The organism is Xanthomonas sp. XNM01, assembly GCF_014851915.1.
In the GTDB taxonomy this organism is placed as follows: domain Bacteria; phylum Pseudomonadota; class Gammaproteobacteria; order Xanthomonadales; family Xanthomonadaceae; genus Pseudoxanthomonas.
The window spans coordinates 1,574,990-1,629,051 of record NZ_JACVAP010000001.1; the positions used below are offsets into that span (position 1 = coordinate 1,574,990).

Annotated in this window: 56 protein-coding genes and 1 pseudogene (2 of these 57 running past the window's edge); 31 read left to right on the plus strand and 26 right to left on the minus strand. The window is 71.0% G+C overall.

Annotation, left to right across the window (positions count from 1 at the left end):
* On the plus strand, nucleotides 1-747 hold the 3' portion of the coding sequence (locus IB242_RS07295) for a glutathione S-transferase family protein (RefSeq protein WP_192277473.1). 219 nt of this gene lie to the left of the window's left edge; only the last 747 of its 966 coding nucleotides appear in the window; the start codon falls outside the window, past its left edge; its stop codon occupies nucleotides 745-747.
* 29 nt (nucleotides 748-776) lie between these two features.
* Here the strand turns inward: IB242_RS07295 and IB242_RS07300 are convergent, their stop codons facing one another.
* Nucleotides 777-1,118: a hypothetical protein gene (locus IB242_RS07300; protein ID WP_192277475.1), complete on the minus strand. Its 342-nt coding sequence runs from the start codon at nucleotides 1,116-1,118 to the stop codon at nucleotides 777-779.
* 179 nt (nucleotides 1,119-1,297) lie between these two features.
* Here IB242_RS07300 and IB242_RS07305 point away from each other — a divergent pair, with 179 nt between their 5' ends.
* On the plus strand, nucleotides 1,298-1,552 hold the full coding sequence (locus tag IB242_RS07305; RefSeq protein ID WP_192277477.1) for a hypothetical protein: 255 nt from the start codon (nucleotides 1,298-1,300) through the stop codon (nucleotides 1,550-1,552).
* A gap of 51 nt (nucleotides 1,553-1,603) precedes the next feature.
* Here the strand turns inward: IB242_RS07305 and IB242_RS07310 are convergent, their stop codons facing one another.
* The gene (locus IB242_RS07310) at nucleotides 1,604-2,527 is read right to left on the minus strand and encodes a M14 family metallocarboxypeptidase (protein ID WP_192277479.1); all 924 of its coding nucleotides are present in this window, start codon (nucleotides 2,525-2,527) and stop codon (nucleotides 1,604-1,606) included.
* A gap of 177 nt (nucleotides 2,528-2,704) precedes the next feature.
* On the opposite strand from IB242_RS07310, the gene IB242_RS07315 reads away from it, so the two are divergent.
* Nucleotides 2,705-3,130, plus strand: a complete 426-nt coding sequence (locus tag IB242_RS07315) for a hypothetical protein (RefSeq protein WP_192277482.1) — start codon at nucleotides 2,705-2,707, stop codon at nucleotides 3,128-3,130.
* Between the two features lie 4 nt (nucleotides 3,131-3,134).
* On the plus strand, nucleotides 3,135-3,347 hold the full coding sequence (locus IB242_RS07320) for a helix-turn-helix transcriptional regulator (protein WP_225540314.1): 213 nt from the start codon (nucleotides 3,135-3,137) through the stop codon (nucleotides 3,345-3,347).
* A gap of 23 nt (nucleotides 3,348-3,370) precedes the next feature.
* On the opposite strand, the gene IB242_RS07325 is transcribed toward IB242_RS07320, so the two are convergent.
* The 3 genes from IB242_RS07325 to IB242_RS07335 form a co-directional block, all read right to left on the minus strand.
* Nucleotides 3,371-3,910, minus strand: a complete 540-nt coding sequence (locus IB242_RS07325; protein ID WP_192277485.1) for a hypothetical protein — start codon at nucleotides 3,908-3,910, stop codon at nucleotides 3,371-3,373.
* A gap of 209 nt (nucleotides 3,911-4,119) precedes the next feature.
* Nucleotides 4,120-4,896 (minus strand): type I methionyl aminopeptidase, encoded by a 777-nt coding sequence (gene map, locus IB242_RS07330; RefSeq protein ID WP_192277487.1) that lies wholly within the window; start codon nucleotides 4,894-4,896, stop codon nucleotides 4,120-4,122.
* Entirely contained in the window at nucleotides 4,893-5,105 is a 213-nt protein-coding gene (locus IB242_RS07335) for a ParD-like family protein (protein ID WP_192277489.1), read from the minus strand. The genes map and IB242_RS07335 overlap by 4 nt, the downstream gene beginning before the upstream one ends.
* Nucleotides 5,106-5,374: 269 nt before the next feature.
* Between IB242_RS07335 and IB242_RS07340 the strand changes: the two genes are divergently transcribed.
* The gene (locus IB242_RS07340; protein ID WP_225540316.1) at nucleotides 5,375-7,003 is read left to right on the plus strand and encodes a glycoside hydrolase family 43 protein; all 1,629 of its coding nucleotides are present in this window, start codon (nucleotides 5,375-5,377) and stop codon (nucleotides 7,001-7,003) included.
* 165 nt (nucleotides 7,004-7,168) lie between these two features.
* Here IB242_RS07340 and IB242_RS07345 read toward each other — a convergent pair whose 3' ends face one another.
* Complete coding sequence (locus IB242_RS07345; RefSeq protein ID WP_192277493.1) at nucleotides 7,169-7,945, minus strand: response regulator; 777 nt, start codon at nucleotides 7,943-7,945, stop codon at nucleotides 7,169-7,171.
* Nucleotides 7,942-9,051, minus strand: a complete 1,110-nt coding sequence (locus tag IB242_RS07350; protein WP_192277495.1) for a histidine kinase — start codon at nucleotides 9,049-9,051, stop codon at nucleotides 7,942-7,944. Before IB242_RS07350 ends, IB242_RS07345 begins: the two co-directional genes overlap by 4 nt.
* Before the next feature lie 190 nt (nucleotides 9,052-9,241).
* On the opposite strand from IB242_RS07350, the gene IB242_RS07355 reads away from it, so the two are divergent.
* Nucleotides 9,242-9,640, plus strand: a complete 399-nt coding sequence (locus IB242_RS07355) for a hypothetical protein (protein ID WP_192277497.1) — start codon at nucleotides 9,242-9,244, stop codon at nucleotides 9,638-9,640.
* Here the strand turns inward: IB242_RS07355 and IB242_RS07360 are convergent.
* Both IB242_RS07360 and IB242_RS07365 read right to left on the minus strand, forming a co-directional pair.
* A complete protein-coding gene (locus IB242_RS07360) occupies nucleotides 9,637-10,512 on the minus strand; it encodes a PhzF family phenazine biosynthesis protein (protein ID WP_192277499.1) in 876 nt (291 codons plus the stop codon). The genes IB242_RS07355 and IB242_RS07360 overlap by 4 nt on opposite strands.
* Before the next feature lie 240 nt (nucleotides 10,513-10,752).
* Nucleotides 10,753-11,763 carry a DUF1028 domain-containing protein gene (locus tag IB242_RS07365; RefSeq protein WP_192277501.1) on the minus strand — a complete coding sequence of 337 codons (1,011 nt, stop codon included), beginning with the start codon at nucleotides 11,761-11,763 and terminating at the stop codon, nucleotides 10,753-10,755.
* A 116-nt stretch (nucleotides 11,764-11,879) separates the two neighbouring features.
* Between IB242_RS07365 and IB242_RS20410 the strand changes: the two are divergent.
* Nucleotides 11,880-12,323, plus strand: a pseudogene (locus IB242_RS20410) (DUF188 domain-containing protein); the annotation flags it as partial.
* A 78-nt stretch (nucleotides 12,324-12,401) separates the two neighbouring features.
* On the opposite strand, the gene IB242_RS20415 reads toward IB242_RS20410, so the two are convergent.
* Nucleotides 12,402-12,950 (minus strand): hypothetical protein, encoded by a 549-nt coding sequence (locus IB242_RS20415; RefSeq protein WP_225540072.1) that lies wholly within the window; start codon nucleotides 12,948-12,950, stop codon nucleotides 12,402-12,404.
* Nucleotides 12,951-13,060: 110 nt separating this feature from the next.
* Between IB242_RS20415 and IB242_RS07375 the strand changes: the two genes are divergently transcribed.
* Nucleotides 13,061-14,980 (plus strand): hypothetical protein, encoded by a 1,920-nt coding sequence (locus IB242_RS07375; protein WP_192277503.1) that lies wholly within the window; start codon nucleotides 13,061-13,063, stop codon nucleotides 14,978-14,980.
* A 6-nt stretch (nucleotides 14,981-14,986) separates the two neighbouring features.
* On the opposite strand, the gene IB242_RS07380 is transcribed toward IB242_RS07375, so the two are convergent.
* On the minus strand, nucleotides 14,987-16,255 hold the full coding sequence (locus IB242_RS07380; protein WP_192277505.1) for an EAL domain-containing protein: 1,269 nt from the start codon (nucleotides 16,253-16,255) through the stop codon (nucleotides 14,987-14,989).
* Nucleotides 16,256-16,818: 563 nt separating this feature from the next.
* Here IB242_RS07380 and IB242_RS07385 point away from each other — a divergent pair.
* From IB242_RS07385 to IB242_RS07395, 3 genes are all read left to right on the plus strand, one after another.
* Nucleotides 16,819-17,010 carry a hypothetical protein gene (locus IB242_RS07385; protein WP_192277507.1) on the plus strand — a complete coding sequence of 64 codons (192 nt, stop codon included), beginning with the start codon at nucleotides 16,819-16,821 and terminating at the stop codon, nucleotides 17,008-17,010.
* A 48-nt stretch (nucleotides 17,011-17,058) separates the two neighbouring features.
* Nucleotides 17,059-17,196: a hypothetical protein gene (locus tag IB242_RS07390; RefSeq protein WP_192277509.1), complete on the plus strand. Its 138-nt coding sequence runs from the start codon at nucleotides 17,059-17,061 to the stop codon at nucleotides 17,194-17,196.
* Nucleotides 17,197-17,384: 188 nt separating this feature from the next.
* Nucleotides 17,385-18,443 carry an ROK family protein gene (locus IB242_RS07395; RefSeq protein ID WP_192277511.1) on the plus strand — a complete coding sequence of 353 codons (1,059 nt, stop codon included), beginning with the start codon at nucleotides 17,385-17,387 and terminating at the stop codon, nucleotides 18,441-18,443.
* 68 nt (nucleotides 18,444-18,511) lie between these two features.
* Here the strand turns inward: IB242_RS07395 and IB242_RS07400 are convergent, their stop codons facing one another.
* Nucleotides 18,512-18,979, minus strand: coding sequence for a peptidylprolyl isomerase (locus IB242_RS07400; protein WP_192277513.1), 468 nt, complete (start codon nucleotides 18,977-18,979; stop codon nucleotides 18,512-18,514).
* 228 nt (nucleotides 18,980-19,207) lie between these two features.
* Nucleotides 19,208-19,756 (minus strand): DUF2058 domain-containing protein, encoded by a 549-nt coding sequence (locus IB242_RS07405; protein WP_192277514.1) that lies wholly within the window; start codon nucleotides 19,754-19,756, stop codon nucleotides 19,208-19,210.
* Nucleotides 19,757-19,892: 136 nt separating this feature from the next.
* On the opposite strand from IB242_RS07405, the gene IB242_RS07410 reads away from it, so the two are divergent.
* From IB242_RS07410 to IB242_RS07420, 3 genes are all read left to right on the plus strand, one after another.
* A complete protein-coding gene (locus tag IB242_RS07410) occupies nucleotides 19,893-21,002 on the plus strand; it encodes a serine hydrolase (RefSeq protein WP_192277516.1) in 1,110 nt (369 codons plus the stop codon).
* A gap of 236 nt (nucleotides 21,003-21,238) precedes the next feature.
* Nucleotides 21,239-21,916, plus strand: coding sequence for a hypothetical protein (locus IB242_RS07415; RefSeq protein WP_192277518.1), 678 nt, complete (start codon nucleotides 21,239-21,241; stop codon nucleotides 21,914-21,916).
* 82 nt (nucleotides 21,917-21,998) lie between these two features.
* Nucleotides 21,999-22,622, plus strand: a complete 624-nt coding sequence (locus IB242_RS07420) for a glutathione S-transferase (protein WP_192277520.1) — start codon at nucleotides 21,999-22,001, stop codon at nucleotides 22,620-22,622.
* A 161-nt stretch (nucleotides 22,623-22,783) separates the two neighbouring features.
* Here IB242_RS07420 and IB242_RS07425 read toward each other — a convergent pair whose 3' ends face one another.
* The 3 genes from IB242_RS07425 to IB242_RS07435 form a co-directional block, all read right to left on the minus strand.
* Nucleotides 22,784-23,863 carry an HDOD domain-containing protein gene (locus IB242_RS07425; RefSeq protein ID WP_192277522.1) on the minus strand — a complete coding sequence of 360 codons (1,080 nt, stop codon included), beginning with the start codon at nucleotides 23,861-23,863 and terminating at the stop codon, nucleotides 22,784-22,786.
* A gap of 136 nt (nucleotides 23,864-23,999) precedes the next feature.
* Complete coding sequence (dinG, locus tag IB242_RS07430; protein ID WP_192277524.1) at nucleotides 24,000-26,162, minus strand: ATP-dependent DNA helicase DinG; 2,163 nt, start codon at nucleotides 26,160-26,162, stop codon at nucleotides 24,000-24,002.
* A 187-nt stretch (nucleotides 26,163-26,349) separates the two neighbouring features.
* Nucleotides 26,350-27,243 carry an acyltransferase gene (locus IB242_RS07435; protein WP_225540318.1) on the minus strand — a complete coding sequence of 298 codons (894 nt, stop codon included), beginning with the start codon at nucleotides 27,241-27,243 and terminating at the stop codon, nucleotides 26,350-26,352.
* A 164-nt stretch (nucleotides 27,244-27,407) separates the two neighbouring features.
* Between IB242_RS07435 and IB242_RS20420 the strand changes: the two genes are divergently transcribed.
* The 3 genes from IB242_RS20420 (at nucleotide 27,408) to IB242_RS07450 (ending at nucleotide 30,729) form a co-directional block, all read left to right on the plus strand.
* Complete coding sequence (locus IB242_RS20420; RefSeq protein WP_225540074.1) at nucleotides 27,408-28,307, plus strand: hypothetical protein; 900 nt, start codon at nucleotides 27,408-27,410, stop codon at nucleotides 28,305-28,307.
* Nucleotides 28,308-28,330: 23 nt separating this feature from the next.
* A complete protein-coding gene (locus tag IB242_RS07445; protein WP_225540076.1) occupies nucleotides 28,331-29,005 on the plus strand; it encodes a hypothetical protein in 675 nt (224 codons plus the stop codon).
* A 65-nt stretch (nucleotides 29,006-29,070) separates the two neighbouring features.
* Entirely contained in the window at nucleotides 29,071-30,729 is a 1,659-nt protein-coding gene (locus IB242_RS07450; protein WP_192277526.1) for a peptidoglycan-binding protein, read from the plus strand.
* A gap of 178 nt (nucleotides 30,730-30,907) precedes the next feature.
* Here the strand turns inward: IB242_RS07450 and sstT are convergent, their stop codons facing one another.
* The gene (gene sstT, locus IB242_RS07455) at nucleotides 30,908-32,110 is read right to left on the minus strand and encodes a serine/threonine transporter SstT (protein ID WP_192277528.1); all 1,203 of its coding nucleotides are present in this window, start codon (nucleotides 32,108-32,110) and stop codon (nucleotides 30,908-30,910) included.
* A gap of 231 nt (nucleotides 32,111-32,341) precedes the next feature.
* Between sstT and IB242_RS07460 the strand changes: the two genes are divergently transcribed.
* From IB242_RS07460 to IB242_RS07470, 3 genes are all read left to right on the plus strand, one after another.
* A complete protein-coding gene (locus IB242_RS07460) occupies nucleotides 32,342-32,566 on the plus strand; it encodes a DUF6522 family protein (protein ID WP_192277530.1) in 225 nt (74 codons plus the stop codon).
* 172 nt (nucleotides 32,567-32,738) lie between these two features.
* Nucleotides 32,739-33,557, plus strand: a complete 819-nt coding sequence (locus tag IB242_RS07465) for a GDSL-type esterase/lipase family protein (RefSeq protein ID WP_192277532.1) — start codon at nucleotides 32,739-32,741, stop codon at nucleotides 33,555-33,557.
* 78 nt (nucleotides 33,558-33,635) lie between these two features.
* Nucleotides 33,636-34,487, plus strand: coding sequence for a DUF3883 domain-containing protein (locus IB242_RS07470; protein ID WP_192277534.1), 852 nt, complete (start codon nucleotides 33,636-33,638; stop codon nucleotides 34,485-34,487).
* Between the two features lie 43 nt (nucleotides 34,488-34,530).
* Here IB242_RS07470 and IB242_RS07475 read toward each other — a convergent pair whose 3' ends face one another.
* Nucleotides 34,531-35,580, minus strand: coding sequence for an LD-carboxypeptidase (locus tag IB242_RS07475; RefSeq protein WP_192277536.1), 1,050 nt, complete (start codon nucleotides 35,578-35,580; stop codon nucleotides 34,531-34,533).
* Between the two features lie 510 nt (nucleotides 35,581-36,090).
* On the opposite strand from IB242_RS07475, the gene IB242_RS07480 reads away from it, so the two are divergent.
* The gene (locus tag IB242_RS07480) at nucleotides 36,091-36,903 is read left to right on the plus strand and encodes a DNA-formamidopyrimidine glycosylase family protein (protein ID WP_192277538.1); all 813 of its coding nucleotides are present in this window, start codon (nucleotides 36,091-36,093) and stop codon (nucleotides 36,901-36,903) included.
* Nucleotides 36,904-36,945: 42 nt separating this feature from the next.
* Here the strand turns inward: IB242_RS07480 and IB242_RS07485 are convergent, their stop codons facing one another.
* The 3 genes from IB242_RS07485 to IB242_RS07495 all read right to left on the minus strand — a co-directional run bounded on the left by IB242_RS07485 (nucleotide 36,946) and on the right by IB242_RS07495 (nucleotide 39,440).
* Entirely contained in the window at nucleotides 36,946-37,146 is a 201-nt protein-coding gene (locus IB242_RS07485; protein WP_192277540.1) for a hypothetical protein, read from the minus strand.
* A 179-nt stretch (nucleotides 37,147-37,325) separates the two neighbouring features.
* Nucleotides 37,326-38,723 (minus strand): serine hydrolase domain-containing protein, encoded by a 1,398-nt coding sequence (locus tag IB242_RS07490; RefSeq protein ID WP_192277542.1) that lies wholly within the window; start codon nucleotides 38,721-38,723, stop codon nucleotides 37,326-37,328.
* A 213-nt stretch (nucleotides 38,724-38,936) separates the two neighbouring features.
* A complete protein-coding gene (locus tag IB242_RS07495) occupies nucleotides 38,937-39,440 on the minus strand; it encodes a hypothetical protein (protein WP_192277544.1) in 504 nt (167 codons plus the stop codon).
* Nucleotides 39,441-39,540: 100 nt separating this feature from the next.
* Between IB242_RS07495 and IB242_RS07500 the strand changes: the two genes are divergently transcribed.
* Nucleotides 39,541-40,020 carry a VOC family protein gene (locus tag IB242_RS07500; RefSeq protein WP_192277546.1) on the plus strand — a complete coding sequence of 160 codons (480 nt, stop codon included), beginning with the start codon at nucleotides 39,541-39,543 and terminating at the stop codon, nucleotides 40,018-40,020.
* A 24-nt stretch (nucleotides 40,021-40,044) separates the two neighbouring features.
* Here IB242_RS07500 and IB242_RS07505 read toward each other — a convergent pair whose 3' ends face one another.
* Nucleotides 40,045-40,437, minus strand: a complete 393-nt coding sequence (locus tag IB242_RS07505) for a GFA family protein (RefSeq protein ID WP_192277548.1) — start codon at nucleotides 40,435-40,437, stop codon at nucleotides 40,045-40,047.
* 141 nt (nucleotides 40,438-40,578) lie between these two features.
* Here IB242_RS07505 and IB242_RS07510 point away from each other — a divergent pair, with 141 nt between their 5' ends.
* Nucleotides 40,579-40,992 (plus strand): GFA family protein, encoded by a 414-nt coding sequence (locus IB242_RS07510; protein WP_192277550.1) that lies wholly within the window; start codon nucleotides 40,579-40,581, stop codon nucleotides 40,990-40,992.
* A gap of 33 nt (nucleotides 40,993-41,025) precedes the next feature.
* Nucleotides 41,026-41,484, plus strand: a complete 459-nt coding sequence (locus IB242_RS07515) for a hypothetical protein (RefSeq protein ID WP_192277552.1) — start codon at nucleotides 41,026-41,028, stop codon at nucleotides 41,482-41,484.
* Nucleotides 41,485-41,622: 138 nt separating this feature from the next.
* Here the strand turns inward: IB242_RS07515 and IB242_RS07520 are convergent, their stop codons facing one another.
* Entirely contained in the window at nucleotides 41,623-42,075 is a 453-nt protein-coding gene (locus tag IB242_RS07520; RefSeq protein WP_192277554.1) for a lipocalin-like domain-containing protein, read from the minus strand.
* A gap of 450 nt (nucleotides 42,076-42,525) precedes the next feature.
* Nucleotides 42,526-42,957 (minus strand): hypothetical protein, encoded by a 432-nt coding sequence (locus tag IB242_RS07525; RefSeq protein WP_192277556.1) that lies wholly within the window; start codon nucleotides 42,955-42,957, stop codon nucleotides 42,526-42,528.
* Between the two features lie 384 nt (nucleotides 42,958-43,341).
* On the opposite strand from IB242_RS07525, the gene IB242_RS07530 reads away from it, so the two are divergent.
* The 5 genes from IB242_RS07530 (at nucleotide 43,342) to IB242_RS07550 (ending at nucleotide 48,306) form a co-directional block, all read left to right on the plus strand.
* A complete protein-coding gene (locus tag IB242_RS07530) occupies nucleotides 43,342-44,493 on the plus strand; it encodes an SPFH domain-containing protein (protein ID WP_192277558.1) in 1,152 nt (383 codons plus the stop codon).
* A 32-nt stretch (nucleotides 44,494-44,525) separates the two neighbouring features.
* The gene (locus IB242_RS07535) at nucleotides 44,526-45,827 is read left to right on the plus strand and encodes a TFIIB-type zinc ribbon-containing protein (protein WP_192277806.1); all 1,302 of its coding nucleotides are present in this window, start codon (nucleotides 44,526-44,528) and stop codon (nucleotides 45,825-45,827) included.
* On the plus strand, nucleotides 45,824-46,072 hold the full coding sequence (locus IB242_RS07540) for a hypothetical protein (protein WP_192277560.1): 249 nt from the start codon (nucleotides 45,824-45,826) through the stop codon (nucleotides 46,070-46,072). Before IB242_RS07535 ends, IB242_RS07540 begins: the two co-directional genes overlap by 4 nt.
* Nucleotides 46,073-46,968: 896 nt before the next feature.
* A complete protein-coding gene (locus IB242_RS07545) occupies nucleotides 46,969-47,835 on the plus strand; it encodes a sensor domain-containing diguanylate cyclase (RefSeq protein WP_192277562.1) in 867 nt (288 codons plus the stop codon).
* 189 nt (nucleotides 47,836-48,024) lie between these two features.
* Nucleotides 48,025-48,306 carry a hypothetical protein gene (locus tag IB242_RS07550; RefSeq protein ID WP_192277564.1) on the plus strand — a complete coding sequence of 94 codons (282 nt, stop codon included), beginning with the start codon at nucleotides 48,025-48,027 and terminating at the stop codon, nucleotides 48,304-48,306.
* A gap of 182 nt (nucleotides 48,307-48,488) precedes the next feature.
* Here the strand turns inward: IB242_RS07550 and IB242_RS07555 are convergent, their stop codons facing one another.
* Nucleotides 48,489-48,866 carry a hypothetical protein gene (locus IB242_RS07555; protein ID WP_192277566.1) on the minus strand — a complete coding sequence of 126 codons (378 nt, stop codon included), beginning with the start codon at nucleotides 48,864-48,866 and terminating at the stop codon, nucleotides 48,489-48,491.
* A gap of 226 nt (nucleotides 48,867-49,092) precedes the next feature.
* Between IB242_RS07555 and rlmF the strand changes: the two genes are divergently transcribed.
* Complete coding sequence (rlmF, locus tag IB242_RS07560) at nucleotides 49,093-50,079, plus strand: 23S rRNA (adenine(1618)-N(6))-methyltransferase RlmF (RefSeq protein WP_192277568.1); 987 nt, start codon at nucleotides 49,093-49,095, stop codon at nucleotides 50,077-50,079.
* Nucleotides 50,080-50,225: 146 nt separating this feature from the next.
* Here rlmF and IB242_RS07565 read toward each other — a convergent pair whose 3' ends face one another.
* Complete coding sequence (locus IB242_RS07565) at nucleotides 50,226-50,837, minus strand: YqaA family protein (protein ID WP_192277808.1); 612 nt, start codon at nucleotides 50,835-50,837, stop codon at nucleotides 50,226-50,228.
* Nucleotides 50,838-51,612: 775 nt separating this feature from the next.
* Here IB242_RS07565 and IB242_RS07570 point away from each other — a divergent pair.
* On the plus strand, nucleotides 51,613-54,062 hold the 5' portion of the coding sequence (locus tag IB242_RS07570; RefSeq protein ID WP_192277569.1) for a TonB-dependent receptor. It continues 592 nt past the right edge of the window; 2,450 of the gene's 3,042 nt are visible here — the first part of the coding sequence; its start codon is at nucleotides 51,613-51,615; the stop codon falls past the right edge of the window.

Here is a 54,062-nt window from a genome sequence, read left to right on the forward strand (position 1 = left end):
GAACTGAAGGGCCTGCAGGACATGATCGGCCTGTCGGTGACGCACTGGCTGATGGCCGACCAGGGCTGGACGTTCGAACAGGGGCCCGGCGTCATTGCCGATACCGTCAACGGCTGCGACACGCTCTGGCAGCTGTACGTGGCCTCCGACCCGCGCTACACCGGCCGCGTGACCGTGCCGGTGCTGTGGGACAAGGCGTCGGGGCGCATCGTCAGCAACGAGTCGGCCGACATCATCCGTATGTTCAACAGCGCGTTCGACGGTGTCGGTGCGGACGAAGGCGATTACGCGCCCAGCCTGCTGCGCGGCGACATCGATGCGTTCAACGCGCGCATCTACGACGGCCTCAACAACGGCGTCTACAAGGCCGGCTTCGCGACCTCGCAGCAGGCCTACGACGAGGCCGTGGCCGGCGTTTTCGACACCCTGGAATGGCTGGAGGCACATCTGGACGGCCGCCGCTACCTGTGCGGCGATGCGCTGACCGAGGCCGACTGGCGCCTGTTCACCACCCTGCTGCGCTTCGACGCGGTCTACCACGGCCACTTCAAGTGCAACCTGCACCGGCTGACCGACTATCCGCTGCTGTGGGATTACACCTGCCGGCTGTTCGCGCACCCGGCGGTTGCGCCGACGGTCGACTTCGACCACATCAAGCGCCACTACTACCAGAGCCATCGCCAGATCAATCCAACCGGCATCGTTCCGGCCGGCCCGGCGCTGGACTTCGCCGCGCCGTCGGACTGAGCCGCCCCTCCCGGCGCACCGGCGTGGCCTCAGGCGACGCCCCTGGCCGCCTGCATCGCCTTCACCGCGCCCCAGCCCAGCAGCACCACGCCCACCGCTTCCATGACCGAGAACAGGATGTTGACGCCGGCCAGGAGCGGCATCAGGGCCATCGCGCTGGCCGTGCCGAAGGTCAGCCAGGCCTGGATTCCCGCGGCGATGCCGCGCAGGACGCAGGCCGCCACCATGATCGACGCGCCCGCCAGCGCGTGGGCACGGCCAGGCGCCACCGGTGCCCAGCTCCAGAGCAGCACCAGGACGGCGATGGTGGCCAGCAGTTGCGGCAGCAGGTGGCCGAGCATCGTCAGCAGGTAAGGCAGGTAGGCGTCCATCGTCGCTCCTTCGTGGAAGCCGCACACACTACGTCGCGCCGCCGGTCCGGGCGAGTCCCGGGCGCACCGGCGCAGGTGCGGGCCGCCGCTGCGCGACGCGCCACGCGTCGCCCGGTCGCATCCGGTGAGACGCGCCGGCCGCATGCTTGCCTGCGACGACCTCAGGCAGGGATGCGCTCTTGGACAGATTCCTGGTCAATCGATACCCGCTGCGCGATGGCGGCTTCCAGATCCATGCCCAGCACTGCATCCGGCTCGGTCTGTGCGGCGAGACGCTCGACCTCGGCTTCCATGCCGATGCCGGCAGTGCGCTGCGCCTGGCGCGCCGCATCGATCCGGCCACCACCGCCTGCCCGGTGTGCGGCAGCGACATGGCCGGACCGGTCGCCCGCCCTGGATCGGCACACCGGCACGCGCCCCGGGCCGGCTACTGATGCACCGCCAATGGCGCGTCAGGCGCGGCGGCGTTCCGCCGCCGGGTTCGCTCAGGCCTGCGCCAGCGCGTGAGCGATCGCCGCGCGTACCGCGGCCACCTGCGCATCGTTGCACTGCTGTGGCGTGGCGCGCGGGCTGTCCGGATAGACCTCGGTGGTGGTGACGAAGCGCGCGTCGGTGACGCCGGCGCACAGGCCCAGGCGCTTGACCGGATAGGCGATCACGCCCGGCGCGATCACCGGCGAGCCGATGATCAGGCCCTGCGCATCGGCCGGGGCGATATGAGTGACGCGGGCGACCGCCTCGATCACCGCCTGCTGGAACGCGGGCTGCAGGTTCTCGCTGTCGTCGACCAGGTAGAAACCGTCCGGCACGCCGTCGGGCTCGAACGGCTTGCCGTCGCGCGCGGCCAGCGCCGGGCGGAACTCGGACTCGTCGCTGTCGGTGGTCTCGTGCAGGTCGATGTGCACCAGCACCTGCGCGCGCAGCGGCGCGACCAGCGCCATCAGCGCCGCGGCTTCCTGCGCCGGGCTGTCGGCCCGGAACGAGCGGTTCGGATCGATCGCATCGGCGTTCCAGCGCTGGATCCGCTCGTAGCCCCAGGGGCTGACGCAGGGTACGACCAGCAGGTTGATCCGGCCGGCATGCTCGTCGCCATGCTGGTCGAGGAACTGCAGCGCGCCCTGCACCCCGCTGGTCTCGTACCCGTGCACGCCGCCGGTGACCAGCGCCACCGGCAGCGCATCGTTCCAGTCGCGGCTGCGCAGCGCGAGCAGCGGATACCGCTCCTGACCGTAGACCAGCTGGCCGTAGTCGATGACATCGAAACGCTCACGCAGCTGCTCCACCTTCGCCACCACTTCATCGGCGTGGCTGCGCTGGCGCTGCTGGCGGGCCAGCCACTGCGCGCGCTCGGCCGCGCCCCAGGGCTGGCCGGGCGTACCGATCGGATAGGTCTGGGTGCTGCTGCTCATGCGGAACGCTGCCTTCGGACGACGGAGGGGCGGCACTGTAGCACCGCCGCCCACGACGCCATCCATGGGCAGGTCACGCCAGGCGGGTCGCCGTTCGTCGGCACGATGCATCGGATCATTGACTCCATGTTATAAATATCTAACATCATGTTGAACATCACATGCACGGATCAGCCCATGTCACCTCTCGAGAAACGCGCCTGGCTTGGCCTGCTGAGCATGGGACTGCCGTACTGCGTCTACTTCGGCGTGCTGATCGCCCTGCCCGACTGGCAGGCGACGTTTCTCGAGCGCATCGGCTTCCTCGCCGCGGTCAGCCTGGTGCACGCCGCAGCCTACGTGACCGGCCTGCTGGTGATGCGCCGGCAGGAAGCCGGCGAATGCGTGCTGCAGGACGAACGCGACCAGGCCATCGACAGCCGTGCCACGCGCCGCGCCTACTTCATGATGCTGGCTTCGATGCTGTTGGTCGGCGTGATCATGCCGTTCGAGAGCAGCGGCTGGGCGCTGGCCAACACCGGATTGCTGTGCGTGGTGCTGACCGAGGCCGTGCGCTGCGTGCTGGTCGCCGCGGGTTACCGCTGGCCGCGGCATGCCGTCTGAGTCGATGCGCAACGAGGTGCGCCTGCTGCGCTTCCTCGCCCAGGACATGACCCAGGCCGAGCTCGGCAAGCGCGTCGGCCTGACCCGGCAGACCATCGCCGCGATCGAACAGGGGCGTTACTCGCCATCGCTGGATGTGGCGTTCCGCATCGCCCACGTGTTCGGCAAACGCATCGACGAGATCTTCCACTGGCAGCCGGGCGACGACCCGCGCTGACCCGATCGACGTTGCCGCCACCGTCAGGCCAGCGGCGAACGCCTGCGCGCCGCGTCGCCGTCCGCACGCGCCGCGCGCTGGAACAGCCACCCGGCCAGCAGCCAGAGCGCGGCGAAGAACAGGCATGGCCCCCACGCTCTGTGCCCCGCCCCGGCGAGCGCGGCGATGGGCGCCAGCAGGACCTGCGCGGCAGCGGTGGCCAGCATCGCGCGGGCCATGCCCGCGGGTCGGCACCGGGCCAGTGCGGCGGCAGCGACGGCCACCAGCAGCACGCCGGCAACCAGGCGGTTGGCCGGATGCTGTTCGCTGCCGACCAGGCCGACCGCCAGCGTCGACCAGACCAGCAGGAAGGCGGTGCCGATGGCCAGCGCAACGCCCGCATGCCAGGCCAGGCCGCCACGCAGCCGGACCAGCAGTTCCCATCCCGTGCAGGCAATCGCCAGCAGCGCGCCGAACACCATGAAATCGGCGCCGCTCCAGTCCACCTCGGCGGTGAAGCGCATCGCGACCCAGGGCAACATCAGCAGCGTCGCTGCACCGCCCCAGACAGCAGCCCGCAGCATGACGCGTCGATCATGTCCGCCACCGATGTCCATCATCGCTCCGCCCCCGGTTTCGAGGCGTCGCCGGGTGCGCCGCCTTCAGGACGGTATCGTGCAGGATCGGCGGGCCGCTGGCGATGCGGCAGGGCGACCGCCTCCACGGCACGCCGCCTCGACCACCGCTCAGGCCCGGTCATGCGCGCATGGCCGGCTGCCCGGTGATGGCGGTCTCAATGCCGAAGCGGAGGCGCGGTGTCGCCATCCTGCAGGGTCAGCACGCGCACGCCGTCGGCGGTCACCGCGACCGTATGCTCGAACTGCGCCGACAGCGCGCCATCGCGGGTGACCACAGTCCAGCCATCCGGTTCGGTACGCACCGCGCGCCTGCCCTGGTTGATCATCGGCTCGACCGTGAACACCATGCCCTCCTGCAGCTGCAGGCCGGTCCCGGCGTGGCCGTAGTGCAGCACCTGCGGCTCCTCGTGCATCTCGCGGCCGATGCCGTGGCCGCAGTACTCGCGCACCACCGAATACCCATGCCGGCGCGCATGGCGTTCGATCGCGTGGCCGATGTCGCCCAGCCGTGCACCCGGACGCACGGCGCGGATCCCGGCCCACATCGCCTCGCGGGTGACCTGCACCAGCCGCCTCGCCGGCTGGGTGACCTCGCCGACCAGGTAGGTCTTGCTGGCGTCGGCGATCCAGCCGTTCTTCTCCAGGGTGATGTCGAGATTGACGATGTCGCCGTCGGCCAGGACCGCCGTCGCCGACGGCACGCCGTGGCAGACCACCTGGTTGGGCGAGCTGTTGAGCACGAAGCCGTAGCCGTACTGGCCCTTGCTGGCCGGGCGCGCGTGCAGAGTATCGACGATGAAGCGTTCGACCAGGTCGTTGACCTGCAGCGTCGACAGGCCGGCCAGCGGCGTGCGGTCGAGCAGGTCGAACACCGAGGCCAGCAGGCGCCCCGATGCGGCCATCTGCTCGACTTCTTCGGGCCGCTTGGTCATTGCCGCAGCACCGGCAGCTGGTCGGGCAGCGCGCCGGCCGCCTCCAGTTCGCGCGCGACGATCTCGCTGTAGCTCAAACCCGGATTGAGTTCGCACAGCATGCCGATGCGGATCCACCAGGTGGCCTGCGCGTTGATCGAGCGGCACGACACGCTGCTGGCCCGGCGCAGGCGGTCGTGCAGGTCGTCGTCGATGTTGACGATGCCCATGGGGAGACTCTATACGATGTGTATACGCATCATATATTCCTGGACTGGAGGCAGACAACCGCGACGCGGCGCCCACCCGACAGGCCGGCGCTCCGGCCTATGCACCGATGGAATACGCGAGGGCGGAAAACACCATTGGTGGTCGCGTGCGCGAGCGGCCATGCTCGGGGTCATGCCACGGCGCCGGTGACGGTACCGGCCTGCGGCGCACCGCCTGGGAGGGCTCGATGGGACCACGTCCATTGCTGGCGCTGTGCGCCTGGCTGTTCATGCTGCCGGCGCTGGCCGGCGAGATCCGCTTCACCGACGTCAGCTACGACGGCGACGACGGCGGCCCGGCCCCGACCGCCGCCCAGTTCCGCAACCCGGTGATCGCCGGCTTCCATCCCGACCCGTCGGTGATCCGGGTCGGCGACGACTTCTACCTGGTCAACTCCACGTTCGGCTACTTCCCCGGCCTGCCGGTGTTCCACAGCCGCGACCTGGTGTCCTGGACCCAGATCGGCAACGCGATCGACCGCCCGGACCAGATCGATTACGGCGACAGGGACGAGCTGACCCGCGGCCTGTTCGCGGCCACCCTCAGCCACCACGCCGGCACGTTCTACATCGCCAACACCTGCTTCTACTGCGATGGCGGCAATTTCATCGTCACCGCCACCGCCCCGGCCGGACCGTGGTCCGATCCGGTCTGGCTGGGCTTCAGCGGCATCGATCCCTCGCTGTTCTTCGACGACGACGGCCGCGCCTGGATGGTCAACAACGACGTGCCCGACGGCCCGCTGCGCTACGACGGCCATCGCGCGATCTGGCTGCAGGAGTTCGATCCGGTCGCCCGGAAGATGATCGGCCCGCGCACGGTGCTGGTCGATGGCGGCGCCGACCCGGCCAGCAGGCCCGAGCACATCGAAGGGCCGCACCTGTTCCGCCACGACGGCTGGTACTACCTGACCGCGGCCGAAGGCGGCACCGGCGAGCAGCACGCGCAGATGGTCTGGCGCAGCCGCCAGGTAACCGGGCCGTACCAGGCCTGGGCCGGCAACCCCACACTGACCCAGCGCGACCTGGACCCTGCGCGCCCGGACCCGGTCACCTCGGCCGGCCACGCGCAGTTCGTGCGCCTGCAGGACGGCAGCTGGTGGTCGGTGTTCCTGGCCACCCGCCCCTACCGCGGCAACCAGTACAACCTCGGCCGCGAGACCTTCCTGCTGCCGGTGACCTGGCAGGACGGCTGGCCGCGCATCCTCGCCCGCGGCGAACCCATCCCGGCCGTGCTGCCGCGCCCCGCGCTGCCGGCCGGCACCGCCGCGCTGCCGACCAGCGGCCCGATCCGCTGGACCGAGCGCTTCCAGGGCGACCGCCTGCCGCCGCAGTGGATGACGATCCATCCGCCGACGCAGGCCTGGTACCGCACCGGCCGCGATGGCCTGCGGATCGCCCCGGCCACCACCCGGCTGCACGAACACGGCGACGGTCGCGGCGGCCAGCCGGCCTACCTGGCGCACCGGCTGCAGCATCACCGGGCGACGTTCTCGACGACGATCGCGCCGTGGGCGCCGGCCGAAGGCGAGCTGGCCGGACTGGCGCTGCTGCAGAACGAGCGCCACCACTACGTGGCCGGCATCACCCGCGATGCGCAGGGCCTGGCGCTCGTCCTCGACCGCCGGATCGGCGGACAGGGCGAGCGGGTCGCGCGGATCCCGCTGGCATCGCTCGACGCACCGGTCTCAGTGCGCTTCACGCTCGACGCGCCGCGGCTGGACGTGGCCTACGCGCTGACGCCCGGTCGATGGCAGCCGCTGACCAGCGACCTCGATGCCAGCGTGCTGACCCCGGACGTGGCCGGCGGCTTCATCGGCAACACCTTCGGCCCCTACGCCTACCGCCCGGCCGACTGACACGGTCCGGCTGACGCGGGCCGGCGACAGGAGCCGGCTGCGCCGGGGGAACGCGGCCGTATCGCCCTCGCCTGCGGTCCGCGCGCCGGCGGTCGGCGACCCCGGCCGGCACGGCGTGCACGGCCGACCAGGCGGCCGCCTGACCGTGCGCGGCCGCCGTGCCGGTCAGTCGCCGAGCGTGGCCAGGCGCAGGAACGCCTCGCGCTGGTAGCGGCTCATCCGCAGCTGCTGGCCGTTGTCCATCGTCACCACGTGATAGCCGTTGAACCACGGATCGATGCCCCTGATCCGCGTCACGTTGACGATCGCCGAGCGGTGCACGCGCACGAAGCGGCGTGGATCCAGCCGGGCCTCCAGCGCGGTCATCGTCTCGCGCAGCTCGTGCATGCCGCCGGTGGTGTGCAGCTGCACGGTGTTGCGGTTGGCGCCGATCCAGATGATGGTGGCGACATCGACCAGCTGCACGCGCTCCTCGTGCCGCACCGGAATCCGCTCCAGGTGCCGCTCGCGCTGCTGCAGGCCGTCCAGGGTCTGCAGGATGCGCGCCATCGAGGCCGCATCGACGCCGCCTCCCGCGCCCGCCAGCCGGCGCCGCACGCGGTCCAGCGTATGGCCGAAGCGGTCGCGCGAGAACGGCTTGACCAGGTAATCGACCGCATTGGCGTCGAACGCGCGCACCGCATAGTCCTCGTAGGCGGTGACGAACACCGTCGCCGGCATCGCCGCGGCGCCGATCGTGGCGACCACGTCCAGGCCGGTGATGCCGGGCATCTGGATGTCCAGAAAGACCAGGTCCGGCTGTTGCGTGCGGATCGCCTCGACCGCGGCCACGCCGTCGCCGCACTCGCCGACGATCTCGATCTGCCGGTCCTCGCGCAGCAGCCGCAGGACCGCACGCCGCGCGATGGGTTCGTCGTCCACCACCAGCGCGCGCAGGTTCATGCCGGCACCTGCTGCGGCGCGCTGGCATCCTGCCCGGTCCGCCGCAGCGGCAGCCGCAGGCTGCAGGCAACGCCGCCGGGCACCAGCGGATACAGGCGCAGCTGCGCGGCCGCGCCGTACAGCCCGGCCAGCCGCATCCGCGTGTTCGACAGGCCGATGCCGTGCCCGTCGTGCGTGGCGTCGGCGGCGAGCGTGCTGTTGCGGTTGCGCACCTCGATACGCAGCTGGCCGCCATCGCGCCAGCAGTGGACCGCGATGCAGTCCTCGCCCAGGTTGCGGCCGATCCCGTGCTGCACCGCGTTCTCCACCAGCGGCTGCAGCAGCAGCCCGGGCACCGCCGCGTCGAGCACGTCGGGCGCGGCGTCGACCAGCGTGTCCAGGCGCTCGCCGTACCGGCGGCGGACGATGCCCAGGTACAACTCCAGCAGTTCGAGCTCGCGGTGCAGCGGGATCTCCTGCGCCTCGTGCTGCTCCAGGAACGCCCGCAGCAACGCGCTGAGCCGCAGCAGCATGTCCTCGGCCGCCGGCGTGTCCTCGTCCAGCAGGGTCACGATCGCGTGCAGCGTGTTGAACAGGAAATGCGGCTGCAGCTGGGTCCTGAGCAGCAGCAGCCGCGAGCGCTCCAGCTCGGTCGCGATGCGCTCGGCCTCCAGCGCGCGCCGGGCCTGCCCGGCCTGGGCGAGCAGCAGCTGCTGGAAGGCCAGCAACGCCCAGTAGGCCGGCAGCCCGACCGCGACGTGGCGGTTGACCAGCCGCCAGACCTGGTCGCCGTCGCCAGCCGGCGCGAACACCGAGGACACCAGCGCCCCCAGCAGCACCGCCAGCCCGGTGATGCCCACGCTGGCCAGCGCATGCATGCCCAGCGCACGCAGCCGCGGCGGGACGCCCAGCGGATGCAGTTCGCCGATCCGGAACACCAGCGGCGCCAGCAGCACCCAGGCCAGCCACTGGATCGTCCACGCGCCCAGATACCGCAGTGGCGAGGGCTCCCACATGGTGCCGTTGGACAGGTCGGTCAGCACGCCCTGCACCGAGAACACCACGATCAGGATCGCCAGCCCCAGGTGGCGGGACGGCGTCTGCAGGCGATCCAGGCGTGGGTTCATCGACGGCATCGGCAACCGGAACAGCCGGCATCCTAAGCGTCGCCCGCGTCGGCGGGAAAGCCCGCGACCGGCGCCGCTGCGATTGGTCCCGCCGCGACGACGACTGGTCCCGAAACCGTGTCGCGATGCCGGCCCAGGCGCTCCGATGCGCCCACGGACGCGCTGCGCGTCCGCCCATCGGAGATCCGTCATGCCCAGCCCCTGCACGCTCGCGGCGTCCACCCTCGCCGCCGTCCTGCTCGCCCTGCCCGCCGACGGCGCGGCCTCGGCGCGCGCCCGTCACTTCGAACTGGTCAATGCCAGCCGCGACAGCGTGGTGGCGGTGGAGATCGCGCCGCCGGGCGGCAAGCGCTTCCGCCCGCTGGCCATCGGCGAGCGGCTGCGTGGCGGTGGCGACGCGCTCACGCTCGCGGTCCCGGCCGGCGACTGCCTGCGGGACCTGCGCGTCGGCTTCCGTGATGGCACGCGCCGCGTCTACCACGGCATCGACACCTGCAACCGCCGCGGCCTGCGGCTGGGCGCGACCGATGCGCGACGCCCCGGGCAGGACCGGCCCGATACCGGCACCGCGGCCGCGGACCCGCGCTAGGGCCAGTCCACGCTGCCGCGGATCACCGGTTGCACCGCACCGCCGATCCAGACCTCGTCGACCGCGCGCACCAGCAGCTCCACGCGGCCGTCGCGACCGAGCTCGCGCCCCTGGCTGGCCAGGTAGCGGCCATCCCGCCCGGGCAGGCGGCCGGCGTCGGCCAGCCGCGCCGCGATCAGCGCATTGGCGCTGCCGGTCACCGGATCCTCGGGCACGTTGGCCGCATCGCCCGGGCAGAACGCGCGCACCACCAGCGCGTGGCCGTCGCGGTCCTCGCGCGCGTACACGGCCACGCCGGTGGCGCCGGTGGCATCGGTCCAGGCGGCGATCGCGGCGAAGTCCGGCTGCAGCGACCGGACCTGCGCGGCCTCCGTCGCCTCCACCAGCCACCACGACGGACCGTTGTTCCACAGTTCGACCGGGCAGTGCGGATCGGCGATCGCCTGCAGCGCGGCCGGGACATCGCCAGGCACCGCGGCGATCCGGCGCGCGGCCGGGCTGCGCAGCGCGATCCGGCGGCCACGGCCATCGTCCTGCACGCGCACCGGCAGCAGCCCGGCCGCGCACTGCTGGACCAGGCCACCGTCGCGCGGCTGCAGTCCGAGGCACTCGACCGCGGCCCAGGCCGCACCGACGCTGGGATGCCCGGCGAACGGCAGTTCGCTGCCGGGCGTGAAGATCCGCACGTGGTAGTCCGCCCCCGCTGCGTCCGGCGGCAGGAAGAACACCGTCTCCGACAGGTTCAGCCAGGCGGCGAGCGCCTGCATCGACGCCGTGTCCAGTCCATCGCTGTCGAGCACGACCCCGAGCGGATTGCCGCTGCCGCGGGTGTCGGCGAAGACATCGAGCTGCAGATAGCGACGGATGCTCATGTGGGGGCCTTGGATGGACTGCGCTGCATCCTACCGACCGCGGGCGGTCACCGGCGGTGATCGTGTTGCGTGACGCGTCACGGCGACGCTCCGACGACGGACAGGCGCCCCGCAGGCCCTGTCCGGCACCGGTTCGCCCGCTTGTGCAGCACCGGCCAGGCAGAAACGAATGCCGGAAATCACCGGGACATCAAATCACCGGGGCATCCGGCCCGATCCACACACCCGGTCCGCGCCGGATCAGCGGATGCCGGGCGGTGTGCCCGCCGGCGGTGGCTCGATCGGCGGTTCCTTCCGCTGCCGCCAGGACGCGACCAGCGGATCGTCGCGCAGCGGGGCGAACAGCGGCGCGCCCAGTTCGATCCCGGCCAGCGTCGGATTGAGGCCATGCAGCACGCCCAGGCAGTCGCGTGCGAGCGCGGTATCGCCTTCGCGCATCGCCAGCCGCGCCGCGCGCGCCCAGGTGCGGTCCCAGCCGTCGGCCAGCGCCAGCGCCTCGCTCACCGCGCGCCGACCGGCATCGGCGTGGCCGGCGGCATAGAGCCGCTCGGCCCGTGCAACCGCGCTGCGCGACAGCCGCATCCGGTACAGCCGGCCCAGGCGCGCGACCGCGTCGACGTCGGCATCCACGCGCAGGTCGACGTCGTTCCAGCCGCCGGCCCGCGTGCGCACCAGCAGCGCCGCCGACAGCTGGCCGCCGCGCTGACCACCGGCCAGTTGGCCGGCGTCCAGTGCGGCGAGCAGGCGCCCGGCCAGCGGGCCCTCCGTGGCCGCGAACGCCACGTGCATCGCCTCCAGCACCTCCGGCCCGACCAGGCCGTTGCCCTGCACGCTGGTGCCACCATCGCCCGACGCGCCCGCCCAGTGCGATCGCGCCGCGGTCGCGCCGGTGTACTGGGCATTGCGCCCGCGCGCATCGACCAGCCCGACCTGGCGCTCGGCGATGCCGCCGTCCTCGTCGCCGGCGTCTTCGTCCAGCAGCGTGCGCAGCGCCTGCGCGGGACTGCGACCGGACGCCAACAGGTCCAGGCCGCGCGGCCCGTGCGCGAGCCTGGTCTCGAACTGGCTGGCCAGGGCGCCGACGCCAGCCCGGGCCCACGGCACCGAGGCGCCGACCGCCAGATTGTGGGTGGCGACCGCAACCCCGCAATCGCCGCCGGCGTCGCAAGCGGCGATCGAGAACGTGGCGTGCGCGGGCACGCAGACCGCGGCGAGCAGCCAGGCGGCACAGCAACGGATGGACATGGACATGGCATGCACCTGCGGCGCGGACGGAAATCCGTTGGATGCACCTGGCGGCACCAGGGTTGGAGGCACGTCCGAGCGCAGGCGCCTGCATTGCGGGCCGCGCGGGCCGCCGAGCCCCGATGGCCGCGCCCACCACCCCCTATCCGGCCGATGCCGATGCCTGCCGCGCGGTGACCCGCGACATCCTGGTCCGCGCGGCCGGCGCGCGCAGGTGTCGCTGCCCCAGATCGTCAACCAGTGGCTGCGCACTTCGCCCGCGCGCGTCATACGCGCACTGCGGATCCAAGGCCGCTACGACGCCGCCGACGACGCGATGGGCGGGGGCCGGGCGGACGATCGGGCCGGGCGATCTCGTCGTCACCCGGGACATCCCGCTGGCCGCACGCGCGCTCGCATGCGGCGCAGAGGCGATCGATCAACGCGACGTGTGCTTCAGCGCAGGCACCATCGCCGGGCGCCCGTCGATGCGGAACTGCATGAAGGAGCTGCGCGGCGCGAGGATGCAGACCGGCGGCCCGCCGGCACTGCATGCGCGCGACCGGCAGGCCTTCGCTGCGCGGCTCGGTGCCTTGCCAGCACGCCGCCGCCAGCCTGCGACGGCCGCTCCCGCGACATGCGCCCCATGTCCGTGCGTGCGCCGCTCAGTACGCCAGCCGGTATTCGCAGCCGACCAGGGTGCTGCCCGGATGGCTGGTGAGGGTGCTGGCGGTCTGCACGACCTGCACCGACACGCCATCGCCGAGCGCATCGCGACGCACGTCGCGCACGCGGATATGGCCGGTCATCGGCAATGCGCTCGGCGCCAGCGCCAGCTGCCGTGACAGCGCCTCGAGCTGCTCGCCCTCGAGCACCGCCAGCAGCCCCTGGCCGGCCATCACGATGCGGTCGCTGGTCTGGCCGAACAGCGCGAACGGCTGCGGTGCGGCGAGTTCGACGATGAATGGGTTGTCGCCCTCGATCCGGCGCCAGCCGTCCAGCGCCGTCGGCAGCTCGGCATCGCCATCGAGCGCCATCAGCGCATCGGCAACGCGCATGAACTGCGCGCGCCCGGCCTCGCAGGACAGCACCTGCACCAGGTCGGCCTGCAGCCCGGCGGCATCGGCGTACACCGCGTCGCTGGCCTGCACGATGGGAGCGGTCGCGGCCGCGACGGCGAATGCAAACGGGAACACGACGCAGCGCATCGACATGGGAAGGCACCACCGCGACAGATGAACGGGCAGCCATTCTATGCACCGCACGCCCCACGGCGCCCGGCTCCGCTCTTCAAAGCCGTGGACGCAGCTCCCATACTTCCGCGATGGCTGTCCCCTACTACCTGCCGCTGACGCGCAAGACGCTGTCCGATTTCCTCAACGCCGGCACGATCCCCGCGCTGCCGGTGGAACGCGCCGCGCTGTTCGCCGCGCTGCTGCGGCTGGAAGGCAAGGCAGGCAGCGCCGGGCTGGGCATGCTGCTGTCGCAGGCGATGGCGCTGTTCGCTGCCGATCCGGACGCCGGTGCCGCCACCCTGCGCGACGCGCGCGCGGCGCTCGCCGGGGGCGACACCGCGGACCTGGTCGCGCGCCTGGCCGACCATGGCCTGCTGCTGGCCTCGGCCGAGCAGATGGCCGGCGACGCCTGGTCCGATGGCGACGGCCGCTACAGCGATCACTTCCAGACCGCGTGCCGCGCGATCCTGTCCGACTACACGGTCGAGTTTCCCGCCGACGGTGCATCGCCCGATGCCGGTCCGGACGGCGACCTGGCCGTCCGCGTGCGTACCGCGCTGCGCGGCACCCGCGACCAGGAGGTCGCCGCGCGCGTGATCGCCGCAGGCGCGGGCGAACACATCGCCATCGACGCCTATGCCGGCACCGGCAAGACCTTCCTGGTGCATGCGCTGGACCAGGCATTGAACGGTGGCTTCACCTACATCGCGCCGACCCGCGCCCACCTGCACGGATTCCGCCGCCATGCCGGTGCCGCCGCGGACAGCGGCCTGCGCACGCTCACCGTGTGGGAACTCGGCCACGCGCTGGCGCGCGACCACGCCAAGGCCAGCGGACTCGCGCAGGCACCACGCGTGGTGCCGTCCGGCTATCCGCCCGAGCGCCAGGCCGAGGTCGCCGGCATCGCCGCCGCCGGGCGGCTGTCGCCGGCAGCGGTGCTGCGGCTGGCACGGAAGGGACTCGATGCCTGGTGCCAGACCGCCGATCCGGCCCTGGAGGCATCGCATTTCCGTCGCGTGCGGCTGCCCGACGAGGTGCCGGCCGCCCTGCTGGTCGCCGCCGGCCTGCGCCTGTGGCGGGCGATGTTCCAGCCACAGCCGCTGCCGGGCCACGTGTTCGACGTCAGCCTGGACCACCTGGCCAAGTGGCTGGTGCTGGCCGATGCGCGGATCGCGCTGCGATACGGCACCCTGCTGGTGGACGAAGCGCACGACCTGTCGCACGCATGGCGGCGCCTGTTCGACACCTATCCCGGCGGCCACGTGCTGATGGGCGATCCCCACCAGCGCCTGCGCGGCCGCATGCCGCGCAGCGCGCAGGCCAAGCAGCTGACGATGGGCACCTCGCTGCGCACCGGCGTCGGCGCGGAGCGGCTGATCGAACACACCCTGCAGCTGGCGCCGGAGCGCGGCATCCAAGTGTCGTTCCTCGCCAGCGGCGACCACATCACCCGACGCAGGCACTACGCCGCGGCAGCCGATCTGCCCGGCACGGGGCTGCGCCTGTACGGCAACGAGTGGGCGCTGCTGGAAGCCGGCCTGCGGCTGAAGGATGCCGGCGCGCGCTACGCCTTCCTGCCGGCCAGCCGGATCTGGCTGGAGCGCAGCGTGCGCCGCGGCCTGGCCCTGCACCGCGGCGACCGGCTCGGCCCGGGCGAACGGGTCAGCGGCTGCAGCGACTGGGCGCAGCTGGGCGCGCGGCTCGAACGCCAGGGCCTGCAGCGGATCATCCGGCTGTTCGAACGCGGCTTCGAGGAGCGCGACCTGCTGGCGCTGTTTGCCGCGGCCGTCGACGAGACCGGCGCGGACCTGCTGCTGGGCCTGCTCGACCACGCCAAGAACCTGGAATCGGCCGTGGTGGCGATGGCGCCGTGCTGCTTCGAGGATGCCGCCGAGCTGCGCGGATTCCAGCCGGTGCATGCGGCCTATCTGGCGATGACCCGGGCGCGGCACGAGCTGTGGGTGCCGGGCGATGTCGGCGAACGGCTCGGCGCGATCGCCGGCAGCTGAGCCGGCTCAGCCCGGGTCGCCGCCGTCGCGCCCGGGCATCGCCGCGAGCTGGCGCTCGAACGTGTCGACCGGCACCGGCCGGCCGAACAGATAGCCCTGGAACAGGCCGCAGCCCTGCGCCTGCAGGAACCGGTGCTGGGCCGGGTCCTCGATGCCCTCCGCGATCACGTCCACGCCCAGGTCGCGGCCGAGCTGCAGCAGGGTGCGCGCGATGCTGGCCGCCTGCGCGTCGTGGGGAATCTCGGCGACGAAGGTCCGGTCGATCTTCAGTTCGGCCAGCGGCATGCGCCGCAGATAGGACAACGAGGAGTAGCCGGTGCCGAAGTCGTCCAGCGACAGGCGCACGCCCGCGTCGGCCAGCGCCCGCATCTTGGCCACCGCATCGGCCATGTCCCCCAGCAGCACGCTCTCGGTCAGTTCCAGGGTCAGCTGCGACGCCGGCACCCCGCTGCGACGCAGCGCCTCCAGGACCTGGCCGACGAACTCCGGCTGCTGCAGCTGCAGGCCGCTGACGTTGACCGACAGCCGCAGGTGGGCCAGCTCCGGTCGCTGCTGCCAGGCCTGCAGGCGTTCGCAGGCGCTGGCCAGCACCCATTGCCCGAGCGGCAGGATGAAGCCGGTTTCCTCGGCCGCCTGGATGAAGCCATCCGGCGCGACCAGGCCACGCCCGGGGTCGCGCCAGCGCAGCAGCGCTTCGGCGCCGACCACCATGCCGGTCGCATCGATCTGCGGCTGGTAGAACAGTTCGAAACGCCGCTCGGCCAGCGCGTCGCGCAGCGCCCGGTGCAGGGCCCGGTTGGCCGCACTCTGGCTCTCCTCCAGGTGCAGCACCACCAGCAGGCTGGCGACCACGCTGACCAGGTTCACCCAGATGCCCACCCGGCGCACGCCGTCCTTGATCGCGAAGTCGCCCGGCACCCCCTCGGGCATCGCCGCGAACACCACGAACGCAGCCAGGAACAGGCCGATGCAGCCAAAGCGCAGCCAGGCCGGCTCGGCGCGGAACACGTGGTGCGCGCAGGCCGCCAGCACCAGCAGGAACAGGTGGGTGGAACGCGGAATCGCCGCGGTCTGCACGTCCAGCAGCGCCGAGAACAGGCAGACGTAGACGAACAGCCCGATGAAGGCCATCCACGACGCGGCGCGCCCATGTCCGTGCCGTGCGGTCACGATCACCGCCACGCCCAGCAGCGCCAGCAGCAGTTCGGCCAGCGCCACCACCACCGCACCGCGCCAGGCGAAAAACGCCCCCCAGGCCAGCCCCAGGACCAGCATGATCGTTCCGGTGGCCAGCAGCAGAAGGCACGCACGCCGGCTGCGCCGCGATGCGTCGGCATCGTTTGGCCGGCTGGCCCGCACCGTTCTGCCGGTCCCGCTCATGGTCGTCCGTCCCCTCCGCCCCGACGCGCATGCTACGCCGCCCACCGGGGACAGCGCAGCCGCCGCGCGGAGCTCCGCCATCCAAAGCTTCTCACCATGCAGTGAGACGCAAAGATGCCGCGCCTTGTGTTTGTCGCGGGCCGCCCCAAGATAGGGGCAGGCCAGCGCATCGAGCGCGCGGCACCCGTCGCGTCCGGCCCCCCGTGCCGGCGCCCCTCATCCCGCACCCTGGCGGACCGCAGGTCGTCACGACCGGCTCGCCCTCCAGACGCGCCACGCTCCACGCGCCGCACCGCCCCGTCACGGGCCGGATCGACCGCAGCGCGACATCCCGGGCGGCAGCTTGGTCCGCCCTGCACTTCCGCCACGTCGGCCGGGGCCGCCGTGGTGCTTCCTGCCACTGGCCCGCTGTCCGCCATGTGGCGTCCCCCCGGCTCCAGAACGAGGAGAACGACGCAATGTCCAGCCGCAAGTCCACCCAGCGCAGTTCCGCCGCCAGCAAGGCCGTCGGCGTGTTGACCAGCGATCAGATCAACCGCGACCTCGCCGCGTTCCGCAAGGCCGGCGGGCGGATCGAAGTGCTCGGCAATACCCGCGTGTTGACACGGGTGGACGAACCCGCGAAGAAAGGCGGCAAGGGCGGCGCCTGATTCCGACCTGCGCCCTGTCCGGGGCGTGCACATCCTCAAGGAGACCCGATGGCCAAGCCAAACTATTCCTTCGAAAAACGCCAGCGCGAGCTGGCCAAGAAGAAGAAGAAGGACGAGAAGGACGCCAAGAAGCGCGCCGAGCGCGATGCGGCACGCGGCACTGCCGCTCCGGCCGAACTCGAGTAACGCGCCCCACTGAAGAAGCGCCATCGACCTGCGGGCCGATGACCGCGCCCTTCCGACGCCGACCCGGCGAGCGACGGCCCCAGGGCCGCCGCGCCGGGTCGACCTGTTGCATGCAGGCCGCTGGTGCGGTGAATCCGTCCCTCACCCGGCCGCAGCTAGCCTGAGCGCCCTTTCCAGGACGTCAGGCCATGGGCAAACGCACCGGCTCCGCTGCACGCGACGACCGCGGCAACCACGATGCAGTCCGGCTGCCCGGTCTGTCGATCGACAACTACAACCTCGCCATCCGCGATCCGGACGGCGACGGGTTTCTGGGCGACCGCGCCAGCCAGACCGCATTCCGCGAACTGCTCGATACCGCGCGCGCCCACCACCGCACCGGCAAGGATCCGTTCGGCAAGCGCACGCCGGCGCGCGAGCTGGGCAAGAAGGCGATCGACCTGGTGCTGATCGGCGGCGACCCGGATGCCGCGCATCTGGTGCACCTGGCCGTCGAGGAGTACGCGCGGCGCCTGTTCCACGTGGTCCAGGTGTTCCTGGCCCAGCCCGAGTGGGAAGGTGTGGAGCGCATCGTGCTCGGCGGCGGCTTCCCGGACAACGAGGCCGGCGGGCTGGCGATCCGCCGCGCGATCCGCCTGCTCAAGCTCGCCAGGACCGGCGTGGACCTGTACACCCTGCGCCACCACGCCGACGAAGGCGGGCTGCTCGGCTGGGTGCCGCTGCTGCCCGAACCGGTGCATGCCCACGAGGCGTTCCTGGCGGTCGACGTGGGCGGCACCAACATCCGCTGCGGCATCGTCCAGCACCGCATCGACAAGGACGCCGATGGCGCCAAGGCGCGCGTCCTGGAGCGGCTGCAATGGCGCCACGCCGACGATGAGCCCGACCGCGGCGAGGCGATCACGCGCCTGGCGGCGATGCTCAATGGACTGATCGCGCAGGCGCGCACGCTCGGCATCTCGCTGGCGCCCTTCATCGGCATCGCCTGCCCCGGCCGCATCGAGGCAGACGGCAGCATCCCGCAGGGCGCGCAGAACCTGCCAGGCGACTGGGAATCGCCGTTCAACCTGCCTGCGGCGCTGGCCGAACGCCTGGATCCGATCGGCCGTCGCCGGCCGCGCGTGGTCATGCACAACGACGCTGTCGTGCAGGGACTCAGCGAGCGTACCCGCATGCACAAGGCGGGACGCTGGGCGGTGCTGACCATCGGCACCGGGCTGGGCAACGCCAGCTACAGCAACCGCTGAGCAGGCGCCCGCAGCGCGCCCGGTCCCGTTCGCAACGGAACCGGGCGCAGCAGGATGCAGTCAGGCAGTCAGGCGGCCTGCACCTGGCCCTGCTTCAGTTCCTCGGCCGAGGCGTCGCGCACGTCGGCCACTTCCACCGCGAAGTGCAGGGTCTGGCCGGCCAGCGGATGGTTGCCATCGATGGTGACCGTGCTCTCGCCGACCTCGACCACCGTCACCAGCAACGGGCCCTGCCCGCCTTCGGCACGGAACTGCATGCCGCGCTCGATCGTGTCGATGCCCTGGAACACGGTGCGCGGCACTTCCTGCACCAGGCCGATGTTGCGTGCGCCATAGGCCTGTTCGGGAGCGACATCGACCTTGAACGCATCGCCGGCCTTCCTGCCGGCCAGCGCCTGTTCCAGGCCGGGCACGATGTTGCCGGCGCCATGCAGGTACCGCAGCGGCTGGGCCTGCGGCGACTGGTCGAGGACACGGCCCTCGTCGTCGGTCAGGGTGTAGTGGATGCTGGCGACGCGCGCGTCGGCGATTTCCATGGAGGGTCTCCTTGGACTGGGGGAAAGGAAGGGGATCGATACGGAGAAGCACCGGACGACACACGGTGAGATCGAACAGCGGTATCGAAAAAGCGTGGACCCACCTTACCCAGCGCGGCCGCGACATGCAAACGCGATGCTGTCGCGCGCGATTGGTTGTACCCGTGCGCATGCACGCGGAAGACGCGGGAAACACCGGAGAACACGCACGCTCGACGTGCGCCGCGCTTACCAGATCAGATCGTCCGGCACCACGAAGCGGCTGTAGTAGGCATCGTCCTCGGAGACCGGCTCGGCCGCGGCCGCGGATGTGCGTGCGTGGTCGAGCACGATCAGCGTCGCATCGCGCGCTTCGACCTTCTCGGCCACCGCGCGCGGCACCATCGCATAGCCTTCGCCGGCACGCACGATCACCAGCGCGCCCTTGGCCAGCTGGCGACGCTGCGCGTCGCCGACCAGGATGCTGCGGATCGCAGCGCCATCGGTGAAGCGGTAATCGAGTTCGCCTTCCGCGGCGACCCTGCCCTGCTCGACGATCTGGCGCGCCTGGGCGCGCTGTTCGGCCTCGCGCTGCTGCGCGTTGCGCTCCGCCTGCAGGGCGCGGTCGCGCTCGACCCGCTCCTGGCGCAGACGTTCGGCGTCGACCGCATCGGCATCCTTCGGCGTCGCCGGCGCCTTGCCCTGGCGCTGCTTGACCTGCTCGCGCGCGACCTGGTCGAGCTTGGACTTCTTGGCCAGGCCGGCTTTGAGCAGCTGTTCCTGCAGGGCGTTGCGCATGGTGCGGACTTCATCGGATGGGCGACGGCGATTGTAAACCCGCCTGCACCACCAGCGCCGCAGCGCACGACTTCATGCGCGGGCATGGCGGGGTCTATCCTGCACGCCCCCTCACCTCCAGCGGATGCGCTCCCCGATGCTGCCGATCCCACGCCTGACCCTGCTCGCCTGCCTGTTCCTGGTCGGCGCCCCCGCGCTGGCGGCCGATTACGTGCCGACACGCCACGACTGGGCGCGGCAGGCGCCGGCGGCGGCGGGATTCGATCCGGCCCGGCTGGACGCCGCGGTCGCCTGGGCCACGCAGCATGGCGAACAGCAGCCGGCCGACCTGCGCGACGCGCTGCTGCAGTCGTTCGGCCCGCGCGAGCCGGACTACCGCATCCTCGGGCCGGTCGGCCGCCGCGGCACCGCCAACGGCATGATCCTGCGTGGCGGCCGCATCGTCGCCGAGTGGGGCGACACCACGCGGCCGGAGATGACCTTCAGCGTGGCCAAGAGCGTGCTGGCCACGACCGCCGGCCTGCTGCACGACGACGGCCTGCTGCCGGACATGCAGCACCGCGTCGCGGTGGACGTGCCGGGTCCGTTGTTCGACGGGCCGCACAACGGCGCGATCACCTGGGCCCATCTGCTGCAGCAGACCTCGGACTGGAGCGGCACCCTGTGGGAGGTGCACGACTGGGCCGACCGGCCGGAAGGCGACGACCCGGCCAACCGGCCACTGCACGCGCCGGGCACGCACTACAAGTACAACGACGTGCGCGTGAACCTGCTGGCGCTGGCACTGATGGAAGTCCAGCGCGAACCGCTGCCGCAGCTGTTGCGGCGCCGGATCATGGACCCGATCGGCGCGTCCGCGGCGTGGCGCTGGCAGGGCTACGAGAACTCCTGGGTGACCATCGACGGCCTGCGCATGCAGGCGGTATCCGGCGGCGGCCACTTCGGCGGCGGTCTGGTGGTCAGCACCCGCGACCTGGCGCGCTTCGGCCTGCTGATGGAGCGCGATGGCGACTGGAACGGCCGACGCCTGCTGTCCAGCGCCTGGATCGACGAGGCCACCCGCCCCTCGCCGGTCAAGCCCGACTACGGCTACCTGTGGTGGCTCAACACCGGCCGTGCCGCGATCCCGGCGGCGCCGGAGAGCGCGTATTGGGCGTCGGGCTTCGGCGGCAACCATGTCTACATCGACCGCGAGCACGACCTGGTCATCGTGCTGCGCTGGACGCCCGATCTGCAGGCGTGGTGACGCGCGTGCTCGACGCGCTGGACTGAGACGTCGCGAGCACGCCACGGCACACGCCTGCAACGGCCTCCCGCAGGACGGTGCGGCATCGGCGGCGACGCACGTGTCGCGCGGCACCGGATGACGGCGCCATCGCCGCGGGCGCGCGCATCGTGCCGTTCCGGCCCGGCATCGGCTCGCCACGCGCCGTTCGCGCCAGGACGGACACACTGCCGGCGATCCCGTACTGGAGCCGCGTCATGCCCGCCATCGCCCGCTATCTCGTGCCGACGACCGGCCTGCTGCTGGCGCTGTCCGGCGCCGGCTGCCAGCGCGACGCCCCGCCGGACGCCGCCAGCGGTTCCGCGCCGACGGCCTCCAGCACGCGGGCCCCGCACGCGGATGCGTCGCCACCGCCGCTAACCGTTCCGGCACAGGCATCCAGCGCATCCGACGACCGGCGCGATGCCGGTCGCCGCTCGATCTACACCGGGCTGTCCGCCTGCCGCACGCTGGAAACGCAGCGCGACGAAGGCGGTTATCGCCTGAGCGAATGCGATGGCCCCGCCGGCTTTTCGGTGCGCCTGGTCGAGGCCGACGGCCGCCACAACCTGCTGGTGCGTCGGCCCGGCAGCGATTTCACGAGCCTGCGCCTGCCGGAGCAGCGCAACGGCGCCTTCAGCGAGATCGCCGGCCGCCTGGAATGGCGTGGCAGCGGCGACGCCGATGCCTTCGCGCCGGACGTGCTGGTCCTGCGCTATCTGGCCTGGGAGGATCCACAGGCACCGACCCGCGGCACCTCCTACCTGGTGCCGGTGGCACTGGCTGCGACACCCTGCGTCGCCGCCTTCGTCGCGCCGGGCCCGCAGCAGAGCGAGCAGGCACGGCGGATCGCCGACGCAACGCCGGCCTGCCTGGATGCCACACAGCGTCGTTGAGCCGACGCCGCACGGGCGCATCGCTGGCCCCGCGCACGGCCGGCATGGAATGATGCGGGCCCCTCCACAGCGCCACCTTCCGATGCTGCGCATTCTCGGGAAATCGACGTCGATCAATGTCCGCAAGGTGCTGTGGGCCTGCGTGGAACTGGACCTGCCATTCGAGCGCGAGGACTGGGGCAGTGGCGTGCGCGATCCGCACGCGCCCGATTTCGTCGCGCTCAACCCCAACGCGATGGTGCCGGTGCTGTGCGACGGCGACTTCGTGCTCTGGGAATCCAACGCCATCCTGCGCTACCTGGCCAACCGTGCGGACGCCGGGGACCTGTATCCGCAGGCACCGCAGGTGCGTGCCCGTGTCGACCAGTGGCTGGACTGGCAGGCGGCCGAGCTCAATCCAGCCTGGAGCTACGCCTTCCAGCACCTGGTGCGACGCTCCGCCGCGCATGGCGACCTCGCGCGGGTCGACGCCTCGCTGCAGGCATGGACCCGCTGCATGCGGATCCTCGATGCGCACCTGGCACGCAGTGGCGGCCATGTCGCCGGTCCCGGTTTCAGCCTGGCCGACATCGCGCTCGGGCTGTCGGTCAACCGCTGGTACGAAACGCCGCTGGCACATCCGCCGCTGCCGGCGGTGGCTGCCTATCACGCGCGTCTGATGCTGCGCCCCGGCTTCCGCGAGCACGGCTGCAACGGCACGCCCTGAGCGCGCTCGCCCGGGCAACCGACGGCGTCGGCGCATGGCGCCACGCGCCGATGCGCAGCGGAGCGCCCCGGCGACGTCACTGACGGAACTGGCGCAGCGATCGGCGGGCACATGCCACCACGGTCCACGCCGCGCGTGCGGACTGGCGGCGATGCCGCCGATCAGGCCCCGGCCTGCGGCTCCGCGGCCGGGGCCGGTTCGCCGGCGGCATGCAGCTGCAGCGCCGCGGCGAGCCGGCCATGCCGCAGCGCGACCAGCAGCGGCTCGTCGGCGCCGGCGTCGAACGGCTGGAACGCGGCCAGCGCCTGCCGCGTGCGCTCCGAGATCGCCCAGCCCGAGGAAATGCGCAGCGCCACCGGCGCGGCCCAGGCATCGAGCAGCCCGGCCACGACCCCGCCATCCGGCGCCACCGCCACACGCCTGGCGTAGGCGTCGCGCAGCACCTGCACGACCACCACCGAACCGAGCCCGTGCAGCAGCGCCAGCAACTGCGCGGCGTGCGGGTCCTCGCCGCTGTCGGCGGCATACCCCGCGGCGGCGGCGGCCGCCAGCAGCGTGTGTTCCCACAACGCCACCGCGCAGCGTCCCAGCACGCTGCCGTCGTCGTCGATCACCGGCTGCAGCAGCGCAGCCATCACGATCTGGCGCAGGCCGTCGTTGCCCAGCAGCGCCACCGCGCGCTCCAGATTCTCCATCGGCTCGGGCCGGCGCCGGTACGCCACGCTGTTGGCGACGCGCAGCAGGTTGGCCGCCAGGGCCGGATCCTGGCCGAGGATGCCGGCGATGGACTGGGCGGTGGATCGGGGATCGTTGATCGCGCGGGTCAATTGGGGCAGCAGCTGCGGCCGGCGCGGCACATGGCGCGCGTCGGCGTCGAGCCTGGCCAGGGTGGCGGCGACGCTGGCCGCGATGCCGGCCTGCACGCCTTCGGCCGCCGGCAGGGTCGCCGGATCCGGCGGCATCAGCGCGAACACCCGCAACGGCACCTCGCGCAGCAGCGCACGCGCCCGCTCGGGCGTCAGCGCCTCGACGCGGCGCGTGGCCTCGCCGCCACCATCGCCGCCGGCCGGCGCGGCGTCATCGCCCTCGGGCAGCAGCCAGCGGCCGACATCGTAATCGGGCAGCACCGGCGCGATCCGAGGTGAGCGCACCGGTGGCTCAGCGTCGCGCGCGCGCCAGGCGATCAGCAGCGCCAGGATCGCCACCAGCAGCGCCGCGGCAACGCCAGCGATCCAGAACATCGACACCGGTTCGGTTTCCAGCAGGACGTCGGATCCCCCATCCGACCGGCGATGCGGCCTCCCCGGCGCACCGGCCGCTATTCAAGCACGACGCCCCCGGGTCCTGCACCGCTTCAGTGCAGGACCCGGCGCCGCCTCAGCCGATCACGCGCTCGAACGGCGGCAGCGCGTCGATGATCTTCTGTCCGTAGCGCCGGCTCAGCAGGCGCGAGTCGAGGATGATCACCCGGCCGGTATCGCTGGAGGTGCGGATCAGGCGGCCGGCGAACTGGGTCAGGGTGCGCAGCGCATGCGGGATCGCGATCAGGGTGAACGGGTTGTGGCCGCGGCTTTCCAGCCACTCGCCCAGGGTCGCGGTCTGCGGGTCGGTCGGCACCGCGAACGGTACCTGGGTGATGACCACCGTGGTGCAGGCCTCGCCGGGCAGGTCCAGGCCCTCGCCGAAGGAGTTCAGGCCGAACAGCACCGAGCCCTGCCCGGCACCGGTGCGCTTGAGGTGCTCGGCCACGATCTGGCTCTTGTTGGTGTTGCCCTGCACCAGCACCAGCTTGCGCTGCGCCTCGGGGAGCAGCTCGGCCACCTTCTCCATCTTCCAGCGCGAGGTGAACAGCACCATGCTGCCCTTGCCCCAGTCCAGCTCCTCGACCAGGTAGCGGGCGACCTCGCGCGGATGGCCTTCGCGATCGTCCGGCGCCACAGGGAAACGCGGCACCACCAGCTGCGCCTGCCGGCGCAGGTCGAACGGCGATTCCAGCGACACCATCTCGGCATGGTCGGGCAGGCCGTTCTCGACCGCGAAGGCCTGGAAATCGCTGCCGCCGGTGAGCGTGGCCGAGGTCATCACCACCGCGTCCACTTCGTTCCAGATCAGCTTGCGCAGCACCTGCGCGGCCGACACCGGTGAAGCGTGGCAATGCAGGTCGCCATCGCGGTCCACGCCCAGCCAGCGTGCCATCGGCGGCGCGCCCTCACGATCCTCGCGTCGCCACGCCGACCACAACGCGTGCTGCATCTCCATCGATTCCAGCACCGGGCCGATGCTGCGCAGCAGGCGCTCGCGCTGCGGGTCGTCCGGCTTGATCTTCGACGCGAGCTGCTGGGTCGCGTGGACCCAGTTGTAGAGGTTGCGGGTGTCGTCGGCCAGCGCTTCGATCGCCGGCATCCAGTCGTCCGGCAGCCTGCCCAGCGGCGCGCGCCAGGTCGGGTCGCGGTCGTCCGGCGATGGCGTCCACGCCGCCTCCAGGTCGCTGCGGAAGGCCTTCAATGCCTTGGACAGGCCCGTGGCCAGCTCGATCGCCTCGCTGGCCAGCAGGTTGGCGATGCTGTCCTTGTCGATCGCGCGGTAGGCCTGCGCGATGAGGGTCTGCATCCGGTTGACCTGGCGCGCGGTGTCGCCCAGCGCCAGCTGCGCCGCACCCTGGTCGATCGCGACGCTGGCGATATGGTGGCCCTCGTCCAGCACCAGCAGCATCTCGCCCGGCGGCGCCAGCAGCGGCTGGCCGTTCTCGACATCGCCCAGCGACAGCGAGGACAGCAGCAGCGCGTGGTTGGTCACCACCACCTGCGCGTCGCGCACGTTGGCGCGCGCCTTCATCACCGGGCACTGCGCCGCATGCGAGCAGCGCCGCCCGGCGCAGCCCGAGGCCGGGGTGGTGATGTGGCCACGCAGCGCAGGGCTGACGATCTCCGGCGCATCGTCCAGGTCGCCGTTCCACATGTGGTCGCTGTAGGCCTCCATCAGGCGGCCGGCCGCCTCGATCTCGAAGGGCGTCGGCGGCCGCTCGTACAGGCGCTCGCCCTCTTCCGGCGGCGCATCGCCGAACATCCCGGCCTGGCCGGGGCCGGCATGCAGTTCCATCGCGTTGCGCGGGCACAGGTAGCGGGTGCGGCCCTTGGCCAACGCGACCTTGGCCTCCAGCCCGGTGGACTTCAGGAACGCCGGGATGTCGCGCTCGACCAGCTGCGACTGCAGCGCCACCGTGCCGGTGCTGATCACCAGCTTGCGCTTGCTGGCCAGCGCGATCGGCACGCCGGCGCTCAGATAGCCCAGGCTCTTGCCGACGCCGGTGGGCGCCTGGATCACCGCCACCCCGCCGCTGCTGGCCAGCGCCCGCGAGGCCACGCCGATCATCTGCCGCTGCGCGCGGCGCGGCATGAAGCCGGGCGTGTTGGCCTGCAGGGTCTGGTAGGTCTGGCGGACGCCGTCCTTCAGCGCCTCGGTGAGCGTGCGCGTGGCGTCGCCGTCCCCGGCGGACGCGGCTGGCTGTCCGGCGGAGGACGGGCTTGCGGGTTCGATCATCGGCCTATTGTCCGGAAAAGCGCCGGTGGCGGGTACCCGCGCCGGGCATCGGCGGATCCGGCTGGCGCGCAGGACCACACAGGCTGGGGCCTCCGCGTCGCAGGACACGCGACGCGGCACTCCCGAGTGTCAGCGCCGCCGACGATGACGTGGACGACCCCGCGGCCTGCCCCGGCGGTGGACGGGATCAGGAACGCCGCCCGCCTTCGTCCAGCATCCGCGTGATGTCCGCGTCCTTCTGCTGCCACAGCCCGTTCATCCACTGCTGGAAGCGGGCACGGAACGCGCGGTCTTCCTGGTAGTTGCCCTCGGCCAGCTCGGCCGGGATCGGATGCTGGCGGACCAGCACGCGGATCTCGGGGACGCGGTCGGCCATCAGATCGACCAGCGACGGCCGCCCGCCCGGGTAGGCGATGGTCACGTCCAGGATCGCGTGCAGGCCATCGCCCATCGCGTCGATCACGAACGCCACACCGCCGGACTTGGGCTTGAGCAGGTGCCGGTACGGCGAGGACTGGCCGGCCTGCTTGGCCGGGGTGAACCGGGTGCCCTCGACGAAGTTCATCACCGACACCGGGATCTCACGGAACTTCTCGCAGGCGCGGCGGGTGGCTTCGATGTCGCGCCGGCCCAGTTCGGGATTCTTCGCGATCTGCTTGCGGGTGTAGCGCCCCATGAACGGGAAATCCAGCGCCCACCAGGCCAAGCCCAGCACCGGCACCCAGAACAGCGACTGTTTCAGGAAGAAACGCAGGAACGGCGCACGCCGGTTGAACACCTTCTGCAGCACCAGGATGTCGACCCAGCTCTGGTGGTTGGCCAGCACGAGATAATGTCCGTCGCGCTGCAGCGTGCCTTCCTGCTCGATGCTGAAACGGGTGCGGGTGAACGCGGCGATCATCGCGCTGTTCACGGCGATCCAGTTTTCCGCCAGCCCGGTCAGGATCCGGTTGCAGACCATGCGGATCGGCCGGACCGGCATCACCGCCTTGATCACCCCGGCGGTCAGCAATGGCAAGGCGTGCAGCAGCGTGTTGGCGGCGATCAGCAGCAGGATCGCGCCGATGCGCAGATACAACAGAACGGACACCGGACAGCCCCCTGACGGAAAGCGGCACAGCGTAGCAGAGCCGCACCCGGCGCCGCCCGGGGCCCCCACCGTCCATTGGGCGTAGGCCGGGACGCCGGCCCGCACATTAAATTTTTGTTGCAGGCCATCTCCACGTTCGTGAACGCAGGGTCTTCATGGCGGCATCCACCTGCACGCGCGTCGGAAAACGCGAACTGGAACACATGCTGTCGACACCGGCCGATGGCAAAGTCGCGCCAGGGGACGACAGCGGCCGTGCAAACGGATCGCTGCCGTCCTTTTTCATGTCCCCCGCCACGTACGGATGCATGGTCAACCGGACTCCCGCCACCATCGACCGCCTGTCGCCGTCCCTGCCCTGTCTGCGGGCATCCGGCACGTCATGGCGTCCCGCCGTCGCACCCCCTGCGGATCGCGGGTCCGGTGTTCATCCCTGGCCGCCGGCTTCACGCGCCAGCGTCCACGCTGCGGCGCTGCGGCGCACCGCCCCCGATCGCTCCACCCCGATGAGGACGTCCATGCACGATCACCGTAGCTTCCGCCTGCATGCGTTGGCAGTGCCGGCCCTGCTGGCGCTGTCGAGCCTGCTGGCTGCCTGCAAGCCCGCGCCGACCTCCGCCGAGAATGCCGCGGCCGCCCCGCAGCCGGCGGCGGCAACGCCCGCCACCGCGCCCCCTGCAGGCACCGCGGCCACCGCACCGGCCAGCGACTGCCCGATCACCGACTTCGAAGCGTTCGCGCAGCGGTTCGGTCGCGAGATCTCCTTCCAGGAGCTGACCACCGCCGACCCGCTCACGATGGAGCGCTACGACGCGCAGGCCCAGCCCGAGCCCCGCCGCGTGACCGAGCAGGTCGCGCTGGACGATGTCACCTGGCCGGTCATGCCGGACCTGACCGGGCTGGAAACGTCCGGACGCCGCCATGAGATCGCCCCGATCGCCGACGGCGGCATGCGGATCAGGATCCACACCCCCGATACCAGCGACCAGCAGACCTACGAGTTCCGCCAGGCGCCGTGCTGGCAGCTGCAGCGCGTCGTCGACGAATCGATCTGAACCCGCAACCGACGGAGGTGACCATGCATCTCGTCAGACTGTTCCCGCTCGCGCTGCTCGGCACGCTCGCGGCCTGCGATGCCACACAGCCCACCGATGCCGGCCACGCCGGCGCCCCACCCGCTCCCACCACCGAGGCCGCCAGCAAGGGCGGCCCGCAGACGCAGACGGAAGCCGCACGAATGGATGATCTGAACCGCTTCGTTCCCGAGGGTGCGCGCATCGTCGACACGGTCAAGGGCGACCTGACCGGCAGCGGGAGCGACGACACGCTGCTGGTGGTCGCACCGGCGGCGACCGGCGCCGCGACCTCGGGGGGCGAAGGCCCTGCACGCAGCGTGATCCTGCTGACCCGCGACGGCAGCGGCGCGCTGACCAGGGCCGCGGAGAACGCGCGCATGGTGCCCTGCGCGACCTGCGGCGGCGCGGTCGGCGATCCGTATGCGTTCTCGCGCATCGAGGCGGGCACGCTCACCATCGCCGTGTCCGGCGGCTCGCGCGAGCGCTGGTTCGACAACTACATCTTCCGCTATGCGCCCGGGCAGAAGGACTGGCTGCTCGAGCGCGTGGTCCGCGGCGCCTCGGACACGATGACCGAGCGCCAGGAACAGATCGAGCTGACCGGCGAGGAGCTGGGCCAGGTCACATTCGCCGCGTTCGATCCGGCCACCCTGCCGAGGAACGCGACACTGGAGTGAAGGAGAAGGCACGGACAAGGACGGGTCCGCCATTCGTACGTTGCTGAGAAACGAGGAGTTACACCATGGCAACCAATGACCGCGAGCAGCAGCTGCTTCGCGACGCGTATGCGGCCGGCATCACCGACCGCCGTGAACTGGCCAACTTCATGGCCCAGGTCGGCCACGAATCCGGTGGCCTGTCCCGCCTGGAGGAGAGCTTCCGCTACACCAAGGGATCGTGGCAGATCAGCGCCAACGTCCAGTCCGCCCTGCGCCAGGGCCCCGAGGCGCTCGAGGCCGCGCGCCTGGAAGCGCTGGGCGGGCGCCCCGAGCGCCTGGCCGAGCTGATGTACGGCGGGCGGATGGGCAACGACGACCCAGGCGATGGCTACCGCTACCGCGGACGCGGCTACATCCAGCTGACCGGCAAGGACCAGTACGAGGCCGCCGGCGAAGCGCTGGACCTGGATCTGGTGCGCCAGCCGGAGCTGGCCGCGCAGCCCGAGAACGCGGCACGCATCGCGACCTGGTACTGGCAGCAGAACGTGCCGGAGGCCACGCGTGACGATGCGCGCGCCGCAGGTGCCGCCATCAACGGGCGCAACCCGCCCAACGGGCTGGCCGACCGCTCCCAGCGCTTCGAGCGCTGGGAGCGCGACATCACGCCGGAGCTGATGCAGAACCTGGCCAACGGCCGCCTCGGCGAACCGGTGCAGGCGCCGGCACGCGGCAACGACGGCCAGCCGGCCGCCACGCAGACGGCCGAGGCCGTCGCCACGCGGTCGGGTTCGTTCGAGCAGACCATGCAGGTGATGCTGCCGCCGCAGGGCGGTACCAGCCCGCACATCACCGGCCATTACGGCGAGCACCGCGGCCATCGCAACCATGGCGGCACCGACTTCAACTACGTCGGCGGCCAGACCGGCATCAACCGCGAGCACCCCACCGTGCACAGCCCGGTATCGGGCACCGTGACCTTCTCCGGCGGCGACTTCGGCACGGTCAAGATCCGCGATGCGCAGGGCAATTCGCACGAGATCCTGCATCTGCAGGGCCGGCAGGTCACGGCCGGGCAGACGATCGCCGCCGGCGATCCGATCGGCACCATGGGCGGCCGCGGCCCGGAAGGCGCCAACCAGTACGCCCAGCACGTGCATTACCAGCTGCGCGATCCCAACGGCACCATCATCAGCCCGGAACGCTTCTGGAACGAGGGCCGCGCGCAGGAGGCCGGCGGCGGCGGGCGACCGCAGTCCAACGCCGGCGTGCTGCGCGAGGACAGCCGTGGCGATGCGGTGCGCGGCATGCAGGAGAAGCTGGAGGCACTGGGCATCCGCGACGCACGCGGGCAGCCGCTGCAGCCGGACGGCGTGTTCGGCCAGCGCACCGACGAAGCGGTGCGTGCGTTCCAGCAGGCCAACGGCCTGAAGGTCGACGGGCTGGTCGGTCCGGCCACCCACGCCGCGCTGGACAGCGCGCTCGAGCGCAGCAGGACGGCGGCGACGCCGCAGCAGGGCGATGCCGCGGCGGACAAGCCGGAAAAGGCCTCGCTGCTGGACGATCTGCTCCGTGCGGCCCGCAACCAGGATGGCAACGGCTTCAAGGACGCACTCTCGCGCTTCTCCGATGGCCCGCTGGGCCAGGCGTTCCAGTCCCAGCAGGGCGAGCGTGCGGCAGAGACCGCCCGCAGCGCCGACGCGCAGCGCCAGCAGGACGCCCAGTCGCAGGGCGGAGCGCGCTGACGCTCACCGGGGCCATCGGCATCGCCGGTGGCCCCGGCACTGCAGCCTGATGACCATGCCGCGCCGGACGCCCACGCGCGCGCTGTCATCGTCACCTCACGCACGACCACGGCACGCCGCATCGCCGGTGGGCCGTGCCGTGTGTCGGACGACCTTCCGGCTCCGTTGACGCGTTCCCTCAGCGGGCCGCGCGTTCGCAGACGGCCGCGGTGAACACCACGTCGGACGAGGAGTTGAGGGCGGTCTCGGCCGAGTCCTGGACCACACCGACCACGAAACCGATCGCCACCACCTGCATCGCGATGCTGTCGTCGATGCCGAACAGGCCGCAGGCCAGCGGCACCAGCAGCAGCGAGCCGCCCGGCACGCCGGAGGCGCCGCAGGCGCCGATCGCCGCCACCACGCTCAGCAGCAGTGCGGTCGGCAGGTCCACCGCGATGCCCAGCGTGTTGACCGCCGCCAGGGTCAGCACCGAAATGGTGATCGCCGCGCCGGCCATGTTGATGGTCGCGCCCAGCGGGATCGCCACCGAATAGGTCGCCTCGTGCAGCTGCAGGCGCTTGCACAACGCCAGGTTGACCGGGATGTTGGCGGCCGACGAGCGGGTGAAGAACGCGGTGATGCCACTCTCGCGCAGGCAGGTCAGCACCAGCGGATACGGATTGCGCCGGGTCACCGCGAACACGATCAGCGGATTGGCCACCAGCGCCACCACCAGCATCGCGCCGACCAGCACCGCCAGCAGGTGCGCATAGTCGAGCAGCACGCCCAGTCCGGCATCGGCCAGGGTCGAGGCGACGATGCCGAACACACCGATCGGCGCCAGCTTGATCACCCATTGCACCAGCACGGTGATCGCCGCGGCGAAGTCCGCCAGCACCGTCCGCGTGCCCTCGCCTGCGTGCCGCAGCGCCAGGCCCAGGCCGATGCCCCAGGCCAGCAGGCCGATGTAGTTGGCGTTGACAAGCGCGTTGACCGGGTTGTCGAACACCTGCATCAGCAGCGTCCGCAGCACCTCGCCGATGCCACCGGGTGCGGCCCGGCTGGCCGCCTCGCCGACGTCCAGCACCAGCGTGCTGGGAAACAGGAAGCTGGCCGACACGCCGACCAGCGAGGCGGCGATGGTGCCGACCAGATAGAGCATCAGCACCGGGCGCATGTGGGTGCCGCCACCGCGATGCCCGGCGACTGCAGCGGCCACCAGCACCAGCACCAGAACCGGCGCGACCGCCTTCAGGGCGCTGATGAACACGGTCCCCAGCAGGCCGAGCGCGGTGCCGGTCGGTGGATGCAGAAGACCGACCACGATGCCCAGCAGCAGGCCGATGACGATGCGGGTAACGAGACTGGGGCGACGCAGAAACGGGGGCAAGGCGGACATGAACGAACCGGTGGCGGATCAAGCCCCCTATGGTGCCTGCAAACGGCCGGCGGCGTTGCCTGCCTGTGTCCCGCCGCGGATCCGTGGCTGCCGTCTCCCGCGTCGCACCCGCAGCGCCCGTGGGCGCGACGCGGCTTCAGCTACGGTCCGTCACCCCGCACCTGACCTGGGTCAAGGGCGAACCGCGGGGGAGACGCCATGCTGTGCCGGCCGCAATGACGGAGCCCGGCCATGGCCAAGCCTTCCATCGAGATCGACGGCGCCATCGTGGCGCGCGCCCTGGACCTGGACGTCGAGCAGTTCAGGCGCTGGATGGACCATGGCAAGATCGCGGTGCTGTGCGAGCGTGGCACCGGCGAGGACCAGGGCCGCTACCGCGCGAGCTTCTACCACGGCCGCCGCCGCGCCCGCTTCGTCATCGAGCCGGATGGACGCATCCAGGCCGAGGATCGCTGAGACGGACCGCCCGAGCGCCTGTCTGGCCAGGTCGCGGCGGACCGACGTCGGCGACGCGTGTTCGGCAGCCGCGTGATCCTGCCGCTCGAGCCGTTACGAGGCTTGTCCTCCGTCCGCCCCGCATCCCGTTGTCGATCGCGATACCGCACATCCGCCTCAACGGAGCAACCGCATGGCGATCGGGAAGAACAACCTCACCCTGGCCGAATTCGACAAGGCGCAGCGCCGGCATCCACAGGCGCCACGTGCGTTGTGCTTCGGCGACTCGTGGTTCCAGTACCCGCCTCATCCGACCGATCTGAACAAGCAGCTTGCCAGGATGTTCAAGGACACGCTGTTCCTGCGCGAGGGCGTGGCCGGCCGCGACAGTGCGATGTGGAAGCGGGCGCTGCCGCGCGTACAGGACGAGATCGGCACCTACCGCTTCGATGCCATCCTGCTGTCCGCCGGCGGCAACGACGTCGTCGGCAGCGAGCTCGGCGAATTCGTCAAGAAGCCGACGCAGCCGCAGTCCCCGGGCGACGTGCCATGGGGCGAGATCCCGGCACCGGTGTTCGAGCACATCCGCCTGGACACGTTCGGCCACGCGCTGCGCTACGCCATCAGCGACATCCGCCAGGTGATCCAGATCCGCGACCTGCACTCGCCGCAGTCGCTCATCCACGTCCACACCTACGACTACGTCTGGCCATGGGACAGCCCGTTCAGGCTGGGTCCGCTCAGGTTCGGCCCATGGATCAAACCCTGGCTCGATGCGGCCGGCCTGGTCGCGCCGGACGCCCAGCAGGTGGTCACGCACTGGCTGATCGACCAGTTCGCCCGCGAACTGAAGGCGCTGGTGTCGCAGCATCCGAACATGGTCCTGATCGACTCGCGCGGCACGCTGAGGACCCGCGCCCAGTGGAACGACGAGATCCACCCGAGCGCCGCCGGCTTCGAACGCATCGCCCGGCAGTGCTGGAAGCCCCGGCTGACCGGCGTGCTGCGTTGACTACCCGACTGCGCTCGGCGTGGACCGGCCGCTGCGGTACCCTGGTACGCCTTTGGAAGACCGCCCGGGAGCGGATGCATGGCGACGGGTGAGGACTGGTCCGAGGCGGAGGTGAGTGCATGCGTCACCGATTACCTGCGCATGCTGACGCTGGAGCTCAACGGCCAGCGCTACAACAAGACCGCGCACGCCAACGCCCTGCTGGGACAGCTCGATGGCCGCAGCCGCGCGTCGGTCGAGTTCAAGCACTGCAACATCAGTGCGGTGATGCTGGCGCTCGGCTATCCGTACATCGATGGATACAAACCGCGCGGCAACCGCCAGGCCCTGCTCGCCGAGGTGATCGAAACGCTGACCCAGTCGGACCTGACACTGCAGGAAGCGGCGCAGGCGGCGGTGTCGCGCCCGGCGATCGCCGCCGTTGCGGACGATCCGGAAGGCATCTGGGTACCGGCCCCCATGCCCGCGCGGGTACGTGAAACGCCTGCGCCCTATGCGCCGCGCTTTTCCGCCGCCCGCCGCGACTATCTCGCGCAGGAAGCACGCAACCGCTCGCTCGGCCGCGCCGGCGAACTGTTCGTGATGGAACTGGAAGCACGCCGGCTGCACGAGGCCGGCAGGAAAGTGCTGAGTGAACGCGTCGAGCATGTCGCCGCCAGCCGGGGCGATGGCCTCGGCTTCGATGTCCTGTCGTTCGAGGCCGACGGCCGCGAGCGGCTGATCGAGGTCAAGACCACCGCGTTCGGCGAACTCACCCCGTTCTACGTCAGCCGCAACGAGCTTGCGCGCTCGGAAGCCGACGCCGACCGGTATCAGCTGTACCGCCTGTTCGACTTCCGCGCGAAGCCGCGCGTGTTCACCCTCGCTGGCGCCGTGGCCAGCCACTGCCGGCTGGACCCGGTGTCCTATCTGGCGCATCTGGGCGGCTGAGCAGGCCCTGCCCGACTGCCACCCTCGCGCCGCGACCCGCCGCTCAGCCCTGGAACACGGACTCCAGCAGCCGGAACGTGCCCGCATCGGCGTCCATCTCGACCCGGCCGCCGACCGGCACGATGAACTGCTCGCGGATGTGGCCGATCATCGCGCCCCGGTAAACGGGCACGCCCAGCGGCACGAGGTGGTCGTGGAAGATCTGGTCCAGGGTCAACGAGCCGTAGCCGTTGCCCGGGTCGCAGTCGGTGCACTCGCCGAAGATCACGCCGGCGACCTGGTCGAGCACGCCGCTGAGCTTCAAGGTGCTGAACATGCGGTCGATGCGGTACGGCGCCTCCGACACGTCCTCCAGGAACAGGATCTTGCCGCGGAAGTCGGGGAGATACGGCGAGCCGGCCAGCGCGGTCAGCACGGTCAGGTTGCCGCCGGCCAGTTCGCCGCGGGCCTTGCCGCCGGTGATGGTCACGGTGCGGTTGCGCCGCGGCACCAGTTCGTCGCCGGGCTCGACCTTGTTGCGGTACTCGAGCAGTTCACGGTCGAAGAACACGCGCTGGAACTGGTCGACGTTGAAGCGGTTCCAGCTGCCCGACCCGATCGGCCCGTGGAAGGTCACCAGCCCCGTCTTCGCCTGGATCGCGTTGTGCAGCGCGGTGATGTCCGAGTAGCCCAGCAGCACCTTCGGATTGCGGCGGATGGCGTCGTAGTCGAGCAGCGGCAGCAGCCGCGCGGCACCGGAACCGCCGCGGGTGCAGACCACCGCCCTGACCTCGCGGTCGGCGAACATCGCGTTCAGGTCGGCCGCGCGCTCGGCGTCGCTGCCGGCCAGATGACCGTAACGCCCGGCGAAGTGCGCGCCCAGCTTCACCTTGAACCCCAGCGCCTGCATCGCTTCCTGCGCCAGTTGCAGGCTGAGCGCCTCGTCCACCGCGCCGGACGGGCTGACCAGGCCGATGGTGTCGCCCTTGTTCAACGGCATCGGCAGCAGGCGTCCACGCGGGGTCGCCGCCAGCGCGCCGGTGCCGAGGCCCAGCGGCAGCAGCAGCGCCGCCGCGGCCAGGGTGGAACTGCCGATGAAATGCCGTCTGTTCATGCGCTGCCTGTCCGCGGATCGTAGCCCGAGAGTAGCAACACCCGACCAGACGCGACAGCGTCGCTGCGGTGTCCAGGTCGCAGCGTGTGAGACGCATGGTGGGCAGTCTGCGCAGCGGCATCGTGCTGACTGCGCACGTCCTCCGTGGTCGGCGGGGATGCGGGATGGCCGGATGTCCATGTCCTTTGCGGCGCCGCATGGCGCCGTTTTTTTGTGGGAAACACCGTCGAGACTCGCACCACGGAACCGCATGACCGCCAGTGGATCGCGTGGCAGTGCAACGCGCGGGCCCGCGTCAGCCACCGGGCTTGTTCCAGCGCTGTGCATGCGCCGGATGATGCATCGGACGATGCTCCCGCAAAGCCGGTAGGCGGACAGGTCGGAGCGCAGGCAGGCGCGCGCCGCCGCACCGGCGCATGCACGTCAGAAGACCGAACGCGCTCCGTTTCGCAACGCAGCCACGGCCCTTGTGTTGACGCCTGCTACACCGGCAGCGGCAATACTGCCCGCATGCCAGAAGGCCCGTCCATCGTCATCCTGCGCGAAGAGGCGCAGCGCTTCGCCGGCCGCAGGGTGCTGCGCGTTTCCGGCAACAGCGGACAGGACATCGGACGCCTGCAGGGCAGGACCCTGCGCGCGGTCCGCAGCTGGGGCAAGCACTTCCTGCTGCAGTTCGACGGTTTCAGCGTCCGCATCCACTTCCTGCTGTTCGGCAGCTACCGGATCAACGAGGAAAAGGCGGCCACGCCCCGGCTCAGCCTGGGCTTCAGCAAGGGTGAGGCGCTGCATGTCTACGCCTGTTCCGTGCAGTTCATCGAAGCCGACCTCGACGCGGTCTACGACTGGAGCGGCGATGTGATGAACGAGGCCTGGGACGCAGCCGCCGCCCGCCGGAAACTGCGCGCACGTCCCGATGCGCTGGTCGCCGACGCGCTGCTCGACCAGGAGGTGTTCGCCGGTGTCGGCAACATCATCAAGAACGAGGTCCTGCACCGGATCCGGGTGCATCCGGAAAGCCGCATCGGTGCCCTGCCGCCGCGCAAGCTCTCCGAACTGGTCGCGCAGGCGCGCGCGTACAGCTTCGACTTCTATCGCTGGAAGCGGGCCTTCGCGCTGAAGAAGCACTACCAGGTGCACACGAAAACAACCTGCCCGCGCGACGATACCCTGCTGAGCTACCGCAGGCAGCTCGGGCGTGCGCAACGGCGCGCGTTCTGGTGCGACCACTGCCAGCGCCTGTACGACGATGGGGCGGCAACGTCCGGCGCTGAGACGGCGGCGCCCCCGCCACCCCGCGCCCTCCGGCGCGCCGCACGGACCTGACTGCTGCGCGGTCCCACGACCACGACAATGCGCGAGCGGATGTCAGCGGCCGCGTCGCGCCCGTTCGGCTTCGGCTTCACGCACCTGCTCTCGCGCTTCACGCGTGCCGTCGTCCACCCGGTCCTGGTCGTCGGAAGACACGCCGAACGCGCGCGCCCACACGCTGACTTCCTGCTGGCGCCCGGCTTCGGTCTGCTCGCCGTCCGGCTGCGGTGCGTCCTGCTTCTTGCGGTCGCTGTTCATCCGTCGCTCCTCACTGTCGGGTGGCGGGACATGCACGCCCCGCCGTCGAGCATGTTTCTAACGCGCCTGCCGTGCCACGCGCGTGATGCATCGATGACATCACTTCGGCACAGCGTGGCGGATATGCATCGGCGCGCACGCCGATCGGCATCCCAACGCAGCCCCCTCCTCTCGATGCATCAATCGGCCGCACCGGCGGACAGTGCGGCCTCGGCTTCGCGGGTGTACCAGTTCCGCGCCGCATTCGGCGCGGACACGATGGCCTGAAAATGCGCACGGGCCTGCGCATGCCGTCCCTGGGTGGCATAGGTCGATGCAAGGTAGTAGTGCGCGTAGGGGTTGCCGCCGTCGGCGGCCAGCACCGCCATGGTCTTGGCTTCGATCGCGGCATCGAACCGCACGGGGCGCTGCTGCCGGGTGCGCATCGCCGTGCTGCCGAGGGTCGCCAGTGCGTGCGCGACGACGAGATCGGGCGTCCATCGCTGCTCCGGATGGCGCTCGAGAAACCGGTCGGCAGCGGCGATGGCGGCGTCCAGCCGCGCGGGCTGCGCCTGCGCGAAGAACGCATCGCGCACCAGCGCCGCCCGTTCATGCAGCATCGCATCCTCCGGCACGCCAAGCCACGCCAGCGCGATCGGCGACGCCGTCACATCGCCGTACAGCAGACGGGCGGCGTCGGCGGGCGTGCTGGTGTTGGCGAGAAACACCACGCCACTGCGCCGCTCGGGATCAAAGAGCGTCAGCGCTGCATGGCAGTCGTACTGGCCGTAGGCCCAGACCAGGCGACGACCGTCCACGGTCTGCACGAAACTGCCCAGACCGCTCGGCCCATCCGGCAGGAACGGGGTGACGATCAACGCCAGCTGTGCCGGTGCGAGCAGTTCGCCGGCCAACAGTGCCTGCTCGAAGGCCGCCACGTCGCGCGCGGTCGATACCAGGCCCGCGGACGCGCTGTACCCGTACTCCGGATCGCAGGGCGTCGGACCGTCCAGGCCGCCCGGGTCGCGATACGGGGTGGCGATGGAGGCCAGCCGTGGCGTGGCCGTGGCGGTGGCGCCCAGCAGGAAGGTGTCGCGCAGCTGCAGCGGCGCGATGATGCGGCGCTCCAGCGCCTGCGCGAACGACTCGCCCGACGTGACCTCGATGATCCGGCCGAGCAGGCCATAGCGGCGCCCGTCGTAATGGAAATGTCGGCCTGGCGTCCCCTGCGACGTATGCGACAGCAGGTGCCGCACCTGGACCGCGTGCGGAAGACGGACGTCCGGCAGCAGTTCGATCACCGGCTGGTCCAGCCGCAGGGCGCCTTCCTCCACGAGCTGCAGGACCACCACGGCCGACCAGGTCTTGGTCAACGACGCCAGCGGGAACAGCGTGCCGGCGTCAACCGCGGTTCCGGCCGCGAGGTTGGCGGCGCCGCCATGGTGTTCGGCGACCACTCCCGAGCGGTCGAACAGCACGACGGCATAGCCGGGCAGCGCATGCGCACGTGCCTCGGCATCGATCCGCTGCAGCACGGCTGCGGTGGATGCGGTGGACGCGCGGCTGTTGCCGCCGTGGCAGGCGGTCGTGCCCAGCATCGCCAGCACGGCCAGGGCCGCCAGCCGCCACCCTATGGAACGATGCTGGCCGTCACAGGGAGCGCTGGACCTGGCGACAGCGTGATGCTTCGACGGCAAGGGCATGAGGTGCATCCGGGATGAAAGCACGGCCGCGGCCGGCGGCAGGTGGGCTGCCGGTCGCGTGCAGGCCCGATCATGCCGCAACCGCGTGGGCGGGGGGCGCCCGCTCCGTCAGTCCGGTACCACGGCGAATGGATCCGGCTGGTCGAGGTCCACGCCCAGCGCCCGCGCCATCGCTTCCTCGCTGCGGTCGGTGGAGAACTCGATCCACAGCGGCAGATGGTCGCTGAGGCGTGGCGACACCTGCGGCTGCGACAGGGGCCTGAACACCGCACCCGCGAAGTCGATGACACCCGCCCTGCCGGTGGGCCGCAGCCCGAAATCGTCGCCCTGGAACCAGGCGATCTGGTCGTAGTGCCTGGCTTCGCGGCCGGTCGTGGTCTTCAGCGCCTGCAGCGCTTCGGGAACCCACAGGCCCGTTTCGACGAACGCGTCGAACAGCGGATTGCCCTGGCGCCTGTCGATGTTGAAGTCGCCCAGCACCAGCAGGTTCGGCTCCTCGCGGCTCTGTCCGCTGCGGGTGCGCGTGCGCAGTTCCTGCCAGGGGCGGCTCCAGCACCCTACGCAGATCGCGCACCGCAGCGGCCAGGGTTCCGTGCCGGACGCCGGCCACACGCATACCGGCGCTCGCCCGCACCGCCGGCCGGCCTGGCGACAACGACGGCTTAACCCACACGATGGCCTGCTTGGCGCACTTTCCGAGCGGTTCCGGCCCATGATCCCGAAGAACACCATCTGCCTGTGGTTCGATGGTTCCGCGCTCGACGCGGCGACCTTCTACGCCACCACGTTTCCCGACAGTGCCGTGGGTACCGTCCATCGCGCACCCGGCGACTATCCGGCCGGCAAGGAAGGCGATGTCCTCACCGTCGAGTTCACCGTCCTCGGCCTGCCCTGCCTCGGGCTCAATGGCGGCCCCGCGTTCCCGCACACCGAGGCGTTCTCGTTCCAGGTGGCGACCGACGACCAGGCCGAGACCGACCGCCTGTGGCATGCGATCGTCGGCAATGGCGGTGCGGAGAGCGCCTGCGGCTGGTGCAAGGACCGCTGGGGCCTGAACTGGCAGATCACCCCGCGCGCACTGACCGAGGCTGTCAACGACCCGGACCGTCATGCCGCCCGACGCGCGTTCGAGGCCATGATGACGATGACAAGGATCGACATCGCCGCAATCGAGGCGGCCCGGCGCGGATAACGCCGGCCGGACCGCACATCGGGCTCAGGGTTCGTCGCGCGTGGTACGCGTGCGGTCGCGCGGATAGTGGGACGACAACGGAAAGGCCGGCAGCCAGGCCTCGCGCCGGAGCGTCCAGATCTCGTAGGTCGGCCGCAGCGCGTCCGGCGCATCGAGCGCGCCCAGGTGCACCTCCACCTCATCGCCGACCCGCGAGTACAGCGACGAACCGCACCTGCCGCAGAAGTAGCGGCCGGCATGGCTGGCCACCTGGCCCTCGATGGTCACCGCAGCCTCGGGAAACATGGCGACCGCCGCGAACAGCGCGCCGTGGTGCCTGCGACAGTCCATGCAGTGGCACAGACCGACCCGGTACGGCGCGCCGCTCGCGACCAGGCGCACATCGCCGCACAGGCATCCACCGGTGTATCGCTGCATGCTACACCTCAGGGATCGGCGTCCGACGGCGCCGCGCACCGGCGGACACTACCCGCGCAGGCGTGGATGCGGCGACAATCCGGTCAGCGGCGCCTGCAGCAGGCAGGCCGCTCACCCCAGCGCTGCGCACCGGGAGCCGCCTTGAACGCACAGCCCCTGTCAGGACGTTGCCACTGCGGCCGCACCGGCTGGACGCTGGACGGCGACCCGGGCCCGGTCACGGCCTGCAACTGCAGCCTGTGCCGGCGCTACGGCGCGCTCTGGGCCTACGACCACGAGCACGAACGCATCGCCTTCGTCGGCGCCACGCGGTGCTACACCCGCGTCGGCAAGGCCGATCCGTCGCTGGAGATCCACTTCTGCCCGGAGTGCGCGTGTGTCGTCGGCTGGCGCGGCCTGCGCCTGGAGTCCGATGGCCGCCGCCGCATCGCGGTCAACGTCCGTCTCGCCGACCCGGACGCGGTCGCGCATCTGCCCATCGATCATTTCGATGGCCTGGACAGCTTCGACGACCTGCCTTCGGACGGCCGCTGCGTGCGCGACCTCTGGTTCTGACCCCCGCACCATCGATCCGCACAGGACACCCGCATGCCGCATTACACGCCCCTTCCGCCCTCGGCCATGCGCGTCCTGCGCCCCCTCGGGCTCGCGGCGCTGGCGCTATTCCTCGCCTTCCCGCTGGCGATGCTGGCCGGTGTGGTGGCCGGTCCGTTCGATCGCGACACCATGCAATGGCTCGTGCCGGTCCTCGGTGCGGTGGCCTTCGTTCCGCTGATGCTGCTGAGCCGCGCCCGGCGCGCCCGTGCGGCCGAGCGCGCGCGCGTCGGTGAGGCCGGCCCGATGCCGGGGGGCAGTGTGCTGGTGGCCGGCGTACTGGCCGTCGCGCTCGGCATGAGCATGCTGCTGATGGCACTCGCGGGAAGCGCATCCGGTCCCGGCCCCATCGGCAGCGGCCTGATGCTGTGCAGCGTCGGCGTCGGCGGGATCGGGGTCGGGTTCCGGCGCGTCCTCGCGCGACGCGCCTGGCGGGCGTCGCGGCGCAGGTGAAAAGCCTCCGCCAGCCAGCGAGGCACTGCGGTCCCGACGCGTTGATCCGCCAACCGGCATCGAACCACGGCTGGCCTGCAGACCTGTCCAGCGCACCTGCCGGCCCTGCACCTGCCAGACACCTGGCCGGCAAGACGCCTAGCGGGTTTCGGTCGCGCGCTGGAAGGTGATGATGCTGCGCGTCTCGCCCTTGTCGGCCCAGTTGGGCATCACCCGCCAGGGCGTGAGCACCTGCAGGCGATCGCCGTCGAGCTTGAACTGGCGACGCTGCTCGGTGCCGACCCAGGCCGGATTCCACGCGACGTCCACCGCCGTGATCCAGTCGTTGCCCTCGATCCGCCAGCGGCCGGTGTAGGCGATCACCGTTTCCAGCAGCCGGGCTTTTTCCCTGTCGCTCTCGCCGGGCTCGCGGCCTTCCCCGGTGAGCATGAACCACACGCGTCCCTCAGGGGCGAAGATCGTGTAGCCGGTAGGCGCGTCGCCCATCGGCGGGAAGGTTTCGCCGGTCGCCTTGACCTCCACCTCGTAGGACACCAGCCGCCAGGTGCCCTGGACGGCGGGAGCATCGGTGGCGGGGGCTGTCTGGGTCATGTCCGCACCTCCGGCGGTGGTCTGTGGGCCGGCCAGCGCGCACAGCGGCAGTGCGAGCGCAGCGAAAAGCGGAGCGGCAAGATGCGTCGGACGCATGATCGGTTCCTCCACGGATGGGCGCCGCACGCCGCCGCATCTGGCAGCGTCGGCTGCAGCGAGTGTCGCACCGGCCAACGTGAACGGACGGTGGCAGCGCGGTGCATCGCGCACGCGGCGGTCCCGGGCGCCGGTACCTGGCAACTCCGCTGACGGACGAACGGCACGCGAGCGCATCCGGCACGCGGATGGCGTTGCCGCCGCGCCGTGCACGTCGCCCCTGCATGCGCGTGAGGTCATCCGGCACACGCGTCACGGACGCAGCCGCGATACCGCTGCAAACGCAGCGGCCGTCCCGAGGCGGGGCTCCGATACCGCCTGCCGGCACCGGCGCAGGCCGCCACATCGTGTGCCTCAGGGCCGAGGCGGTGGGTCGTCGATGCCGCGGGCGCAGCCGGAGGCCTGGGTGCCATCGGCCAGGGTGAGGCGGGCGGTATAGGGAAACCACGCGCCCGACATCGAGTCCTGGCAGGCCCGTCCGGCCAGCCGCGCCTCGATGCTGCCGTCGGCATCGGCGGCCGTGACCACCCGGCCATCGAGCACGACCTTGTTCGAGGTCAGCCTCAGCGGGCGCCGCGTGTCGATGCCGACCAGCAGCGCAGTTTCGCCGGACACGGTGAACTGCCAGAACGGCTCGTTGGTGGACACGACGACGTCGGCCGGCACCTTGGCCGGCGCATCCAACGGCGGCGGTGGTACGGGCGCGGGCGCGTCGCGGACGCCGCCACGGCAGCCGACGGTGGCGAGTCCAGCGAGGGCAACGACGATCCAGGCCATCCACTGCATCCGCATCTCCTCATGGCGGCGAACCGGAATCAACGGTAGCGCACCGACGGCACCGCGCGCAGGACGCTCACCGGTCCGCGCCTTGCGGCATGCATCTGCCGGCACCACGCGGGACGGCCTGCCCGGTGCGGGCCAGGTCGGCGCCCGACCACACGCGCCCTCTGGCGGTGGGCCTGCGCGACCTCGCCTGCATCGCGCCGCCAGCGCCTGCTCCATCAAACGGCCCCCCTCGCCCCCGGCGCGCGCCATCCCTGCCGCTCCCGCCACCACGGTCAGCCGGACAACCCGCAGACGCCCGGCCGCGCCCTTTCCGGCCGTGCACGCATCGGTATAGTTGGCCGCAATGGCGGGCACCCGGCCCGCCGACGACGCGCAGGAGTGGTCATGGGTCTGGTACAGGCGGTGAAGGGTGCGGTCGGCGGCGTGCTGGCCGACCAGTGGAAGGACTTCCTGACCGTACCGGCCGGGTTGCCGTCGACCGCGGCGCTGTTCGCCGCCGTGCCGCGCGGCACCAATGCCGGCCGTGGCTCGAACACCAGCGGCTCGTCCAACATCATCAGCAACGGCTCGAAGATCGTCGTGCCCGAAGGCTACGGCCTGCTGCTGATGCAGGACGGCGCGATCACCGGCTTCGTCGCCGAGGCCGGCGGCTACGAGTGGCGCTCGGACGACACCAACTCGCAGTCGATCTTCGCAGGCGACGGCATCGTCAGCCCGTTCATCCGCCAGAGCTGGGAGCGCTTCAAGTTCGGCGGCCAGCCGGGCAGCCAGCAGCTGGCGTTCTTCGTCACGCTGAAGGAGCTGCCGGACAACCGCTTCGGCACCCAGTCCGAGATCTACTGGGACGACGGCTTCCTCGGCACCCAGGTCGGCGCGGTCACGCGCGGCTCCTACACGCTGAAGATCGTCGACCCGATCCTGTTCGTGAAGAACTTCGTGCCTGCACGCTATCTGCAGCCGGGCCAGGTGTTCGACTTCACCGACCTGGACAACGCCGCCGCCAGCCAGCTGTTCAACGAGGTCGTCGGCTCGCTTGCGCCGGCCTTCAGCCTGTACACGAACGATCCGGGCAAGGGCAACCGCATCACCAGGCTGCAGCAGGATTCGCTCGGCTTCGCCAAGAGCCTGTCCGACGCGGTCGAGCAGGCCTACCAGTGGCAGTCCGACCGCGGCCTGGCCATCGTCAAGACCGCCATCGTCTCGATCGAGTACGACGCCAACACCCGTGAACTGCTGAAGACGGTGCAGCGCGCCGACGCGCTGTCCGGCGCGCGCGGCAATTCGAATCTGCAGGCCAGCGTCGCCCAGGGCATCCAGTCGGCCGGCGAACACAGCGGCGCGGCCGGCATCGTCGGCCTCGGCATGGCCACCGGCATGACCGGCGGCATCGCCGGCCTGCAGCAACCGGCGGCACCTGCCGCGCCGGCGGCCGACGATCCGGTGGCGAAGCTGAAGAAGGCCAAGGAGATGCTGGACCTGGGGCTGATCACCCAGGCCGATTACGACGCCGCCAAGGCGAAGGCGCTGGGTCTGTAAGCGCAGGCGCACCGCCCATGTCCGATCCGAAGATGCCGCCACCGCTGCCGGCGGCACCCGTCGCCGGCCCCGGTTCGCCGCGGGAGGTGCCGCCGCTGCCCGGCACGCTGCCGCTCGATCCGGCGACCCTGCCCGACCCGATCCGCGCCGAACTCGAGGCGCCCGATCCGTTGGCCATCGACACCGCCGCCGCCGAGCTGCGCGACGGCCTGAACCGCTGCCCGAAATGCGGCGCCACCGACATCCGCCCGCGCCTGGGCACCGACCTGCTGGTCTGCCAGTACTGCCGGCACGAATGGCACGGCGCGCGCGTGGAGGAGGCGTTCGGTTTCGGCGAGGGCCTGGACCAGCTGCGCGGCACGGTGGTCGCGTCGGGCGCGCGCGACATCGACGTCGATGCCGCCAGCCTGGTGAGCTTCAAGTGCAGCGGCTGCGGCGCCGAGGTCACGGTCAACACCGAAAGCACGATGACCGCGCGCTGCCACTGGTGCCGGCACGTGTTCGGCATCAACGAGCAGGTGGCCAATGGCGCCGTGCCCGACGCGGTGCTGCCGTTCCACATTTCCAAGGACGACGCGGTCGCGCGCATCCGCCAGTTCGTCGACAAGCGGCGCCTGTTCGCGCTGAAGGCGTTCAAGGACGAGTTCACGCCGGAGAACGTGGTCGGCGTGTACCTGCCCTACATGATCGTCGACGGCAACGTCAGCGCCGCCGTGTCCGGCCGCGGCGAGATCAAGACGCGCGAGTACACGCGCGGCACCGACAACAACAAGAAGACCTATTACGACGCCGACATCTACCAGGTCGAGCGGCAGGTGGACTTCACCGTCGACGACCTGCCGCTGGAGTCGTCCGCCGAACGCGGCAATCTGGATACCGCAGCCAACACCAACAACATCATCAACGCGATCCTGCCGTTCGACACCAAGAACGCGGTGAAGTGGAACGCCTCCTACCTGGCCGGTTTCAGCTCGGAAAAACGCAACCAGGACGTCGAGCACCTGCGTCCGCGGCTGGAGGACCAGCTGCTGTCGATCGCGCGTGCGCAGGTCGAGGGTTCGGTCCGCCGCTACGACCGCGGGGTGCGCTGGGAGCGCGAGCGGCTGGAGGTCCACGGGACCCGCTGGGTCTCGATGTACCTGCCGGTCTGGCTGTACTCCTACCACCAGCCCGGCCGCAACGGCGGCATGCTGCACTACATCGCGGTGAACGGCCGCACCGGCGAGACCATGGGCAGCGTGCCCGTGCAGCAGTGGAAGCTGCTGCTGGCCGCCCTCGGCACCGGCACCGTCATCGAAGCCCTCGCCCTCTGGATCCTGGTGGCCACCGCATGAGCGAAGACAGCGGACTCTGGTTGCTCGCGGCCGGCCCGGCCGGCGCGGCGGCCCTGTACTGGCTGCTGTACCGGTACTACCGCAACACCGACAAGTCGCACGCGTTCGAGCGCGAAACCAGCATCGACGCCAAGCCGGTCACCGGCAGCGACCGCAAGGTGGACACCATCACCGGTACCCAGGCCAGGCGCATCCGCGGCGACAACGTGCGCGCCTACCGCGAGCGCGTGCAGCGCGAGGGCTGAGCGCCGCGCCTGCCCGCCCATCCATCGGCACGGGCATGCAGCGCTGGAGCGCCCGGTCCGACGCAGGAACGCCCGATGCGGCCGGACACCGCAAGCGAGCGCAATGTCAGGCCCGACGCTGGTGGTGCCGGCGTCGCTGCGCGCCTGCGGCAGACAGTCCCGGTCGCGGCTGCCAGCGCGCTTCTGCGCGGTCGCGCTGGCAGCCAACGGCCCGTCCAGTGACCGCATTCCGGCCATTACCGGCAGCAGCATGGACGCAGGTCTCGATGCGGACCTGCCCGATGCCCGCGACGGCGACCTCAGCGCAGCGCCCGGCGTACCGCGCGGCGACAGCGACGGCGACGCGGTGCTCGCCATCCCGGCCGACTCCTGGCCGGGGACGCGCCCGACGCTGATCGTCCGTCCGTTCGTCGGCAGGCTGGCAGGCGGGGCGACACCGGCAACAGGGGCCGGCGCCTCGCCGCCATCCGCTTCGAACAGGCCGCGTCCGGCCGCCATGCCGTCCGGGTGGGCGCGCGCGAATCCTGGCCGATGCCGACTCGTCATCGAGCGCCTGCCGGCAAGGTGGGCCGGCACGGCAGCGGGGCGACATGGACCGAGCGCGTGCAGCATTTTCCGGCCGGCAGCCACGCGCGGTCTGCTCCTGCGGCGGCGTCTTCAAGAGGCCATCGCCAGGCTCCCGCTCCGCCGGAAGCGCCGGCACCTTCGGTGGCGCATGAACGCCGGTCCATGCCAGACGGCGGACGCGGCCCCGGGTAAGATCGGCGCCAGCTGTCCGCGGCGGGGGCCACTCCGATCCGCGGCGGCCGGGCCAGGGAGCGGCCGCCCCACGCATGTGGCGCGCACCCGCGGGAGCGCTGTCGCCTGCATCCCTCCCGGCTGCACCCTGCGACGCGATGACCTCGACCCTGCCGCCCCTCGCCTCCGTCCTCGACCTCCTGCCCGACGCGGTCTGCGTGGTCGATACGCGATCCCGCTACCTGTTCGTGAGCGCCGGCTTCGAGCGCATCCTCGGCTATTGCGCGGGGGACGTCGTCGGGCGGCCGGTCTTCGACTTCATCCATCCCGACGACCACACCGACACCCTCCGCGAGGCCGAGCAGGTGATGGAAGGCGCGATCCAGCGCCATTTCCGCAACCGCTACGTCCACAGGCAGGGCCACCTGGTGGACATGCAATGGTCGGCGCTGTGGAACGCCGAGCATCGCGTGCGCATCGGGGTCGGGCGCGAGGTCACCGAACTGCGTCGCGTCGAGCAGACGCTCGAACACCTCGCCAGCCACGATGCGCTGACCGGCCTGCCCAACCGGCATCGCCTCCAGCACGTGCTGGAACGGGAACTCGCGCAGGCGCGTTCGACCGGCGCGGGGCTGGCGCTGCTCTACATCGATCTCGACGGCTTCAAGACCGCCAACGACCGCGCCGGCCACGCGGCCGGCGACCGGCTCCTGCAGGAAGTCGCCGGCCGCCTGACGCAGTCGCTGCGGCCTGGCGAGATCGCCGCGAGGCTGGGCGGCGACGAGTTCGTGGTCGTGCTGCCCGGGTACGGCGACGCGGTCGCCGCGCGCCGGACCGCGGATGCGCTGCGCGCGCGGCTGCGCCAGCCGTATCCGCTCGCCGGCCAGCCGTTCCACATCGACGCCAGCGTGGGCATCGCCTGCTTTCCCGACGACGGCAGCGATCCGGCCGGCCTGCTCGCCCACGCCGACCGTGCGATGTACGCCATCAAGCACGCGACGCGCCGCGACAGCCACGTCGCCTGACGGCCGCGGCACGCGCTGCGCGACATCCGACCCGGCCCGGGATGAACGGCCCCGGCGCGCGATGACATCCTCCATACAAGGCGTTAACCGGCGCCCGCTAGGCTCCACCCCGGCGCATCCGCGCCCACGCACGCGTGGAGACATGCATCGGCTGCGCGATCGATCATCGAACCTGCAAGGAGAACCACCATGAGGAAGTTGTACGCCATCGCCGCCGCGGGCTGTCTGCTGGGCCTGAGCCCGCTGGCCTTCGCCGAGACCGTCACTCTCAGCAACAGCGCCGATGGCGCCAACCGCGATGCCGGCATCGCCGGGGTCAAGGAAAAGCTGGAGAAGGCCTGCACCGAACGTCGCGGCACGCCCGATGCCGAGTCGTTCGAGGTGGTGTTCGAGAAGACCAGCGAAAATCCCGACGTGCCCAAGCCCTACTACGTCGACGCGAAGATGAAGTGCGCGCTGCCGGACAGCTGACGCGTCGGGCAGCCGGGATCACCGGGCCTGCGTGCCGGGGTGCGGGGCGGTCCCACGAACCGGCATTGCGCAGGTACGCGAACGCCCCGCTCCGGCGGGGCGTTTCGCGGCCGGCAGTTGGACGCGCGGGCGTCGTGCCTTCGCGGACGGGCGCGACATGCAGGGACGCGCCGGTGGGCGCATCAGCGTGCCCGCTCGGGTGACGCCACGATGCTGCCGGTGAACTCGCCCGTCGTGAGGTTCTCGGTGCCGTCGAAGGTGGTGTCCACCACGAAGCCCACCGGCAGTAGATCGCCGACCGCTGCGGCGTATCCGGCCGTGTAGTAGTAGACGACATCGCAGCGCTTGACCTGGATCTCCTGCGTCAGGCTGCGGATCGGCGCACGCCAGATCTTCGGACGGGAGGTGCAGTCGGTGCGCGTGGCGGAATCATCGACGGCTTCCTGCTCTGCCGTGGCCACGGCCCGCTTCAGCTCGCGCATGATGGCGCGATCGGCGAGCCAGCCGGCGGATGCCGGGAACGAGACGAGCAGTGCGACGACGACCAGCAGATGACGCATGTCATGCCTTCCTTGAGCACTCTGCGATGCCACGAGGCAACGGCGCGCGATTCTAGCGCAGCATCATCCGGACCGATGCCGGAGCGGGTGCGGCTTGCCGGTCGCGCCACGGCCCACGCAGCCCCGCACGCACGCCTCCGCCAAGGCAGGCGATGTCGCTCCACGCGACAACACCGGCGGCGATGTGGATGATGCACGTCGACATCCGCCAGCCGCACCGCTTCGCATGACCCGCCGCCCTCCCCGCCCCGCTCCTCCCGCCAGCGCCGGGACCGTCCTGCATCCGCGCAACCGGCACCAGGGCCGCTACGCGTTCGCGCGGCTGGTCGCAGCGGATCCGGCCCTGGCCGCGCATCTGATCACCACCCCGCGCGGCGAGACCAGCATCGATTTCGCCGACCCCATGGCGGTGCGCACCCTCAACCGCGCGATCCTGCGCGCCGACTACGGCATCGCGCACTGGGATCTGCCCGATGGCGCGCTGTGCCCGCCGATCCCCGGCCGCGCCGACTATCTGCACGGCCTGGCCGACCTGCTGGCCGATACCGGCGACGGCACGATTCCGCGCGGCTCCTCCGTGCACGTGCTCGACGTCGGTGTCGGCGCGAACTGCATCTACCCGTTGCTCGGCCACGCCGAGTACGGCTGGCGCTTCGTCGGCAGCGACGTGGCGCCGCTGTCGCTGCAGGTCGCCGAGGCCATCGTGCAGGCCAACCGGCTGGACAAGGCGATCGGGCTGCGCCTGCAACCGCAGCCCCGGCACATCTTCCGCAACGTGGTCCGCGCCGGCGACCGCTTCGACCTGACCCTGTGCAACCCGCCGTTCCACGCCTCCGCCGCCGAAGCCGCAAGCGCCAACCAGCGCAAGGTTCGCCAGCTCGGCAAGGCATCGCCTCGCGCGTCGGCGAACGGCACGGCGGGCCCTCTCAACTTCGGCGGCCACGCGCACGAACTGTGGTGCACCGGCGGCGAGGCCGACTTCCTGCGCCGCATGGTCCGCGAAAGCGTCGCATTCGGCGCTCAGGTGCTGTGGTTCAGCAGCCTGGTCGCACGCAGCGAGCATCTTCCCGCGCTGCGTACCCAGCTGCGCCAGGCCGGCGCAACGGATGTGCGCGAAGTGGCGATGGCGCAGGGCAGCAAGCAGAGCCGCTTCGTGGCCTGGAGCTTCGTCGAGGCGCAGGCGCGCGTGGCCTGGCGACGCGGCTCCGACTGAACCGGAACGACGATCGCCGGATGCGGCGCCTGCCCCGGAATGCTGCCCGGCGGGCGCAGGGGGCGTGGTGACTCGGCGAGCGCATCCACGCGCTCCAACGTCGCCGGTCCGGGCGACGGACCGCACCGGATGCGCGGCGCACGCCTTCAGGCGAGCGCCTTCCAGACCACCCACGCCGCAACCAGACCGAGCAGCGCGGTGCACGCCCAGCCGACCGGCTCGACCCAACGCTCCAGCAGACGTCCCGCGCGCGCGCCACCGAAACGCAGCACCAGCGCGAGCAGATACACCCGCTTGCCGCGGCCGATCGCCATGCTGAGCAGGAACGGCAGCAGCGGGACGCCGACGATGCCCGACGCCCAGGTGAAGATTTTCAGCGGAATCGGGGTGAATCCGACCAGCACCAGCAGCCAGAACGCCTTCCACGGCGACTCGGTGGCCATCCGGCCGAGCTGCTCGACCTGCGCGTCGATCGCCGCGCGCCATCCCAGCGCATCGATCAGCGGCTGCGCGGCCTCGTAGGCGAAATGGCCGAGGGCGTAGCCCACCAGGGCGCCGCACAGCGATCCGGCCAGGCTCACCGTGGCGAACCACATCGCCCGCCGCGGCTGCGCCAGCGACATCGGCGCGAGCATCACCTCGGGCGGCACGGGGAACACGATCGCTTCGACCACGCTCATGCCGGCGAGGTAGCGCGTGGCATGACGGTGGGCGGACCAGCGCAGTGCGCGTGTGTAAAGCGGGCCGAACAGTTTCAAGGTGGATCTCGTACGGAATGCGCACCGGTCGCGGCGCGCGGATGGCAAGGCGGACGCGAGGCTGCGCACCGATGGCAGAGCCCTGCACGCGCGGCCGGCCATCCTAGCCACCACGAGAGACCGGCGCACACGCCATTTCTTTCCGTTACAAAACGCCATGAAGCCGCTGTGCCGCCCCTTCGCCACATGGCGACCGGTGCCGTGCATGTGCCGGCATCGACGCGTTGTCCTGCGACCCCGAGGCCGAGAGACGCATCACGACGCAGGTGCGGTGCCCAGGCCCGTGACGCAACCGGTGCATCGCAGCGGGCGTTCTCGATGGCGCCATCACCCTGCACGGTGCGCGGACAGCCGATGACCGCGCATCACCGGGCAGCGAACGCTCTGCTCGATGGTCGGCGCGGCACGTCGACGCCATGGATGCCGCCCGCGCATGCAGCGCATCCGAAAAGCACGCGCCTCATCCGTCGAAGCCAGCACCAGGCGCCATGCACGCACCGGAACGTCCCCGCCCGTGCATCCCTCCCCGTGGCCGGCACCGACATTCCCTCCGCTCATGAGCACCGTTGGCTATCTCATCAGGCGAAATGGGAACGCCAGCACGGCCCCGGCGACGCGCAGTATTTCGTCAACCTTCCGTAACGAAGCCGACATGGGAGAGGGACGGTCCGCTCGCACGATGCGATCGACCGCCGCCGGCCTTGGACACGGTGGGGGACGTTTCGGCCTGGAATTCCAGGTCCGGGGGATCGGCGACTTTTCAAGAGAAATCATCATGGCGACATTCGGGGTCCATCGTGCGCTGTCCAGGAACGTCAAGCGCACCGCATTGAGTCTTGCGCTGGGCGTCTGCGTGGCCGGCGGGGTACAGGCGCAGAGTGCAGTGGGATCGATCTTCGGCAGCGGGCAACCCGGCGCGACGATCGTCATCACCAGTCCGCAGACCGGACTGAGCCGGTCGATCAGCGCGGCCGCCGACGGGCGCTTCACCTTCACCCAGCTCCCGACCGGCAGGTACGTCATCACCAGCGACGGCCAGACCCGCGAGGTCGAGGTCAAAGTCGGCAGCGGTGTGCAGGTGCAGTTCGGTGCCACGACCGATCTGGGTGCGGTCAACGTGCAGGGGGCACGCGCGCTCAATCCGATCGATCTGTCCTCGGTCGAGTCGACGTCGGTGTTCACCTCCGACCAGCTGATCTCGCTGCCGGTGGCCAGCGACGTGTCGTCGGTGGCCCTGCTGGCGCCGGGTACGGTCAGGGGCGACAGCGGCATGGGCAGCGGCAACCTGGCGTCCTTCGGTGGCGCGTCGGTGGCCGAGAACGGCTACTACATCAACGGTTTCGACGTGACCAACGTGCGCACCTTCCTGTCGTTCGCCGACCTGCCGTTCCAGGGCATCGCCCAGTTGCAGGTCAAGACCGGCGGCTATGGCGCCGAGTACGGCCGCTCGCTGGGCGGCATCGTCAGCATCGTGACCAAGGCCGGCTCCAACGACTGGCATTACGGCGGCAGCGTCGAATGGACGCCCGACTGGGGCCGTGAGCCCGGCAAGGACGTCCGCGAACGCGACCCGGATGCAGCCGATCCGCTGTACGTGTACCGCAGCGACAATGCCTCCAGCAGCACGGTGTACTCCGCCTACGCCAGCGGACCGCTCATCAGGGACCGGCTGTTCTTCTTCGCGATCGCGGAAGGCCGCAGGAACACGGGCGACAGCTTCGGCGCCCTGACCAGCCAGCGCACCAGCAACACCAGCCCGCAAGGCCTGCTGAAGCTGGACTGGTACATCAACGACAGCAACCTGCTGGAGTTCACCGGCCTCTACAACCAGTACCGGACCCGCTACAACACCTACGAGTACGACCCGACCGCCGATGGCGGCAACCGCTACAACATCGGCCGCCACGAAGCGCCGATCGAGCAGTACGAGATCGAGAATGGCGGCAGGATCGGCATCCTCAAATACACCGGCTACGTCACCGACACCTTCACCCTGTCGGCCCAGTACGGCTACCTGAGCAACCTGATCTCCTCGCGCCTGCCCGCCGCCGGACCCGGCTCGGAGTGCCCGTGGGCCTACAGCTTCGGCCTGACCACGAGCGTGCTGGACCGCTACATCGGCTGCAACCCGGGCACCATCAGCACCATTCCCGATCAGGACGCCGCCCCGGACGAGGACGTGCGCAAGGCGTTCCGGGTCGATGCCGAGTGGGTGCTGGGCGACCACCGCCTGCGCTTCGGCGTGGACCGCGACACCTACGACTCCAGCCATCGCGGCCAGACCTATGCCGGCGGCATCAACTGGGCCTACTACCGGGTGCCGACCAATGCGGTGGCCACCGGCGCGTTCGCCGGCAGGCCCGGCCGCACGGTCAATGGCGAACTGGTCGCACCCGGCTCGCTTTACGCGCGTTCGCGCTACCTGGAAACCAGCAGCTCCAGTTACGAAAACATCAACAGCGCCTTCTACGTCGAGGACAACTGGCAGGTCACCGACACCCTGCTGGCCTACATCGGCCTGCGTGGCGAGAAGTTCGAGAGCCGCAACGGCGATGGCATCGCCTGGGTGGAATCGGACTTCGAGGTCGCACCGCGCCTGGGCTTCTCCTGGGATGTGAGCGGCGATGCCAGCTTCAAGCTGTTCGGCACGCTGGGGCGCTACTACATCCCGGTGGCCACCAACTCCAGCATCCGCGCCACCGGTTCGGAGTACCGCGAGAACACCTGGTACTACGCCACCGGCTGGAACGAGGCGGACGGGCGGCCGCTCGGACAGGGCGCGCAGATCGGCGATACCCAGATCAACGGCTCGCGCAGCGCACCCAACCCGGCCTCGGTCGCCTCCACCAACCTCTCGCCGATGTACCAGGACGAACTGATCCTGGGCACCCAGGTCCAGCTCACCGACCGCTGGATGGCAGGCGCCCGCCTGACCCGCCGCGAGGTGAAATCCGGCATGGACGACACCTGCACCACCAACGCATGGATCGACTGGGCGGCCGACAACGGCTACGACGACTTCGACCCGGCCTCGGTGCCCGGCTGCTACTTCCTCAATCCCGGCAGCGACGTCACCCTCAATGTCGACCTCGATGGCGATGGCACGGTGGAACTGGCCACCCTGCCCGCGTCCTACCTGGGACTGCCGGAGTACCAGCGCACCTACACCGCGCTGGAGCTGTTCTGGGAGCGCACCGGTGAGAGGTTCAACCTGCAGGGCTCCTA

Excerpts from the sequence above, each read along its gene's own strand:
- IB242_RS07300 (WP_192277475.1), bottom strand. The coding sequence starts at position 1,118 with ATGGACGCCTACCTGCCTTACCTGCTGACGATGCTCGGCCACCTGCTG.
- IB242_RS07310 (WP_192277479.1), bottom strand. The coding sequence starts at position 2,527 with ATGAGCAGCAGCACCCAGACCTATCCGATCGGTACGCCCGGCCAGCCC.
- IB242_RS07315 (WP_192277482.1), top strand. The coding sequence starts at position 2,705 with ATGTCACCTCTCGAGAAACGCGCCTGGCTTGGCCTGCTGAGCATGGGA.
- IB242_RS07320 (WP_225540314.1), top strand. The coding sequence starts at position 3,135 with ATGCGCAACGAGGTGCGCCTGCTGCGCTTCCTCGCCCAGGACATGACC.
- IB242_RS07325 (WP_192277485.1), bottom strand. The coding sequence starts at position 3,910 with ATGCTGCGGGCTGCTGTCTGGGGCGGTGCAGCGACGCTGCTGATGTTG.
- map (WP_192277487.1), bottom strand. The coding sequence starts at position 4,896 with ATGACCAAGCGGCCCGAAGAAGTCGAGCAGATGGCCGCATCGGGGCGC.
- IB242_RS07335 (WP_192277489.1), bottom strand. The coding sequence starts at position 5,105 with ATGGGCATCGTCAACATCGACGACGACCTGCACGACCGCCTGCGCCGG.
- IB242_RS07340 (WP_225540316.1), top strand. The coding sequence starts at position 5,375 with ATGCTGCCGGCGCTGGCCGGCGAGATCCGCTTCACCGACGTCAGCTAC.
- IB242_RS07345 (WP_192277493.1), bottom strand. The coding sequence starts at position 7,945 with ATGAACCTGCGCGCGCTGGTGGTGGACGACGAACCCATCGCGCGGCGT.
- IB242_RS07350 (WP_192277495.1), bottom strand. The coding sequence starts at position 9,051 with ATGAACCCACGCCTGGATCGCCTGCAGACGCCGTCCCGCCACCTGGGG.
- IB242_RS07355 (WP_192277497.1), top strand. The coding sequence starts at position 9,242 with ATGCCCAGCCCCTGCACGCTCGCGGCGTCCACCCTCGCCGCCGTCCTG.
- IB242_RS07360 (WP_192277499.1), bottom strand. The coding sequence starts at position 10,512 with ATGAGCATCCGTCGCTATCTGCAGCTCGATGTCTTCGCCGACACCCGC.
- IB242_RS07365 (WP_192277501.1), bottom strand. The coding sequence starts at position 11,763 with ATGTCCATGTCCATCCGTTGCTGTGCCGCCTGGCTGCTCGCCGCGGTC.
- IB242_RS20415 (WP_225540072.1), bottom strand. The coding sequence starts at position 12,950 with ATGTCGATGCGCTGCGTCGTGTTCCCGTTTGCATTCGCCGTCGCGGCC.
- IB242_RS07375 (WP_192277503.1), top strand. The coding sequence starts at position 13,061 with ATGGCTGTCCCCTACTACCTGCCGCTGACGCGCAAGACGCTGTCCGAT.
- IB242_RS07380 (WP_192277505.1), bottom strand. The coding sequence starts at position 16,255 with ATGCTGGTCCTGGGGCTGGCCTGGGGGGCGTTTTTCGCCTGGCGCGGT.
- IB242_RS07385 (WP_192277507.1), top strand. The coding sequence starts at position 16,819 with ATGTCCAGCCGCAAGTCCACCCAGCGCAGTTCCGCCGCCAGCAAGGCC.
- IB242_RS07390 (WP_192277509.1), top strand. The coding sequence starts at position 17,059 with ATGGCCAAGCCAAACTATTCCTTCGAAAAACGCCAGCGCGAGCTGGCC.
- IB242_RS07395 (WP_192277511.1), top strand. The coding sequence starts at position 17,385 with ATGGGCAAACGCACCGGCTCCGCTGCACGCGACGACCGCGGCAACCAC.
- IB242_RS07400 (WP_192277513.1), bottom strand. The coding sequence starts at position 18,979 with ATGGAAATCGCCGACGCGCGCGTCGCCAGCATCCACTACACCCTGACC.
- IB242_RS07405 (WP_192277514.1), bottom strand. The coding sequence starts at position 19,756 with ATGCGCAACGCCCTGCAGGAACAGCTGCTCAAAGCCGGCCTGGCCAAG.
- IB242_RS07410 (WP_192277516.1), top strand. The coding sequence starts at position 19,893 with ATGCTGCCGATCCCACGCCTGACCCTGCTCGCCTGCCTGTTCCTGGTC.
- IB242_RS07415 (WP_192277518.1), top strand. The coding sequence starts at position 21,239 with ATGCCCGCCATCGCCCGCTATCTCGTGCCGACGACCGGCCTGCTGCTG.
- IB242_RS07420 (WP_192277520.1), top strand. The coding sequence starts at position 21,999 with ATGCTGCGCATTCTCGGGAAATCGACGTCGATCAATGTCCGCAAGGTG.
- IB242_RS07425 (WP_192277522.1), bottom strand. The coding sequence starts at position 23,863 with ATGTTCTGGATCGCTGGCGTTGCCGCGGCGCTGCTGGTGGCGATCCTG.
- dinG (WP_192277524.1), bottom strand. The coding sequence starts at position 26,162 with ATGATCGAACCCGCAAGCCCGTCCTCCGCCGGACAGCCAGCCGCGTCC.
- IB242_RS20420 (WP_225540074.1), top strand. The coding sequence starts at position 27,408 with ATGGCGGCATCCACCTGCACGCGCGTCGGAAAACGCGAACTGGAACAC.
- IB242_RS07445 (WP_225540076.1), top strand. The coding sequence starts at position 28,331 with ATGCATCTCGTCAGACTGTTCCCGCTCGCGCTGCTCGGCACGCTCGCG.
- IB242_RS07450 (WP_192277526.1), top strand. The coding sequence starts at position 29,071 with ATGGCAACCAATGACCGCGAGCAGCAGCTGCTTCGCGACGCGTATGCG.
- sstT (WP_192277528.1), bottom strand. The coding sequence starts at position 32,110 with ATGTCCGCCTTGCCCCCGTTTCTGCGTCGCCCCAGTCTCGTTACCCGC.
- IB242_RS07460 (WP_192277530.1), top strand. The coding sequence starts at position 32,342 with ATGGCCAAGCCTTCCATCGAGATCGACGGCGCCATCGTGGCGCGCGCC.
- IB242_RS07465 (WP_192277532.1), top strand. The coding sequence starts at position 32,739 with ATGGCGATCGGGAAGAACAACCTCACCCTGGCCGAATTCGACAAGGCG.
- IB242_RS07470 (WP_192277534.1), top strand. The coding sequence starts at position 33,636 with ATGGCGACGGGTGAGGACTGGTCCGAGGCGGAGGTGAGTGCATGCGTC.
- IB242_RS07475 (WP_192277536.1), bottom strand. The coding sequence starts at position 35,580 with ATGAACAGACGGCATTTCATCGGCAGTTCCACCCTGGCCGCGGCGGCG.
- IB242_RS07480 (WP_192277538.1), top strand. The coding sequence starts at position 36,091 with ATGCCAGAAGGCCCGTCCATCGTCATCCTGCGCGAAGAGGCGCAGCGC.
- IB242_RS07485 (WP_192277540.1), bottom strand. The coding sequence starts at position 37,146 with ATGAACAGCGACCGCAAGAAGCAGGACGCACCGCAGCCGGACGGCGAG.
- IB242_RS07490 (WP_192277542.1), bottom strand. The coding sequence starts at position 38,723 with ATGCTGGGCACGACCGCCTGCCACGGCGGCAACAGCCGCGCGTCCACC.
- IB242_RS07500 (WP_192277546.1), top strand. The coding sequence starts at position 39,541 with ATGATCCCGAAGAACACCATCTGCCTGTGGTTCGATGGTTCCGCGCTC.
- IB242_RS07505 (WP_192277548.1), bottom strand. The coding sequence starts at position 40,437 with ATGCAGCGATACACCGGTGGATGCCTGTGCGGCGATGTGCGCCTGGTC.
- IB242_RS07515 (WP_192277552.1), top strand. The coding sequence starts at position 41,026 with ATGCCGCATTACACGCCCCTTCCGCCCTCGGCCATGCGCGTCCTGCGC.
- IB242_RS07520 (WP_192277554.1), bottom strand. The coding sequence starts at position 42,075 with ATGACCCAGACAGCCCCCGCCACCGATGCTCCCGCCGTCCAGGGCACC.
- IB242_RS07525 (WP_192277556.1), bottom strand. The coding sequence starts at position 42,957 with ATGCAGTGGATGGCCTGGATCGTCGTTGCCCTCGCTGGACTCGCCACC.
- IB242_RS07530 (WP_192277558.1), top strand. The coding sequence starts at position 43,342 with ATGGGTCTGGTACAGGCGGTGAAGGGTGCGGTCGGCGGCGTGCTGGCC.
- IB242_RS07535 (WP_192277806.1), top strand. The coding sequence starts at position 44,526 with ATGCCGCCACCGCTGCCGGCGGCACCCGTCGCCGGCCCCGGTTCGCCG.
- IB242_RS07540 (WP_192277560.1), top strand. The coding sequence starts at position 45,824 with ATGAGCGAAGACAGCGGACTCTGGTTGCTCGCGGCCGGCCCGGCCGGC.
- IB242_RS07545 (WP_192277562.1), top strand. The coding sequence starts at position 46,969 with ATGACCTCGACCCTGCCGCCCCTCGCCTCCGTCCTCGACCTCCTGCCC.
- IB242_RS07550 (WP_192277564.1), top strand. The coding sequence starts at position 48,025 with ATGAGGAAGTTGTACGCCATCGCCGCCGCGGGCTGTCTGCTGGGCCTG.
- IB242_RS07555 (WP_192277566.1), bottom strand. The coding sequence starts at position 48,866 with ATGCGTCATCTGCTGGTCGTCGTCGCACTGCTCGTCTCGTTCCCGGCA.
- rlmF (WP_192277568.1), top strand. The coding sequence starts at position 49,093 with ATGACCCGCCGCCCTCCCCGCCCCGCTCCTCCCGCCAGCGCCGGGACC.